Origin of the sequence: Streptomyces sp. NPDC088354, assembly GCF_044753585.1 — a bacterium.
Taxonomy (GTDB): domain Bacteria; phylum Actinomycetota; class Actinomycetes; order Streptomycetales; family Streptomycetaceae; genus Actinacidiphila.
Map to the genome: position 1 here is coordinate 43,957 of NZ_JBIVNJ010000032.1, position 57,671 is coordinate 101,627.

The following is a 57,671-nucleotide window of genomic DNA, read 5'->3' on the forward strand; positions in this document are numbered from 1 at the left end:
CGTACCCGACTGTGGACAACGGCCGTGGGGGGGGGGGGGGGGGCCGCCCCCCCCGCCCCCCCCCCCCCCCCCCCCCCCCCCCGACCCCCCCCCCCCCCCCCCCCCCCCCCCCCCCCCCCCCCCCCCCCCCCCGTCCGTGCGAGTGCGGTCACGGATCAGCGGCGCCCGAAGACGCCCTCACCGCTGCCGAGGCCGACGCCGCCACGGTGAGGCCGTCGAGCCCTTCCCGTCCCCAGCCGTTGGCCGCGCGCAGGTCGGGTGTCCGGTGCTTCGCCAATCCGGTTTTCCTGCGGGCCTGTTCGCGGCGCGGAGCGTCCGGTGCCCGGCGAGGCGGTGGCGCTGCCCTAGGCTCGGACGCGTGGATGAGCGCACTGCCCTGGAGAGATGGCTCGGCGGGCTCCCCGGCGAGCGTCTGACCGCCTTGCTGGAGGAGCGTGAGTTGCCCCATGCCGGGGGCTACACGCGGATCGACACGTTCCGGCAACTGGCGGAACACCTGCTGACCGACGCCTCCGTGGAGCGCGCGCTGGCCGCCGGGACCGCGGGGGACGTGGAGTTGCTCGCTTGGGTGGCGGCCAGGGCGCTGGAAACATACGGCCCCGTCCCCGCCCCGGAGCGGGCCGCGTACTCCTGGCGGCCGGAGCCGCCCCTGGTGGACTCCTACCAGCGGCTGGTACCCGAGGCGGACGTGCGGGACCGGCTCGAACGGGGCGGGACGCCCCGCGAGCACCTGACCTCCGCGCTGGACCGGTTGCGGGACCGCGCACTGCTGCTGCCCGCTCCTGCCGGCCAGTTGGCGCTGCCCTCCCTGCTGCACACCTGGGCGGCCCGGATGGACGGCTACGGCAGGCCGCTGGACACCCTCCTGACCCGTGCCTACAACGCGCCCGAGATCAAGCGGATCGCCGCCGCGCTCGGCATCGAGCCGCGCACCCGCGCCGACGCCCAGGCGGCGATCGGCGCCCTGCTCGCGGACGCCGGCCGGGTGAGGGAGCTGGTGGCCAAGGCGCCGGCGGCGGCCCACGAGCTGCTGGACCACATGGTGCCGGGGCCTCCACTGATGCGGACGCGCCGCTTCGTCTCCCGGTACGGGGGCCACGCGGGCGGCCCGGACGACAAGTACACCTTCCGGGACGGCGGCAGCGGCGACGAGGGCACCGACTGGCTCGCGGAACGCGGCATGGTGGTGCCGGTCGGGCCGGATCTGGTGGAACTGCCCTACGAGGTGGGCCGCGCCCTGCGGCTGGACGGTCCCACTCGGGCCCTGAGCCTGGACGCGGAACCGCTCACCTGCGTCGCCGAGTTGCCCCACGACTGGGACGGGCAGGGCGCGATGGCGGCCGGGGCCGCCGCGTGGCGGGCCGAACTGGTGCTGCGGGAACTGGCCGCGCACCCCCTGGCGGTGCGCAAGGCCGGCGGGGTCGCGGTGCGCGACACCCGGCGGCTGGCCAAGGCGGCCGGAACGAGCGAGGAGCACACCCGCCTCTGGCTCGACCTGGCGGTGAACGCCGGCCTCGCCGCCCCCAAGGCCGACGAGCCGGAACCCGCGGTGCGCGGCCGGGGGAGGGGGCGCACCCGTCCCGGCGCGCCGAAGCCCTCGGCGCGGCTGCTCGCCACCGACCGGTACGACGCGTGGGCGGCGGCCACGCCCGCCGGGAAACTGCTGCCGCTGATGGCGGCCTGGGCCGTGGTGCCGGAGGTGCTCACCCACTGGCCGGAGCAGGACGAGACGCCGGTGGCACTGATCAGCCCCCAGGATCCGTACGCCGTAGCGCTGCGGCACGGCGTGCTGCGCGCGCTGGCCACCCTGCCGGACGGGTACGGGCTGGTCGCCGGCGAAACAGCGCACGCCGAACTCCTCGACCGTGCCGCCTGGTTCCAGCCGGTGCTCGGGTCCCGCTACGACGGCCACGGCGGAAAAGACGAAGGCCTGGCCGGGCGGCTCGAGGCCACCCTCGCCGAGGCCGAGCTGTTCGGCCTGGTGGCGCACGGCGCAGTCACCGGGGCGGGCCGCGCGATCGTCGGCCTGCTGGAGGCCGGGGCCGGGCGCCACTACCCGGCCGTCCCGGGCGCGGACGCCGACCCGGCGGCCGAGGGCACGGCCCGGCTGGGGAAGGGCCTGGCCGCACATCCGGACCTGGCCGAGGCGGTGGCGGCCCTGCGCGAGGCCCTGCGCGCGATGCTCCCGGCGCCCAGCACCACGGCCCGGTTCCAGGCCGACTCCACCGCCACGGTGACCGGCGCTCCCGCCCCCGACCTGGCCGCACTCCTGTCCGCGGTCGGCGACATCGAGTCCGAGGGGCACGCCGTCGTCTGGCGCATCACCCCCGTCTCACTGCGCCGCGCCTTCGACGCGGGATGGAGCGCCGACGACATCCTCGAACGCCTCACCGCGGTCCGCGAGCCGGGCACCGAACTGCCGCAGCCGCTGGCGTACACCGTCAAGGACATCGCCCGCGGGCACGGGCGGCTGCGCGTGGTGCGCTCCGCGTGCTGCGTCCGCTCCGACGACACGGCACTGATCGCCGAGGTCGCCCAGACCCGCGGCCTCGCCGCATTGGGCCTGCGGCGCATCGCGCCGACGGTGCTGATCTCCACCGCGCCGCCCGACGAGACCCTCGCCGCCCTGCGCAGGGCCGGCTACGCCCCGGCCCTGGAGGCCGAGACCGGCACGACCGTCCTGGAGCGCGTGTCCGAGGAACGCTCCCGGTCCATGGTCCCGGCCCTGGACCGGGTACCCGTGCGGTACGGCGGCCACCGCATGCCCGGGACGCCCTCCTCGGCCCGGGACATGGCGGACGCGCTCCGCGGGTGAGGCGACCGCCTCCTGCCCGGGGCCGCCGGTCAGGACGGGGTGGGGGTCGCCTCCCGTTCCCGCGGGGTGTCGTCGAGGAAGCCGCCCGACTGGTGCTGCCACAGCTTCGCGTAGGCGCCGTCCGAGGCGAGCAGGTCCTGGTGGGTGCCCTGCTCGACGATGCGCCCGTGGTCGAGGACGACCAGCCGGTCCATGGTGGCGACCGTGCTCAGGCGATGGGCCACCACGAGCGCGGTGCGACCCTCCATGAGCCGCCACAGCGCCTCCTGGACCAGGACCTCGCTCTCGGAGTCCAGTGCGCTGGTCGCCTCGTCGAGCAGCAGGATCGGCGCGTCCCGCAGGATCGCCCTGGCGAGGGCGACCCGCTGGCGCTGTCCGCCGGAGAGTTTGATGCCGCGCTCGCCCACCATGGTGTCGAAGCCCTCCGGCAGCGCGTCGGCGAACTCCGTGACGTGCGCCGCCTCGGCCGCGCGGCGGATCTCGGCCTCGGTGGCCTCCGGCCGGGCGAACGCGATGTTGTCCCGCAGCGTGCGGTGGAACATCGCGGGGTCCTGCGGCACGTAGGCGATCAGGCTGCGCAGATCGGCCTGGCGCAGACCGCTGATGTCCTGACCGCCGACCAGGATGCGGCCGGAGTCGATGTCCTTCATCCGCAGCAGGAGCCGGGTCATCGTGCTCTTGCCGCCGCCGGACCGGCCCACCAGTCCGATCTTCTCCCCGCCGGGCACCGCCAGGTCAAGGCCCTCGAAGAGGGGCTCCGCGCCCGCGTGGGCGAAGGTCACCTGCTCGAAGCGGACGTCGGCCGACCGGCGCGACCCGCCCCGCAACGGTTCCGGGGACTGAGGGTCGAGCACCGTCGCCGGGGTCATCAGCAGTTCGGTGAACTGCGCCGCCTCGGTCATCGAGCTCTCCAGGCGGCGGTAGATCTGGTTGAACTCGAACATGATCCGGGTGGCGTTGGTGTAGTAGGTGAAGGCGACCACGATCGCCTCCACGTTGTGCGCCCCGGAGTGCCCGCTGCTGCCGAGGGTGATCGCGAGCAGTAGACCCAAACCGTTGGTCAGCACCGACAGCGGCGCGACCAGCGTGTCGATACGCAGATTGCCGTAGTCCCACGACTTCAGAGTGAGCCGCCGCGACTCCGCGACACGGCGCCGGTGCTCGGCCGCCTCGCGCTCCTCGGCGGCGAACGCCCGCACCGTGTCCATGTTGGCCAGGCTGTCGGCGACGTGGCCCGACACCCGGGCCAGCGCGGCCTCACGCTGGTTGACGAGCGCCTGGCGGCGGCGGATCAGCGGGGCCACGCACAGCGCCGTGAGCGCGATCATCGTCACGAGCCCGACGACGAGCAGCGGTTCGTAGCGCCACAGCACCACCGAGCCGAACAGCAGCGGCACGAGAGTGCCGATGATCTGGAACGTGACCGTGTCGATGACCTCCTCGAACCGGGAGGCGAAACTCAGCACCCGCTTGGTCAGCGATCCCGCGAAGTTGTCGTGGAAGAACGCCGCGTCCTTGGCGAACAGCTCGTCCATGCCGACGACGTACAAGTGCTCGATGCCGAGGGCGTCGAGGCGGTTCAGGCAGTGCAGACCGAGCCGCCACAGGGCCTCCGCGACCAGCAGCACGCAGGCGAAGCCGAGGACGTAGGGCAGGGCGGTCGCGTAGCCGATGGCGCTGCCGCCGGCGACGCGGCCGACGAGCTTGGCGACGATCAGCGGCGCCAGATAGTTGATGCAGATGTTGCCCAGCGCCGGCAGGAGCATCGCGGGCGCCGTCCAACGCCGCAGCCGGGACAGCTCCCTTCCGTAGTGGCGAAGCGCGAGGACGACCGAGCCCTTGCCCGGTGTACCCGCGTGTTCCTCAGACAGTCCCATCACAACCCCGTGTTGTCGTACGGCGGCCCGCCACGTGCGGATTCACGGGCCGTGCGGCGCCCCGGCCCGGTTCGGGCGCGCGCCTCGACAGCGAGAGGCGCGGGGGAGGGGAGTGTCCCGCGCCGGAATCCCCGGAGTCCAAGGATTTTCCCCGAATGGCGTACTTTCGGCCGTCTTCGGAGCGGCTGCGGGAGGCCTGCCGGGAACCTCATTCCCCCTGGTGAAGGGGGTGCGGCGGATACGGCACGGGCCGGCGGGACAGCGCGGAACCCACCGCGCCGTGGACGAGCCCGCCCACCGCGGCACCGACCGCGTACCAGAACAGATCGGGTGCGTTGAAGGTCGAGCCGAGCACGAGGCGGGCGGCGGTGCTCCGCGCGGCCAGCTCCGCCGGCACATGGCTGAGCTGGAGGAACTCCACCGCCCAACTGAGAGCCAGCGCGCTTCCGGCGGCCACGAGCGGCCGGATCCGTGGCGCCACCAGGACGGCGAGCGCCACCAGCAGGAGGGTGTAGAGCGCGTCCCCGCCGTACTTGGCCGCGCTCCCCGCCGCCACGGCCCGCAGCCCCAGGCCCGCGCCGACGGTCAGCACGGCGGCTCCGGCCGCCACCAGGCGGGTTCCCATCAGGCCTTCGGTGCGGGCGCTGTTCACGTCCGGGGCGTCCACTCGCTCGCGAGCAGGCCGAGGACGGCCTCGTCCGCGAACGCCCCGTACACCCAGGCGGAGCGCCGCAGGGTGCCCTCGCGCACGAACCCGGCGGCGGTCGCGGCCGCGACCATCGGGGCGTTGTCCGCGAGGGTCTCGATCTGGAGCCGCTGCAGTCCGCGGACCGCGAATCCGTACTCGCACAGCGTGCGCACGACGTCGACCGCGAAGCCGCGGCCGCGGAACGCCGGGCGCAGGGAGATCCCGATGTGCGCCGTCCTGTTGTGCGTGTCGATGCCCCAGAGCAGGGCCTCGCCCGCCAGTTCCTGCGACTCCAGCTCCACCACGGAGAACACGGCCGCCCCGTCCGCCGGATCGGTCACCGCGAAAGGCGACCGGCCCGCATCCCGCGGGACGGGCCGCCACGGGCGGGAGTCGGCGCGCGACCGTACGGCCACGTCGTCGTACAGCTCGGAATGGAGAACGTCGACGTCGCTCTCCTGCCGGGCGCGCAGCCCGATCTTCTCGCCATGCATCACGGGAGCATTGCTATACGAGGGGGAGCGGCCGAGCAAGCGCATTCCCCCGCCCGCCCGTCCGCCGGCGGACGGCACAAGGAGACAGCGAAGGCGAGGGGGTCGTACCCTCCTCGCCACTCTCAACCTATAGCGCACCGGGGGCCTTGCGGCAAGCCCCCGGTCGTGCCGCAGAATCCGCGACGGACGGCAGAACTGCCGAATGGGCCGGTTCGTGAAGTACGTGCGCTCCTGGGGGATTTCGTGACCGACGCCAACAACGACAACGACGACAACGACGACAACGGCGTGATCGACGTGATCGTGGCCGGCGGGGGGCCGACCGGCTTGATGCTGGCGGCGGAATTGCGGCTGCACGGCGTGCACGTGGTCGTGCTGGAGAAGGAGGCGGAGCGGGCCGGCTTCGTCCGTGCTCTCGGTCTGCACGTGCGCAGCATCGAGGTGCTGGACCAGCGCGGTCTGCTGGAGCGTTTCCTCGCGGTCGGGAAGCGGTCCGCGGCCGGAGGTCTCTTCGCCGGCTTCGACATGCCCTGGCCCGACCGGCTGGACACCGCTCACCCCTACGTCCTCGGCATTCCGCAGCCCGCCACCGACCGCCTGCTCGCCGAGCGCGCGGCCGAACTCGGCGCCGAGATCTACCGCGGCCGCGAACTCGTCGGACTGAGCCAGGACGACCAGGGGGTGACCGCCGAACTGGCCGACGGCACACGCCTGCGCTCGCGTTGGCTCGTCGGCTGCGACGGCGGGCGCAGCACGGTGCGCAAGGTGCTCGGCGTCGGCTTCCCCGGCGAACCCACCCGGGTGGAGACGCTGCTGGGCGAGATGGAGGTGACCGCGGCGCCGGAGGAGGTGGCCGCCGTGGTGGCCGAAGTCCGCAGGACCCAGAAGCGGTTCGGGGTCGGGCCCTTCGGGGGCGGGGTGTACCGCGTCGTCGTGCCCGCGGCGGGGGTCGCCGGGGACCGCTCGGTCCCGCCGACCCTCGACGAGGTCAAGCGGCAGTTGCGGGTGTTCGCCGGCACCGACTTCGGCGTGCACTCGCCGCGCCGGCTGTCCCGCTTCGGCGACGCCACGCGGCAGGCCGAGCGCTACCGCACCGGCCGGGTGCTGCTGGCCGGCGACGCGGCGCACGTCCACCCGCCGACGGGCGGGCAGGGACTCAACCTCGGTATCCAGGACGCGTTCAACCTCGGCTGGAAACTGGCCGCCGAGGTCAACGGCTGGGCGCCGGACGGGCTGCTGGACAGTTATCACGCCGAGCGGCACCCGGTGGCCGCCGACGTCCTGGAGAACACCCGCGCGCAGATGGAGCTGATGAGCACCGAGCCCGGCCCGCGCTCGGTGCGCCGTCTGCTGTCGGAACTGGTGCGCTTCGAGGACGTGAACCGGCACCTGGTCGAGAGGATCACCGCGATCGGGATCCGCTACGACGTCGGCGAGGGCCACCAGTTGCTCGGGCGACGGCTGCGGGACGTGCGGTTGCGGCGGGGGCGCCTCTACGCGCTGATGCACGGCGGCCGCGGGCTCCTGCTCGACCGTACGGGCCGGCTGTCGGTGGCCGGCTGGGCGGATCGCGTCGACCACGTGGTCGACGCCGCCGAGGCCGACGGGGAACTGGACGTGCCCGCCGTGCTGCTGCGGCCGGACGGCCATGTGGTGTGGGCGGGCGAGGACCAGGCGGATCTGCTCGGCCCGCTGTCACGGTGGTTCGGCGCCGCCGCCTGAGCAGCGCCGCGGGTTCACCCGCGCCCGGCCGCGCGCCCGCGGGACCCGCGCCCGGTCCGCCAAGATTCGCCGCCCCGTCAGAGAACTGCCACCGGCTATTCCTCCGGACCGCATCTCATGGCTCCGGCGGATATTCGTGCGCCATGCATGCACATATGACGGGACACACATGACCAGAATGACAGGGCGGGCCCGTACGGCGGCCGCGTCCGTTGCGGCGGCGATCACCATGAGCGTGACGGTCCTGGGCGCCGGTATCACCCAGGCGGACGCCGTCGAGCGGGTCCGGCTGGCGGAGGACGTGACCGTCGCGCCGGGCATCACGTACCAGGCCTTCTCCGTGACCGCCTCGCACGGCAAGGTCACCGGCCACGTGATCACCGCCGACCTGAGCGACAGCCGCGTCTCGGTCGGCATGCTGACCCCCGGCAAGGTCTCCGCCCGCACGAAGCTCTCCCAACTGGTCTCGGCGCAGGGCGCGGTGGCCGGCGTCAACGCCGACTTCTTCAACATCGACGAGACGCAGCACCCCGGCGTGCCGGCCACGAACTCCGCGGTGGGCCCGGCCATCGACAACGGTGTGGCGCTCAAGTCCGCCGTGCCGAACGGCCAGCGCTTCGGGCCGGGCCTCTCGCCCGGCACGTCCACCCGTGACGTGATCGGCGTCGACTACAAGAACGTGGCCCACCTGGACTCGCTGACCCTCGACGGCTCCATCAAGGGGCACCGGGACAAGGAGCTCGGCCTCGACGGGTTCAACCAGTACGCGATCCCCGTCGGCGGCATCGGCGCCTTCACCTCCCAGTGGGGCGACATATCGCGCATGCGCGCCACCTGCGGCACCGACACCGTACGGGCCGCCGCGTGCAGCACGGACGTCTACGAGGTGACCGTGCGCAACAACCGCGTGGTGTCCGGCTCGTCCACCATCGGGGCCGGCGCCATCGACGCGGACTCCGTGGTCCTGGTCGGCCGCGAGGCCGGCGCGGCGGAGCTGCGCTCGCTGGAGATCGGCGAGCACATCCGGGTCTCCGAGGACCTGGACTCCGCCGGGGGCAACCGGCTGAAGTTCGCGGTCGGCGGCAACCCGGTGCTGCGCGACGGCGAGCCGATCGCGGGCCTGGACAACAAGGCCGTGGCGACCCGCACCGGTGCGGCCTTCGGTGACGGCGGCCGGCTGCTGTACCTGCTGGTGCTGGACGGCACCGCGGAGAGCGGCGCGGGCCTGACCGTCGCCGAACTCGCGGGCGTCTTCCAGAGCGTGGGCGCCGACAACGGTGTCAACCTGGACGGCGGCGGCTCGTCCACCCTCGTGACCCGTGACGCGGTCACCGGGCTGCCCGTGGTGCGCAACCACCCGACCGGCGGCGCCGAGCGGCCGGTCCCGGAGGGCATCGGGCTCTTCTCCCGCGCCTGACCGGTCGGCCCGGGCGGCGTCGGCCTCGACGACGCCGCCCGAGCCGGTGCCACGGCATGCCGGGTCAGTCCTCCAGGCGGACGGGCATCAGGAGCGAGAAGGTGTCCTCGGCGTCGGTCCTGCGGACCGCCAGCGGCGCGGTGGGAGCGCCGAACTCCAGGATCAGCCGGTCCTGGTCTCCGGCGGCCAGGGCGTGCAGCAGGAAGTCGCGGTTGACGGCGACATCGCCCGCGTCGTCGCCGCCCTCGCCCCCGCAGACACCCACCGTGCCGTCGTCGGTCACCTTGAGTACGACGATGTCGAAGGACACGCCGTCCTGTTCCCGCACCTCACCGGCGCGGACCGGACCGGCCTCCACCGCCGCCCGGAACGCCGGGACGTCGACGAGGGCGCGCCGCCCGGCCGGCACGCGGATGAGGCGACGGTAGTCGGGGAAGTCGTGGTCGACACGCCGGCCGGCCGCCTGCCGGTCCCCCGCCTCCAGGGCCACGCGGTCACCGTCGACGGTGAGCCGGACGGACCCGCCGTCGCTCAGCAGCGCCCGCATGGCGTCGGCCAGCGGGGACGGTACGACGACCTGCGTACGGGGCCCGTCATGTGCGGTGGCGCCCGCTCGCGCGACCGCCATCCGGTACCGGTCGGTGGCCACGACCCGCAGGATCCCGTCCTCGATGTCGAACAGGACTCCGCCGAGCATGGGCAGTTCCGGGTCGGTGCCGGCGGCGAAGCGGACCGCGTCCAAGGCCGCGGCCAACTCGGCCGCGGGCAGGTCCAGCCGGGCGGCGGTGGGCGTGCTGGTCGAGGTCATGGGATTCTCCCTGCGATCGAGAAGGGCTCGGACCGTGGAGAACTCGATGCGGGCATCGGACAGCGTCCGTTCGAGACGGCGCAGATGCGACTCGAGCAACTGCCGCACCAGGCCGGTGTCCCGGCCGGACCAGCCCGCCAGCACCAGCCGGATGTCCGCGAGCGGCATCCCCGCCCTGCGCAGCCGGGCCAGCAGCCTGGCCTCCTCCAACTGCTCGGCGTCGTACCAGCGGTAGCCGCTCACGGGATCCACCCAGGCCGGCACCAGCACGCCGGCCCGGTCGTAGAACCGCAGGGCGCTCACGCCCAGCCCACTGTCCCGGGCCATCTCGCCGATACTGCGCATCTCGCTCTCCACACCCGGAACCCTGAGCCCTGCACCAGGTCGAGGGTCAAGCCCGGCCGGCCGGCGCGTGCGCGAGCGGCCGACCCCGGATTCAGCAGCGTCGTCCGCAACGCCTCCGTGAGCGGCGCCTCCACCAGCATGCACGTCCTCGGTGTCCATCGGACGTTGTGGTCCCCGGCCCGGAGGCCCGCACGCTCCTGGCGGCACGTGGACAGCCCCCCCTCCTGGGGCTGCGGCTGCGGCTCCTGGTGGTGCCGGCAGCTCCCTGTGGACGGATGACCTGCAGGTTCTCCACGGGGAGTCGGGGGGCCGTTCATTTGGCGGTCACGACTCCGCCAGGGTGGAGGACGACGATCGTGATCGTTCCGCCCCCGTCCCCACCCCAGGAGGATCTTTCATGCTGCGCCGGACCCTGGCCGCGCTCGCTGTCGTCACCGCGCTCACCACTGTCACCACCTCCGGGATCGCCGAGGCGTCGGCCGCCGAGGGCAGAGGGCCGCGGGTGCTGGACGTGATGACGTTCAACATCCACCACGCCCAGGGCACCGACGGCGTGCTCGACGTCCGGCGGATCGCGGACGTCGTCCGCGAGAGCGGCGCCGACGTGGTCGGGCTCCAGGAGGTCGACAACCACTACTCCGGGCGCAGCGACTGGGCCGACCAGGCCGCCGATCTGGCCGCGCTGCTGGGCTACCACGTGGTGTTCGGCGCCAACATCGACAACGCGCCCCCGGCCGGCAGCGACCACAGGATCCAGTACGGCACCGCGATCCTGTCCCGCTACGCGATCACGGAGTCGGACAACACCTGGCTGTACAAGTCGCCCGGCCAGGAGCAGCGCGGGCTGCTGCACGCCGCGCTCGACGTCCGCGGGAGGACCGTGCACTTCTACTGCACCCACCTGGCGGCCAGTTCGCAGACCGACCGGCTGCAGCAGACCCCGCAGATCGTCGACAGGATCGGCGCCACCCAGCCGGCGATCCTCGTGGGCGACTTCAACGCCGTTCCTACCGCGCCGGAGTCCCAGCCCCTGCAGAGCGCCTACACCGACGCCTGGGCGACGTCCCCGCACCCGCGCGGCGACGGGGCGACGTACCCGCCGAGGCTCCGGCCGAGCGGATCGACGACATCTACACCACGAAGAAGGTGAAGCCGCTCCTCACGCACGTCGTGCACGTGGACGAGACGGCGTCGGACCACCTCCCGCTGGTCAGCAAGGTCGTCGTCGCCCCCTGATCAGGCACCGGGCCCCAGCCGGTCGATGACCGAGCGGAGCTGGTCGCGGTCGAGCTCGTACACCGTCTCGCCCGCCCGCGGGTCGCGTGCGTGCAGCACGTGGAACATCGGGGCGTAAGGACCGGCGAGGTCGACGAGGGTCGCCGAGGCCCCGCGTACGGCCCGCTCGGTCCCCGGCGGGGCCGTCAGATCGATCCGGCTGAGGACCCCCGCGGTCACCCACACCGGGACGGACGCGAGGTGGCCGAAGAGCTGGAGATGGAAGTGGCCGCAGAGAACGAGCCGTACGTCCGTGCCGCGCACGACGTCCGCCAGTTCGGCCGCGTCCTGGAGGCCCAGGGTCTTCTGGACCTCGACGTCGAGGGTGACCGGCGGGTGGTGGAGGACCACCACCGACCCGTTCGGCGCGGGCGCGGCCAGCACCTCCCGGAGCCAGTCGAGCTGGCGGGCGCCGACCCGTCCGTAGACCTTGCCGGGGACGAGCGAGTCGAGCGTGATGAGGCGGTGGCCGTCGATCGTGCTGGCGGCCGCCCGCTCGCCCTCCGGGGAATCGACCACGGTGGTGGCCGTGTCGCGCCCGTCGATGCCGATGTGGCCGCTGCCCAGCACCTTGGCGAAGGCGCCGCGCTCGTCGTGGTTGCCGGTGCAGAAGACCACCGGGGCCCCCTTGCGCGAGGCGAACTCCCGCACCATGTCGCGCGCCGCGGTGTACGCCTCCGGCGAGCCGTCGTCGGCGACGTCCCCGCTGACGACGACTGTGCCGATGCCGGGTACCGCCTCCAGGTCGGTGAGCATCCTGCGCAGGGACTCCCGGGCGTCGACGCCGCGGGCGTTCGGCGCGTCGTCGGGGCCGATGTGGATGTCGGACAGGTGAAGTATCCGCATCCCGGCCACGGTACAGAGACCCTGACGTGGCGTCATCACCCCGCGCGAGGGCGGCGCCGCCACGCCGGCGCGCGCCGTCCCGCGGTGCCCTCTTGACCTGTCAAGCAGTTAGGGTGAGGACGTGTCGCCCCGAGAGCAGTCACCCCGGTCATCGCGGTCGCCCCAGGCACCGCAACCACTGCAGCCCCTCAGCGCGCGCGAGGAGGCGTTCGTGCGCGAGCTGAGCCGGGTGATGCTGGTGCTGCCCCGCGTGGTCGACAACGACCTGGTGCGCGAGGCGGGACTGCCGCTCTCCGAGTACACCTCGCTGATGCACCTGTCCGAGGCCCCCGAGGCGCAGTTGCGGATGAGCGAGCTCGCGGACGCCTGCAACCTCTCGCTCAGCGGCGTGACCCGTGTGGTCATCCGGCTGGAGAAGCAGGGCTGGGTCCAGCGGGTCAAGTGCACCGAGGACGGGCGCGGGTGGAACGCCGTGCTGACCGATGCCGGGCTCGCCCGTCTGGAGCGGGCCTGGCCGACGTTCCTGGCCACCGTGCGGCAGAACCTCGTCGATCACTTCGAGGGCCAGGACCTCGCCTCGCTCACGGCCGCGCTCCGGAAGGTCGCCGGCGGCGACCTGGCCGACCAGGGCTGATCCCCGCCGCTCTCCCCGGCTCGCACGTCACCTCCTTGACAGGTGACGTTCTCGTCGGTCATGCTCGTCACCAGTCAGACCGGTGATGTAAATCCCCCACGGAAAGATGGACGACGATGGACCTGAAGCTCGAAGTGCTCGTTCTGCCCGTATCCGACGTCGACCGCTCCAAGCGGTTCTACGAGGAGGGCATGGGCTTCCGGCTGGACGTCGACTACTCCGACGACAAGGGCTTCCGGGTCGTGCACCTGACGCCCCCCGGATCGCAGTGCTCCATCCTCTTCGGCGACGACGTGACCACCGCGGCCCCGGGTTCCGCCCAGGGCCTGCACATCGTCGTCACCGACGTCGAGCAGGCGCGGGCCGAGCTCGTCGGGCGCGGCGTCGACGTCAGCGAGGTGTTCCACGACGCGGGCGGCGTCTTCCACCACGCCGGTGACAAGGACCGGGTCGCCGGCCCGCACCCCGAGCGCGCGAGCTACGGGTCCTTCGCCTCGTTCAGCGACCCGGACGGCAACGAATGGGTCCTCCAGGAAGTGACCACCCGCCTCCCCGGCCGCTGAGCGACGCCTTCGCGTACCGAGAGAGGCACGGGAACACCCATGACACAGACCGAGACCGAGACGTCCCGCACCTACGACGTCGTCGTCATCGGCGCAGGGCCGGTCGGTGAGAACGTCGCGGACAGGACCCGTGCCGCGGGTCTGAGCACCGTGATCGTGGAGAGCGAACTGCTCGGCGGCGAGTGCTCGTTCTGGGCGTGCGAGCCCAGCAAGGCGCTGCTGCGGCCCGTGTTGGCGCGCGCCGACGCCCGCCGGGTGCCGGGACTGCGGCAGGCCGTGGAAGGGCCGCTGGACGTGTCCGCCGTCCTCGCGCACCGCGACGCCATGGTCCATCACTGGCACGACGACGACCAGGCCGAATGGCTGGCCTCGGTCTCCGTCGACCTGGTCCGCGGCCACGGCCGGATCGACGGGCCCCGCCAGGTGGTGGTGCGCACCCCCGACGGCGGGACCGTACGCCTGCACGCCCGCCACGCGGTCGCCGTGTGCACCGGCACGGGAGCGGCGCTGCCTGACCTCCCGCATCTGGCCGACGTCCGGCCGTGGACCAGCCGCGAGGCGACCGGCGCCGACCGGGCGCCCGGCCGGCTGGCCATCGTCGGCGGCGGGGTGGTAGCGGTCGAGATGGCCACCGCCTGGCAGGGCCTCGGCTCACAGGTCACCCTGCTGGTCCGGGGAAGCGAGGGGCTGCTCCCGCGGATGGAGCCGTTCGCCGGGGAGATGGTCGCCGACGCCCTGCGGGAAGCGGGTGCCGACGTACGCCTGGGGGCCTCCGTCACCTCCGTGACGCGGGACGACGACGCGGGCGGGGAACTGCGCATCACCCTGGCGGACGGCGACCGCCTGGCCGCCGACGAGATCCTGTTCGCGACCGGCCGGGCCCCGCGCACCGCCGCGATCGGCCTGGAGACCATCGGCCTCACCCCCGGCGACTGGCTCACCGTCGACGACACCTTCCAGGTCACCGCGGTCACCGACGGCTGGCTCTACGCCGTCGGCGACGTCAACCACCGCGCCCTGCTGACCCACCAGGGCAAGTACCAGGCCCGCATCGCGGGCGCCGTGATCGCGGCGCGCGCCCAGGGCGAGCCGGTGGACGAGCGCCGGTGGGGCAGACACGTCGCGACCGCCGACACCGCGGCCGTACCGCAGGTGGTCTTCACCGACCCGGAAGTCGCGGCGGTCGGCCTGACCACGCAGGAGGCGCGGCGCACCGGCCGCCGGGTCACGGTCGTGGACCACGACTTCTCGGCCGTCGCCGGCGCCCACCAGTACGCCGAGGGATACCGCGGCAAGGCGCGCATGCTGGTCGACGCCGAGCGCGGCACCGTGGCCGGGGTCACCTTCGTCGGCCCGGGCGTCGGCGAGCTGCTGCACTCGGCCACCGTCGTGGTCACCGGCGAGGTGCCGGTGGAACGGCTCTGGCACGCCGTCCCCGCCTTCCCGACGATCAGCGAGGTCTGGCTCCGCCTGTTGGAGGCCTACCGGGGATAGGCGACCCGGCGAGCGTCCGGCGGCCCGGCGGGCGGACTGCGACCGTGCTCCTCCCCGCCGAAGCGTCGCCGCCACCGCCCCGATCGGGATCGGGATCGTGCGGGACTCCGGCCTTCCCATGGGGCCGGGCGCCCCCCTGTCCCGGCAGGACGGCTGCCCTCCGGGCCGGGGGCGAGGCCGCCGGTGCCCTGGCCCCGATCGGGACCGATGCACGGGGCCCACGGTGCCGCGTGCCCTGGCCGAGCGGTTCTTCGGCGCGGAAGCCGCAGAGGCCCGGGCACTGCCGGCCCTCTTCGGTGCGGAGGCGCAGGGCCCTCGCCGGATCCGTCACGTCGTCCGGGGACGCGAGGCGGCCCCGGTCAGCTCACGGGCGGTGCGTGGTCGGCCACTGCGTCCCAGCCGGGTGGGCCGGCCACGCACTTCCCGGCGCGATCCACCAGGTAGACGATGTCCCGGCCGCCCACCGTGGACCGCCCGGCCGGGGTGGGGGCCGGGGCGATGACGGGGCACGTCGACTCCACGCCGTGCACGACGACCCGGTACGCCACCGGCCAGGGCCGCTTCTCGTGCCACCCGAGGTACGAACCCCCGCCCTCGGTAGTGTCGCCGTCCGGGGCGCCGACGACCACCAACCCGCGGGAACCGCAGTCGGGACAGTGCTCGACGCGCGCGTCCCAGGCCGATTCGTTGACCAGGCGCACCTCCAGGCCCTGATCGGGGTCCGCGGTGCCGCCGCACCCGGTCAGGGCGAGGGCCGCGATTCCCGTCAGCAGGAGCGGCAGACCTCGCCGTACCGGTGCCCTGCCGGAGCCGGACGTGGCTGCTCGGCTGGTTCGTGTCGTGCGTCGCATGGCGGGGCTCTCCACGGGTTCGGATGTGTCGCGTGCGCGTGCTCCGGCCTTCCCGGGGCCCCTCATTGTCCACGGCCTGCCACCACCGGGACAGGCCGTGCCCCGGCCTAGGCGACCCCGGCCGGTTCCGGCTCCGGGTCGTCGTCCGTCCTGAACTGCGTGCGGTGGAGCTCGGCGTACCTGCCGTCGGCCGCGAGGAGTTCGGTGTGCGTGCCCCGTTCGACGATCCGCCCGTCCTCGACCACGAGGATCAGGTCGGCGGCCCGGACGGTGGACAGGCGGTGGGCGATGACCACGGCGGTCCGGTCCTCCAGGGCCTCGGCCAGGGCCTCCTGGACGGCCGCCTCCGAGGTGTTGTCGAGGTGGGCCGTGGCCTCGTCGAGGATGACGACCCGCTGCCCCGCCAGGAGCAGCCGGGCGATGGTCACGCGCTGCCGTTCGCCGCCGGAGAGCCGGTACCCGCGCTCGCCCACGACGGTGTCGAGCCCGTCCGGGAGTTCGGTCACGAGGTCCGCGAGGCGGGCCCGGCGCAGGACCTCCCACAGCTCGTCCTCACCGGCGTCGGGCCTGGCCAGCAGGAGGTTCGCGCGGATCGTGTCGTGGAAGAGATGGCCGTCCTGGGTGACCATGCCGACCGTGGCGCGCAGCGACGCCGCCGTCAGGTCGCGCACGTCCACCCCGCCGACGCGCACCGCGCCCTCGTCCACGTCGTACAGCCGGGGCAGGAGCTGGGCGATGGTCGACTTCCCGGCCCCCGACGAGCCCACGAGCGCGAGCGTGCGGCCGGCCTCGGCACGGAAGGAGACACCGCGCAGCACCTCGCCGCCCGCGCGGGTGTCCAGGCTCGCGACCTCTTCGAGGGAGGCGAGGGAGACCTTCTCGGCGGACGGGTAGCCGAAGCGCACGTTCTCGAACTCCACGGCGAGCGGCCCCTCCGGCACCTCGCGGGCGTCCGGCTTGTCGGCGATGAGCGGCGACAGGTCGAGGATCTCGAAGACCCGCTCGAAGCTGACCAGGGCGCTCATGACGTCGACACGCGCACCCGCGAGCGCCGTCAGCGGCGCGTAGAGGCGGGTGAGGAGCAGGGCGAGGGTGACCACGGAGCCTGCTTCGAGGGTGCCGGTGAGCGCGTAGTGGCCGCCGAGCCCGTAGACCAGCGCCAGCGCGAGGGCGGAGACGAGGGTGAGCGCGGTGATGAACGCCGACTGCGCCATGGCGGTGCGCACCCCGATGTCCCGCACGCGGCGGGCGCGTTCGGCGAACTGGGCGGACTCGTCGGCGGGCCGGCCGAAGAGCTTCACCAGCGTCGCACCGGGGGCGGAGAAGCGCTCGGTCATCTGCGTGCCCATGGCGGCGTTGTGCGCGGCGGCCTCCCGCTGCAGGCGGGCCATGCGGGTGCCCGTGCGCCGCGCCGGTACGACGAAGACCGGCAGGAGCACCAGGGCGAGCAGCGTGACCTGCCAGGACAGGGCGAGCATGACGCCGAGCGTGAGCAGCAGGGTGACCAGGTTCCCGACGACCCCGGACAGCGTGTTGCTGAAGGCCCGCTGGGCGCCGATCACGTCGTTGTTGAGGCGGCTGACCAGCGCGCCGGTGCGGGTGCGGGTGAAGAAGGCGACGGGCATGCGCTGGACGTGGTCGAACACGGCGGTGCGCAGATCGAGGATCAGGCCCTCGCCGAGGTTCGCCGACAGCCAGCGGTTCACCAGCCCGAGACCGGCCTCGGCGAGCGCGATGACGGCGATGAGCGCGGCCAGGACGGTCACCCGGCCGGAGCGGTCCCCGGAGACGATGGCGTCCACGACCCGCCCCGCCAGGACCGGGGTGGCCACGGCGAGCAGCGCGGTCACCACGCTGAGCAGCACGAACCATGTGATCCGGCGGCGGTGCGGCCGTGCGAACGCCGCGACACGCCGCAGGGTGTCGCGGGCCAGGGGGCGGCGGTCCTGCGTGGCGTTCATGACGCTGTGCAACTGGGTCCAGGCGGTGGTCTCCATGCTCATGTACGGACCGTAGAACCTCGACCGCCGTCGAGGTCAAGAAAGCGACCGGAAGGCCCCCTCCGGCGTGGTCGCGCCGGTCGGCCGACGGAGCGGGCCCGCCGCCGTCCCTTCCCGGCGGTCCGGGCAGGGCCCCGGTCAGGCCGACGGCACCCGGTGCGTGCTGTCCGCTCCCCAACTGGCCAGCAGACGCAGTGAGTCGGCGGAGGGCGAACCCTGCTCGGCGTGGAAGGTCACGAGGGCCATGTCGGCGTCGTCCACGAGCCGGAACTGCTCGAAATGCAACTGGAGCTCTCCGACCAGCGGGTGGCGCAGGCGCTTGACGCCGTGACTCTTCTCCTTGACGTTGTACAGCGCCCACAGGCGGCGGAACTCCTCGCTCTTGACGGAGAGTTCACCGACCAGGGCGGACAGCCTGGGGTCGTCGGGGTAGCAGCCGGCGTCCATGCGCAGCGCGCACACGATGTCGATCGCCTTCTGCTCCCAGTCGACGAACAGATCGCGGTACTCGGGACGGAGGAACACCAGGCGCGCCCAGTTGCGCTCGGCGGCGGGCAGCTCCGACCAGTCGCCGAAGAGCGCGGCCGCCGCCCGGTTCCAGGCGAGGATGTCGGAGCGCCGCCCCACGATGTACGCCGGGACGCCCTCCATCGAGTCCAGCAGCCGCCACAGCGCCGACCGGGCCTGCGGCGGGCGCGCCGCCGGCTTCTTCTTGTGCGCCTTCGGTTTCACCAGGTGGGTCAGATGCGCGTACTCGGCGTCCGTCAGACGCAGCGCGCGGGCGATGGAGCCCAGCACTTCCGCGGAAACGTTCTGGCCGTTGCCCTGTTCCAGGCGCGTGTAGTACGCGACCGAGACCCCGGCCAGCTGGGCCAGCTCCTCGCGGCGCAGGCCGGGCACCCTGCGGTGCCTCCCGACGACGGGCAGCCCGACGTCCTCCGGCTTCAGCCGGGCGCGCCTGCTGCGCAGGAACTCGCTCAGCTCGGCCCGCCGGTTCAAAGGCCGGCCGACGGCGCCTTCGGGTTGCTCGTGCATACCACCAGTATCCGTGCCGTCCCCTGGTCGTACGCAGGGCAGCCTGACCCTGCCAGTGGTAGGCACAGCAGTCGTACGAAAAGGCGGGGGAGCGCTGATGCGCCCGGCTTGGGGCAGGCTCGGGACTGCTGGAAGTCGTGCCCGGACGTCAGGCCTCGGGCACGCAGACCACGAGGAGAAGACCCCGGCATGACCACTGTTGCTGCCTACGCCGCGCCCGCCCCCAAGGCACCGCTGGAGCGGACCACCATCGAGCGGCGCGCGGTCGGCGAACACGACGTGTCGATCGACATCAAGTTCGCCGGTATCTGCCACTCCGACATCCACCAGGCCCAGGACGGCTGGCGTCCCGGCATCTTCCCGATGGTCCCCGGCCACGAGATCGCCGGCGTCGTCTCCGAGGTCGGCCCCGGTGTGACGAGGTTCGCCGTCGGCGACCGCGTCGGGGTCGGCTGCATGGTCGAGTCCTGTCAGGAGTGCGACAACTGCAAGGCCGGCCTGGAGCAGTACTGCACCGACGGCGGACCGACCTGGACCTACAACGGCACCGGCAGGGACGGCCGGCCCACCCAGGGCGGTTACTCCGAGAAGATCGTCGTCGACCAGAACTTCGTCGTCCGTGTCCCGGACGGGCTGCCGCTGGACGTGGCCGCCCCGCTGCTGTGCGCCGGCATCACCACGTACTCGCCGCTCAGGCACTGGAACGCCGGCCCCGGCAAGAAGGTCGCCGTCGTCGGCCTGGGCGGCCTGGGTCACATGGGCGTGAAGATCGCCCACGCGCTCGGCGCCGAGGTCACGGTCCTGTCGCAGTCCCTGCGCAAGAAGGACGACGGTCTGCGCCTGGGCGCCGACCACTACTACGCCACCAGCGACCCGGAGACCTTCGAGAAGCTGGCCGGCACCTTCGACATCGTCCTGAACACCGTCTCGGCGGGTCTGGACTTCTCCGCCTACGTGTCGTTGCTGCGCACGGACGGCGCGATGGTCAACGTCGGCCTCCCCGAGGAGACCGTGCAGCTCGACCTGAAGGCCCTGTACGGCCGTCGCCGTGTGATGACCAGCTCCAACATCGGCGGCATCCCCGAGACCCAGGAGATGCTCGACTTCTGCGCCGAGCACAACCTCGGTGCCGAGATCGAGCTGATCCCCGCCGACCGGATCAACGAGGCCTACGAGCGCGTCCAGGCCAGCGACGTGCGCTACCGCTTCGTGATCGACACGGCGACCATCTGAGACACCCGCGACCCGGCCCGGGAACACACCCGTCCCGGGGTGTGCCCCCGGGCGGGTCGGTCGGCGTGCCACCGTCGTCCTGGCGGCAGCGCAGATCAACGCTCCGTCGTGTCCTGGCTCTCCCCTGATGCGTCCGGCGGTGTCAGCGGGACGCGCAGCGCGACCGTCGTCCCCTCGCCCGGGGCGCTGCGCACGGTCAGGCGGGCGTCGATGAGGTCGGCGCGCTCGCGCATCGCGGACAGACCCATCCCGCGGCTGTACGGAGGCGCCTGGTCCGGGGTGCGTAACGGGACGGACCGGCCTGCCGCGGTCTGTTCCGGCATGCCGCAGCCGTTGTCGGTCACGGTCAGCTGGGCCGTGCCGGCGTCGGCCTCCACGCTCACGACGATGCGCGTCGGCTCGGCGTGCTTGACGGCGTTGGTGATCGCCTCCTGGACGATCCGGTACACCTGCGCCTGCGTCTCGGGCGCGAGCCGCCCGCCGAGCGCGTCCCCGTGGGACGTGACACGAAGGTCGGTGCGGATCCCGAAGGTCTCGGAGGTGTGCCGGCACAGCGCCTGGAGGGCCGGGTGGAGGCCGAGTTCGTCCAGCACCACCGGGCGCAGGTCCACGATGAGGTGCCGCAGGGAGACGATCTGATTGCCGACCAGGGCGCGCGCCTGCTCGATGGCGCTGCTCATCGCGTCGGGCCCGCCGTCGGCGGCGGCTGAGGAGAGGACGACCTGCACCGCGCCCAGTTCCTGGAGGGTGTCGTCGTGCAGCTCGCGCGCCCAGCGGCGGCGCTCGCGTTCCTCGCCGTCATGGCGGGCCCGTACCCGCTCCCGTCTCAGCCGCGCCTCCCGGCGCGACGAGGCGCGGCTGGCGATGATCGCGTAGCCCGCCAGCAGGAGGGGGAACACGTGCAGGATGCTCAGCAGCGGCTCCTCCGCCACCCGGACCACCCCGGCGACCGTGAGCATCAGCGCGACGGCGGTGGCGACCAGCAGCCAGATCCGCTGGTGTGCGGCGCACAGCGGGATCATGAGCAGATACGACACGGCCGCGACGAACGACAGCACCAGCTCCCAGGACACCTCCCGGTCGGTGACCTCCATGAAGACGGCGGCGGCAAGGCAGGCGGTGCCGAAGACCTCGAAGCCCAGGCGCAGCGCCCCCCGTCCCGGCCGGGTCACGGTCACGCCACCAGACCGCGTTCCCGGGCCACGGCGATCAGCTCGGCGCGGCTGTCCCTGCCGAGCTTGTCGCGGAGCCGGGAGCGGTGCGTCTCCACCGTGCGTACCGAGACGTAGAGGCGCCGGGCGATCTCCTGGTTGGTGTGGCCGAGCGCGAGGAGGGCGAGCACCTCGGTCTCCCGCTCGGTCAGCGGCTCCTCGCCGCGGTCCTGGACGCCGATGTCCTCGACGGCCAGCCGCGCCCCCAGGGAGGGCTGTACGTAGGTGGCTCCGCTCGCGACCTGGCGCACGGCGGCCAGCAGCTCCTCGGCGGCCGCCTCCTTGAGCAGATAGCCGGCCGCTCCGGTGCGCAGCGCCTCACGGGCGTAGGCCGGGTCCTCCTGCATGGTGAGGACCAGGATCCTGGTGCCGGGGGAGGCCGACAGCAGGCCCGGGATGGTCGGCAGGCTGGACCGGCCCGACATGGTCAGGTCCAGCACCAGCACCCGGGGGTGGTGCGTGCGCACGGCGTCGAGGGTCTCCGGGACGGTCGCCGTCTCCGCGACGACGTCGAAAGCCGGATCCGCGGCCATCAGCAGGCGCATTCCTGCCCTGACCACCAGGTGGTCGTCGGCAAGCACCACCGTGGTCGCGGCGGAAGGGTGCCTGCCGTCCGGGCGGCGGAGGACTTCCATAGTTGCAACGGTAGATCCGCTCCGCTCAACGGGCAGCACGCGCCGCCGGCCGTGCGGCATACCCGCAGCCAGGACAGCGGGTAACCACTGATGACGTGTGCGGGTCGGACAGGATGCGGTCGCGCCGCCCATTGGGCAGGCTCGTGGGAAGTGGAGGAAAGCCCCCCACAGCCGACGTACAGCCGACGTACCCGTCCAACCGAGGCGACCGACATGTACTGCGTCATCGACCAGCCCCCGCCCGTCCCGCCGGAGCAGACCCAGTCGTACGAAGCGGCCCAGCAACTCGCCGACGCCGCCGTGCCGTCCGTGGCCGACTTCGCCGCCGTGGAGGTCTCCGACGCCACGGTCAGCGAACGGGCGGCGATGTCCGGGCTGCCCGCGCAGGTGCTCGACTTCCGGCGCGCGGCCTTCCGGGCGGTCCGCCCCGACGAGATACCACGGGCTTACGAGGTCGGGGAGGTCAGCCACCTGCCGGTGCGCACTCCGTACCACGCGTCCCTGGTCGACCTGCGTCCACGCATCGTCCTGAATCTGCACCCGAGGACCGCCTGGCTGCTGCGCGATCCGGTGCGCGCCCGGCTGATGCGCGGCAGCCGCACGCATTCCGTGCTCGTGGTGCCCCTCGATGTCGGTGGTGTGCTCCTCGGGCTCGCGGCCTTCTACCGTACGGCCGGGTCGCCCGCCTTCTCGCAGTCCGACCTGCGGGAGGCCGGGCGGCTCGGCCGCCGGGCCGCCCGGCTCCTGGACGGCCAGCGGCGCCGGCTCGTCCACGACGCCGCCGCGCGGATCCTGCAGGAGGCCCTGCACGAGTCGGACGCCCCGGTCGTCAGCGCGCTGGAAGCGGTGCGCGGGCACGTCCCGGAGTCGTCTGCGCCCGGCTCCTGGATCGACGTCGTCCAGCTGCCCAGCGCCCGGGTGGCCCTGGTCGCGGGCACGGCCGAGGGCTGGGGCGTCGCCGCCACGGCCGGGATGAGCCAGGTCAGGGCGGCGATCCGGGCCCTGCTGCTGCTGGACATGAATCCCGGTGAGGTCATCGCCCGGCTGGGCCGCCGCGCGGGCGCCGCCGGCGCGGCCGTGCACTGCCTGCTGGCCATCTACGACCCGGTCACCCGTCGCTGCACGGCCGCCGCCGGCGGGGACGCCGGAGTCGAACCGGCCTTCCCCGCGGACGCGCCCTCCGCCGGCGGGGCCGAGGCGGACGAGCCCTCGCCCATGGCGGAGGACTCGGTGGCGGAGTTCGACGTGCCCGCCCGGAGCGTTCTGCTGCTGAGCTGCGGCACGGAGGGCGGGGCGGGCGCGGCCCCCGGCATCCGGGTCCTGCCGCCGACCGGCGACGACCCCGAGGACGCGGTCGACACCGCCGTCTCGGACGCGCTGGCCGCCACCCCGGGGGGTCGCCCCGAGCCCGTGCTCCTCGCCGCCCTCATCCGCACCCTGGACCCGGAGGACGTCGCGACGTGGGAGGTGCCGAACGACCCGGCCGCCGTCTCCGAGGCCCGGGCCTGGGCGGACGGTCAGCTCACCGAGTGGAGCCTGTCGGAGCTGTGCTTCACCACCACGCTGATCGTCAGCGAACTCGTCACCAACGCCGTCCGCTACTCCAGCGGACCGATCCGGCTGCGCCTCATCCGCGACCGGACCCTCATCTGCGAGGTGTCGGACTTCTGCCACGCGGCTCCCCATCCGCGGCGGTCCGCCCTCAGCGACCAGAACGGCCGCGGCCTGTCGATCGTCGCCCACCTGACCGAGGCCCAGGGCACGCGGTACACGACGACGGGGAAGACGGTGTGGGCGGAGCAGAGCATCACCCCCGAGGCGGCCTGATGGGCCGACGCGACCGCCGGCGGCCGCCGGGAGCGGGCGGCAGCCGCCGCCCCCGGCCGCCCGGGGGACCCGGGCGAACCGCGGCGCGCGGCCGCTTCACCGCGTACGGGCAGGCGGCCGCCGGCCACGGGAACTCCCGTGGCCGGCGGCGTGCGGTGGCGGCGTGGGCCGCGCGCGGTCAGCCGCCCGCCACCGCCTCGACCTCGGCCTTCGCCTCGGCCACGGCCGGGGTGTCCGAGGCCCGGACGACGCCGCCCGCCGCGTGCCGGCGATGGTGCCCCGGGACGAGGAGGGCGGCCAGGGACGCGGCGAGCAGCAGGACCGCGAGCAGGGCGAATCCGTGGGTGTAACCGGAGGCGTAGGGCAGCCCGGAGGGCTGCAGGCGGCTGGTGACCAGGACGCTGGTGACGGCGGCGCCGATGGAGCCGCCGATGGTGCGGATGTTGGCGTTCATGCCGCTGGCGGCGCCGGTCTGCTCCGGCGGGACGCTGCGGACGATCAGGTTGGCCATCGAGGCGAAGGCCAGGCCGATGCCGAGGCCGAAGATGCCGGCCGAGGTGGCGACCTGCCACTGCTGGTCGTGCCAGGCGGCGAGGAAGCCGCAGGCCACCGCGCCGAGGGCGGCCCCGGCGACGAGCAGGCGCTTGGCGCCCACGACCGGTTCGAGGCGGCCGCTGAGCACGCCGGAGAAGAACATCGCGATCAGCATCGGCAGCATCAGCAGGCCGGCCGAGGTGACGCTCGCCCCGAAGCCGTAGCCCGCGGCGCGCGGGGTCTGGGCGAAGCCGGGGAGGAAGGACCAGATCGCGTACATGCCGGCGCCGAAGAGGAGACCGGCGGTGTTGGTCGTCCACACCGCGCGCAGGCGCATGATGCGCAGGTCGATCAGCGGGTGGCGGGAGCGTGCCTCGGCGAGCAGCCACAGGGCGAAGAGCACCACCGCGGCGACGAACAGCCCGATCACGCGGACCGAGGTCCAGCCCCAGTTGCCGGCCTGGCTCAGCGGCAGGAGCAGGGCGACGAGCCAGCCGGACAGGAGGGCGGCGCCGAGCCAGTTGACGCGGCCGTCGGCGCGGCTGGGGGACTCGGGGACGTAGCGGAAGGCTATGAGCGCGGTGACGGCGACGATGGCGACCGGGATCCAGAACAGCCAGCGGTAGTCGAGGGCGGAGACGATGGGGCCCGCCGCGACGATGCCGACGCCGCCGCCGGCGGCGATCACCGCGGACAGGTTGCTGATGCTGGGGCTGACCCGGCTGGGCGCGAACTCGTCCCGGATGATGCCGAAGGACAGCGGGAACAGGGCGCCGCCGATGCCCTGGACGACGCGGGCGATGATCAGGACGCCGATCGTCGGGGCGAGCGCGGCGAGCAGGCAGCCGAGCGTCAGGACGACCAGGACGCCGACGAGGGTGCGCTTCTTGCCCACGAGGTCGCCGAGGCGGCCGAGGATCGGCGTGAAGATCGAGGCGGACAGCAGGTACGCCGTCATCACCCAGGTCGCGGTGGACTGGGACGTGTGCAGCGCGTGCTGGACGGTCGGCAAGGCCGGTGCGATCAGCGACTGCAGCATCGAGAACACGCCCGCACCGGTCGCGAGGACCGCGAAGGTGAGGCGGGTGGAGCGTCGGGGCATGAAGGAGCCTCTCCGAATCCGGACAGGGCGCGGCCGGGCTGCCGGCCGCGGTGTGACGAGCGGGCTGGTGGTACGGGACGGACGGACGGGCGGGGCGCGGGCCGTGCCCGGGCGCGCCGGCGTCCGCCGGATGTCGGTGGAGGGCGTTGCACCGGTGCAAGGCCCTCAAGGGGGCGAATCGGGGCGCGGTCGGCGCGTGTGGTGACACGTGTCGCCGGAAGTGCGCCCCCTGCTGTTAAAGTGGAGGTACGCCTCCACTGTAGCGGAGGCAACCCTCCACTTCAAACTGTTTCGGCCGGGGAGGCAGAAGTGACGGCCCAGCCGTATCCCGTCAGCGAGATCGTCGCGGCCCAGCGTCCGCACCGCAGGGACGCCGCCCGCAACTACGACGCCCTGCTCGCGGCCGCCCGTGAGGCCTTCGCCGAGAACGGCGCCGAAGCCTCGCTGGAGGACATCGCCCGCCGCGCGGGTGTGGGCATCGCCACGCTCTACCGGAACTTCCCGACCCGCCGGCACCTCTTCGAGTCCGTCTACGCGGACGAGGTCAACGAGCTGTGCCGGGTCGCCCGGGACGTCGCCGCCCTGGAGCCCTGGGACGCGCTGACCTCCTGGCTGCGCCGCTTCGTCGACTACACCGTGACGAAGCGGGCCATCCGCGAGGCCCTCAACAACGAGTCCGACGTCTTCCTGGCCTGCCGCGACTCCATGTACCAGGCCGGCGGCCCGCTCTTCGAACGCGCCCAGAAGGCGGGCGAGGCCCGTACCGACGTCTCTTTCGACGACCTGCTCCGCATGGTCTCGGGAATCAGCTCCACCAGCTTCCCCGACGACACCCAGCGCGACCGCGTCATGGGCGTCGCACTGGACGGGGTGCGGACCTTCCGGCGCTGACGCCGCGGTTTCCGCGGTGCGGTGCGGTGCGGCAGGGCCGGTCGCCGTGGCCGCCGCGCCGTCGCCACCACCCTCGCCGTGCGCCCGGCTTCCCGGCGCGCGCGGTGTGCCGACCGTGGCTTGGCCTTGCCCCGCGCTGCCGGGGACGCGGCGGCTCGCTGGTCGGATCGTTTCGGGGGCGCGGAACGCGATGTGCCTGAGGCTCAGGCGTTCCGGAGTGTGCGCCTCGGGCCGGCGCCGTGAGCCGCGCCCCGTTCCCGCCGCGCCGAGCGGCGAGATCAGGACAAGTACCGTTCCGCGCGCGGGCGCCGGCCTGTCCGGCCGCCGGTGTTCTGCGTCACTGACCCGCTCCGGCCTGGGCTTTTGCGGCCGCGTGACCAAGAGGAAACGGGAAACCCCTGTCCCTGGCGGCCGGTTGGGGGCCACCGTGAGGGCCGACGCGGGCGAGGCGGCACGCGGAACGTCGTCCGGTGGGGGAGGGCCGCATGGGAGTTCGGCGCCGGCGCGCGTTCCTGCCGTCGCCGCCCGCGGGGAGAGGGCCGGGCACCGGCCCCGAGGCGGCGCACCGGGTGGCGGAGGGGGTCCGCCCGGCGCGCCGGCCGCGGTCCGGAACGCACCGGCGCGGGCACCGCGTCGAGCGGTCCACCGCGACGGGAAGCCGGCCACGGCTCTGTCCCGGAGGCGGTGGTCCGGCCGAACCGCCCAGCTGTGAAGGGGAGTTCCGTGGGATGCGGGGCGCCGGGCCCGGGGACCGCGGGCGCCTGCGCCGCCGAGGCGCCCCGCGGGCCGGGGCACCGGGCCGCCCCGCCCCGCCGACCGGCTGAGTCCCCGTACGGTCGCCGCCGTGCGGCCGTTCCGACCGCCACGGGCGGCGTCGTCCCACCACTCACGGGGGTGGTGGGCCGGCGCCGGCCCGTGGCCTGTTCTCGTCCGTGCGCCCCGCGCCGCGGCGACCCTGGGAACCGCGCTCCGCCCTTCGTCGCTCCTGATCCTGCGACGGGCACGCCGGCGGAGCGGCCGGGAGACAGGGAACGGCGCCCACCGCGCCGTACGCGGCGGGGAGCGGATGGACCGGACACCAGACCAGCCGACCGCGCCGACCGGGGCGTTCGGTCCGGCGCTGCGCGAACTGCGTCTCGAGCGCGGCCTGTCGCTCGCCGCGCTGGCGCGCCGCACCCACTACAGCAAGGGGTACCTGAGCAAGATCGAGACGGGCGGCAAGCCGGTCAACGCCGACCTCGCCCGGCTCTGCGACGAGGCCCTGGACGCCGGGGGCGAACTGCTCGCCCTGCTGCCGCCCGTGCCCCCAGCGGGGGACGGCGACGCGGCGGCACCCTGTCCCTATCCCGGGCTGTCCGCCTACGGAACCGAGGACGCGGCGCGGTTCTTCGGGCGTGAACGGGCCGTCGCGGAGCTCCTGCGCCGCCTCGAACTGCGCGTCGGCGAGGGGCCGCTGGCCGTGGTCGCCCCGTCCGGGGCCGGGAAGTCGTCGCTGCTGCGGGCCGGTCTGGTCCCCGCCCTGGCCGGAGGGCCGTACGGGCACTGGCCGGTCGTGGTGTGCACGCCGACCGCCCGGCCGCTGGACGCCCTGGCGCACGCGCTGCGCGCCGTGCCGCTCGCCGCCGGGCTCGACGACGGTCCGCCCGAGGGGGGAACGCACGCCGCCCGCGCGACCGCCCTCGTCGCGGCGATCGGCGCCCGGGCCGGGGACACGGGACTGGTCGTCGTGGTCGACCAGTTCGAGGAAACCTTCACCCTGTGCGACGACGAGGCCGAGCGGCGCGCCTTCATCGCCGCCCTCACGGGCCTCGCGGCGTCCCGCGAGGCCGCCGTCCTCCTCGGGATCCGCGCCGACGTCACCGGCCGCTGCCTGGAGCACCCCGCGCTCGTACCGGTCGTCAGCGACGGCCTGTTCGCGCTGGGTGCCATGAGCCCCGGGGAGTTGCGCGCGTGCATCGTGCGGCCCGCCGAGGAGGAGGGCACCGAGCTCGAACCCGGCCTGGTCGAGGTGCTGTTGCGGGACCTCGGCGCGCAGGCACCGGGCGGCGTGGCGGACGGGGACGACACCGCTCCCGGCGGCTCTCCGGGATCGCTCCCGCTGCTGGCCCACGCCCTGATGGCCACCTGGCGGCAGCGGTCGGGCCGCACCATGACCGTGGCGGGCTACCTTGCCGCGGGCGGCATCCACGGCTCCGTCGCGACCGCCGCCGAGGCCCTGTTCACGTCGCTGTCGCCGGCCGAACAGGAGGCCGCCCGCCGGCTGCTGCTGCGCCTGGTGCGGGTCGGCGAGGACAACGAGCAGTCCCGGCGCCCCCGCGGCACCGCGGACCTCCTCGACGGGCTGCCCGACGCAGAGGCGGCCCGTACCGCGCTGGACGCCTTCGTCGCCGCGCGGCTGCTGACCGTGGACGCCGACCATGTGGAGATCGTCCACGAGGCGCTGCTGCGCGCCTGGCCGCGGCTGCGGACCTGGGTGCACGCCGCCCGCGCCGACCTGCTGCTGCACCAGCAGCTCACGGGGGCCGCCCGCGAGTGGGAACGCGAGGGCCGCGACCCCGGGCTGCTCTACCGCGGCACCCGGCTGGCCGCCACCCGCGAGTGGGCGGCGGGACCCGGCCGCCGGCCCGGTGAACTCAGTCCGCTCGAAGCCGACTTCCTCGCCGCCTCCACCGGCGAGGAGGATCTGCGCCGACTCCTCGTACGCCGCAGGGCCCGGCAGCAGCGCATGGGTGTGGTCGTGCTGGCGGTCCTGCTCGTCCTCGCGGTACTGGCCGGCGGCGTGGCGGTGGAGCAGCGGTTCGCCGCCGACCAGCAGCGCGCCACCGCGCTCTCGCAGGCCATGGCGGCACACTCGGCCCAACTGGCCGTGGGCCGCCCGGAGGCGGCGATGCTGCTGGCCGAGGCCGCCTACCGCACCGCGCACACCACCGAGGCCCGCGGGGCGCTGCTCAGCACACAGGCCGACACCTTCGCCGGGCGGCTCACCGGGCACACCGCCGCCGTCAACTCGGTGGTGTTCTCGCCCGACCGGCGGCTGCTGGCCTCGGCGGGCTCCGACCGCACGGTGCGGCTGTGGCACGTCGCCTCCCGGACCGGCGCCGCGGTGCTGACCGGGCACCGGGGACCCGTCCGGTCGGTGGTCTTCTCGCCCGACGGGCGGCTGCTCGCCTCGGGGAGCACCGACGGCACCATCCGGCTGTGGTCGGTGTCGCGACGCCGTGCGCTCGCCGTCCTGGCGGCCCATCAGGGAGCCGTACGCGCCGTGGCGTTCGCCCCCGACGGGCGCACGCTGGCATCGGCCGGCGGTGACGGCACGGTGTGCCTGTGGGACGTCGCCACCCGCAGCAGGACCGCCGTCCTCACCGGCCACACGGACGAGGTTCTCGCGCTGGCCTTCCGGCCCCGGGGCTCGCTGCTCGCCTCGGCCGGGGCGGACCGCACCGTGCGGCTGTGGGACACCCGGATCCGCCGGAACGTGGCCGTCCTGCGCGGCCACGGCGGCGACGTGCTGGCCCTCGCGTTCAGCCCCGACGGGCGCACTCTGGCCAGCGGCGGCGCCGACCGCACCGTGCGGCTGTGGGACGTCACCGGCCCGCGCCGCACGGCGACGCTCACCGGCCACGACGACGACGTGAACGGCCTCGCCTTCGGCCCCGGCGGCCACACCGTCCTCTCGGCCGGCGGCGACGGCACCGTCATCCGCTGGGACACCCGCACCCACCTGCAGGTCGGCACCCTCACCGGCCACACCGACTACGTGCTCTCCGTCGCCGTGGCCCCCGACGGCGACATGGTCGCGAGCGCGGGCTTCGACAGGACCGTCGTGCTGTGGGACCTGCGCCGCAGCACCCTGGCCGGCACCCCCGTCACCGAGGTGTGGAAGGCCGCGTTCAGCCCCGACGGGCGGTCCCTGGCCTCGGCCGGGGGCGACGGCACCGTACGGGTCTGGGACATGGCCCGGCACGTCCCCGCGTACACGCTCACCGGCCACAGCGGGCCGGTCTACGACGTCGCGTTCAGTCCGGACGGCCGGTGGCTCGCCTCGGCGGGGGCCGACCGCACCATGCGGCTGTGGGACACCCGGACGCGGCGGAGCGCCGCCGTCCTGCGCGGCCACGAGGGCGCCGTGTTCGCCCTCGCGTTCAGCCCCGACGGGCGGACCCTGGCGACCGGCTCCGCCGACCGCACGGTCCGCCTCTGGGACACCGCCGCCCGACGCCAGGTGGCCGTCCTCGCCGGGCACACCGACTTCGTGAACTGCGTCGCCTTCAGCCCGGACGGCCGCCGGCTGGCCAGCGGCAGCGACGACCTGACGCTGCGGCTGTGGGACACCGGGACCCGGCGCGCCGACGCCGTCCTCACCGGGCACACCGGCTCCGTGCGGGGCGTCGCCTTCGCGCCGGACGGGCGGACGCTCGCCAGCAGCGGCAACGACGGCACCGTGCGGCTCTGGGACGTGCCGCACGCGCGCGCGGCGGGCGTCCTCACCAGCCACACCGGCTCCGTGCGCGGTGTCGCCTTCGCGCCGGACGGACGCACCCTCGCCAGCAGCGGCAACGACCGCACCGTCCGGCTCTGGGACCCGGCGGCACGGCGGCTCACCGCGACCCTGACCGGCCACACCCGGGCCGCGTGGAGCGTCGCCTTCAGCCCGGACGGGGCGACCGTGGCCAGCGCCGGCAACGACGGCACGATCCGGCTCTGGGACCCCGACGTCCATCACCGCACCGCCCGCCTGTGCCGCCTGGCGGGCCCCTCCGACCGCCAGCGCTGGCGGCGCCTGCTCCCCGACTACGCCTGGCCGGGGGCCTGCGGGAGTTGACGGTGCGTGGGCGCGCTCCGCGTGCCGCTGTCGGCCGCGGCAGGGGCGTCGGTGTCCGCCGTGTCCCGGGCCGGTCGTGCGGGTCGGGGGTTCTCTCCGGCCGGCGGTGGCGGGCTGTTCGTGCTGGTGTCGGGTGGGGCCGGGCGTTGGTCGGCGCCGTGTCCGGGACCGGTGGTGCCGGTGGGTGGGTTCGGTCCTGTCGGCAGTGTCCGGCGTGTGATGACGTCCGGCCGGAGGCTTGCCGGAGCACACGTCGGGGGCGAGCTCTGTGCGCCGCTGTACGTCGGCCGGGGCGCCGTGTCCTGCGTCGTGCGGGTCGACCGGGCCTGTCGGCGTGGTCCTTCGACTCCCGGCGTCAGCGGCGTCTGCTGCCCGGCCGGGCCCCGGCCCCGGTGGGCCCGCCTGCGTTGGCCGTGCCTGCTGCCGGATGACGCCTGGCGAGTCGTACCTTGGCGGACTCGCCGGCAGCGGCCCTCGTTCCCGTCGGCAGGGCAGCCGGCCGCCAGCGCCTGCGGCGGGACCGTCCGCATCCCCGTGCCGCGTACCGCCTCGCACCGGCCACCGCGCGGGACGGCATCCGGCGCTTACCGCGGCCTCCGCGTCGCCGCGTGGAAAACCCGGTGACCCGGGCGCGTGCCGCCCGCTACGCTCGCGATCGATCACGCGCCGCCCCGAGACCGCGGCGTGTTCCGTGCCGAACGAGGGGAGCCGGGCCGTGCGTTGCCGCACCGCAGCCGTCGTTCCCCCGTCAGGCCACGAGGTGATCCTGGTGTCTTCCGCGGCCCGGTGCCGGCCGCGCGGCCCGCACCGGACGCCCGCGACGACTTTCTGATCCCCCGCACGACCGCGGCCCGAAGGCAGGGCCGCCGGCCGGGTACGCCCTGCCGCCCCCTGCCACGCCGAGGCCATCGCGGAGGTCCCGACGCCCCCTTGCCGGGGCGTCCCGTCCGGGAATCGCGCCGCCCCCTCCCGATCGCACCTGATCACCCGAAAGGCAACGGGCCATGCGCACCGTCCAACCCCTGCCCGCCGTCCGCACCGTCCGCACCGTCCGCAATCTGGGCATCCTCGCCCACGTCGACGCCGGCAAGACCACCGTCACCGAGCGGATCCTGTACGCCACCGGCGCCACCTACAAGCGCGGCGAGGTCCACGACGGCACGACCGTCACCGACTTCGACCCGCAGGAGCGCGACCGCGGCATCACCATCTTCGCCGCGGCGGTGAGCTGCGACTGGGACGGTCACCGGCTCAACCTCATCGACACACCGGGCCATGTCGACTTCTCCGACGAGGTGGAACGCTCCTTGCGCGTGCTCGACGGCGCGGTCGCGGTCTTCGACGCCGTCGCGGGCGTCGAGCCGCAGAGCGAGTCGGTGTGGCGGCAGGCCGACCGGCACGGCGTGCCGCGGATCGCGTTCGTGAACAAGCTGGACCGCGCCGGGGCCGACCTGGACACGGCGGTGGCGTCGATCCACGACCGGCTGCACGTCGTCCCGCTGGTGGTCCAGCTGCCGATCGGGCGCGAGGACGGCTTCACCGGGGTGGTGGACCTGCTGCGCATGCGCGCGCTCACGTGGCGGGCCGGCGGCGCGGCGTACGAGGACGGCGAGGTGCCCGGCGGCCTCCGCGAGGAGGCCGGGCGCCGGAGACGGCTGCTGGAGGAGACGGTGGCCGGGCTGCACCAGGCCGCGCTGGAGGAGTTCTGCGCGGACGGGCGGCTGACGGAGGCGACGCTGCGCACGGCGCTGCGCGACCTGACCCGTACCGGGGAGGGCGTGGTCGTGCTGTGCGGATCGGCCTACCGGGACCGCGGCATCGAGCCGCTGCTGGACGCCGTGGTGGCGTACCTGCCGTCACCGCTGGACGTCCCGCCGGTGCGTACGGCGGCCGACCCGCGGCAGCCGTTCGCCGCCCTGGTGTTCAAGGTCGCCGCGAGCGCGACGGGACGGCTGACCTATGTGCGGGTGTACGAGGGAACGCTGAGCAAGGGGGACACGGTGCTGGACGCACGGGCCGGGCGCACCGAGCGCGTCGGGCGCATCCTGCGGGTCCAGGCGGACCGGCATGTCGACGTCGACCGCGCGGTGGCCGGGGACATCGTCGCGGTCGTCGGGGTGAAGGCAGCCGGCGCCGGAGCGACGCTGTGCGATCCGGCGGCGCCCCTGGTCCTCGAACCGCCCGGAACGGCCGAGCCGGTCGTCACCGTCGCGGTCGAGGCGCGGCGGAGCGGTGACACGGAGCGGCTGGCGGCGGCACTGGCCCGGCTGGTGGAGGAGGACCCGTCGCTGACGGTCCGGACCGACCCGGAGACGGGCCAGACCGTGCTGTCCGGCATGGGTGAACTGCACCTGGAGGTCGCGGTGGAGAAGGTGCGCCGCGCCCACGGGCTGGAGGTCGGCGTCGGCCGCCCGCAGGTCGCCCATCGCGAGACCGTGGTGCGCGGCGTGGCCGGGTGGGTGCACCGGCACGTCAAACAGGACGGCGGCGCGGGCCAGTTCGCCCAGGTGGTGATCGACGTGGAGCCCCACGACGAGGACTTCGTGTTCGTCTCGGCGGTCACCGGCGGCCGGGTGCCCAGGGAGTACGTCCGGGCGGTCGAGGCCGGCTGCCGGGACGCCCTGGCCGAGGGGCCGCTCGGCGGCCACCGGGTCACCGGCCTGCGGGTCACGCTCACCGACGGGGCCACGCACGTGAAGGACTCCTCGGAGGCGGCCTTCCGCGCGGCGGGCCGGTTCGCGCTCCGTGACGCGTTGCGCGCGGGCGGGACGGTCCTGCTGGAGCCGGTGGCCGAGGTCACCGTCACCGTGCCCGGCGACGCGGTCGGCGCGGTGCTCGGCGATCTGGCGGCCCGCCGCGGCCGTGTCACCGGCCAGTCGGCCCGGGCGGGCACGGCCGTGCTGACCGCGACCGTCCCGCTGGCCGAGCTGTTCGGATACGCGACCCGGCTGCGCGGCCGCACCCAGGGCCGCGGCACGTTCACCGCCCGGGCCGGCGGCTATGCCCGGGTGCCGGACGGCGTGCGGTAGGTCGCGGGGCCGGTCCCGCCCCCACCACGTGGTGGGAGCGGGACCGGCCGCCGCGTGCGCCGTTCCGGTGCGCGGGGCGCCGCCCAAGGCGGGGCGCGATGCTTCCCGTTGTCCGGTCCGCGACATGCGCGCGGGGTGACCACTGCGGCAGGATGGTGAAGATCGCGCACGGACGAGGGATGTCCGGCGCGCTTTCTCGACGTCCCCAGAGCGATAAGGCGACAAGTGACGACACAGCACGCCCCCCGTCCCGTGGATGGATCCGTACGCACGGCGGGAGCGGGCCGGTGAACCGTGCGCTGACGATGCACGACCTGATGGTCGCCGGCGCCTGGTTCGGCGCGGGCCTGGTGGCGGCGCTGGCGCTGCGGCTGGCGCTGCGCTGGCTCGGCGAACGGGCGACCCGGACGCGGTGGGACGGTGACGACATCGTCGTCACCGCGCTGCGCACCCTGGTGCCGTGGTCCGTCCTGGGGGCCGGGGCGTGGGCGGGCGCCGCCGCGCTCCCGCTGCAGCACGCGGTGGACCGCACGGTCAACCAGGTCCTGGTCGCCCTGCTGATCCTCGCCGCCTCGGTCGCCGCCGCGCGCATGGTGGCCGAGACGGTGCGGTCGGTCGCGCTGTCGCGGTCCGGCGTGGCGGCCTCGGCGACGATCTTCGTCAACATCACCCGCGTCGCGGTGCTGGCCATGGGCGGCCTGGTACTGCTCCAGACGCTCGGCATCTCCGTGGCGCCGCTGATAACGGCCCTGGGCGTCGGCGGTCTCGCCGTCGCCCTCGCGCTGCAGGACACCCTCGCCAACCTGTTCGCCGGCGTGCACATCCTCGCCTCCAAGACCGTGCAGCCCGGTGACTACATCCGGCTGAGCAGCGGCGAGGAGGGCTACGTCGTCGACATCAACTGGCGCAACACCGTGGTGCGCCAGCTCTCCGACAACCTGGTGATCATCCCCAACGCCAAACTGGCCGGCGCGATCGCCACCAACTACCACCAGCCCGAGCAGCAGATGTCGCTCATCGTGCAGGCGGGCGTCGGCTACGGCAACGACCTGGAGCACGTGGAGCGGGTGACGGTCGAGGTCGCGGCCGAGGTGATGGCGGGCGTCGAGGGCGGCGTACCCGCGCACGAACCGGCGGTGCGGTTCCACACCTTCGGCGAGTCCCGCATCGACTTCTCGGTGATCCTGCGGACCTCCGAGTACGGAGAGCAGTACCGGATCAAACACGAGTTCCTCAAACGCCTGCACCGCCGCTATCAGGAGGAGGGCATCGAGATCTCCTACCCCACCCGCACGGTGATGCTCCGTCAGGAGGACGGCAAGGAGGGCTCGGCCGGGGTCGCCCTGCCGCGCCAGCGCGACACGGCGCAGGCCCCGGATCAGCGCATCTGAGGCTGCCGGACCGGGTGGCGCGCCCCTCCCGGGGCGAAGTCGCAGAGCCCGTCGATGAGTTCGACGGCACTGTCGGTGAGGGCGGCCGCCTCGTACGCGTTGTCGCAGGCCACCAGTTCGCGGCCGATCTCCGCGATGGTCGTGGTCAGGGCGATGAGCAGCGCGCGGTCGCCCGGCTCCTCCCGGCTGGTGCCGAGCAGGGTCGCGTTGTGGTGGATCCAGGTCCGCAGGTTCCGGCGGCCCATCACGTCGAAGCCCGGCGGGGTGTCGCCGGTGTAGAAGAGCTTGGCCATCTCGCGCCGGGCCCAGGTGTGTTCCAGGTAGGCGCGGGCGCCGGTGAGGAAGAGCGCGCGGGGGTGGCTCCCGCCGGCCGCGCGGCACCGGGCCACGGCCTGCGCGGCGGCGTGGGCCTGCGCGGCGCGGAACTCCTCCCAGAGCGCCAGGAAGAGGTCGGCCTTGCCGTCGAAGTGGTGGTAGAGGCCGCCCACGCTGGCGTCCGCGCGGCGCACCACCTCGGCTATGCCGGCGGCGTTGTAGCCGGCCTCGCCGAAGACCTCCCGCGCGGCCTTGAGCAGGGCCTGGCGGGTGGTCTCGGCGCGGCTGGGCGTCCGGGCCGGCGCGGTCGCGGGGGCGGCCGCGGGCCCGGGACCCGGGTCCGCGGCCGGGGCGTCAGGGGAAGCGCCGACGAGCGGCTCGTCGCCCTGTGCGTCGCCCATACCGGGACCCCTCGTCCGTCGTCACTGCCTGGTGGGGCAGAACACTACCCTTCGGCCTCTTCGGTCCCTTCGGTCAGGATGCCGGGATGCCGTCGGCGGGCGCCTCGGGCGGCGCGGTGGTGTACTCCGTGATCGGGCCGGTCCCGCTGTCGGTGACCAGCGGTGCGCCCTCCAGGCTGATCTGCGATCCCTTCAGCGTGCCGATCTGCACCCCGGTGTAGCCGGCGTGGGAGTCGGCGCTGAAGCGGAACGGCACCAGGCCGGGGCCGGTGAAGCCGCCCTTCTCCACGGCCTTGACCAGCGACTCGCGCGTGGGGTCCTTCCCGGCGCCCTTGAGGGCCTGCACGAAGGTGTAGGCCATGGACATCCCGAACTCCACGTTGCCCTCGAAGGGCGTCTTGGGGATGTACTTGTCGTGGATCGAACGGAACAGCTTGATCCAGCTGTTGGAGGTGTCCGTGGTCGGCGGCATGTAGGTGTCGGTGATGATGCCGTCCATCAGCGCGGCGACGTCGGCAGTGCCGCCCGCCTTCTTCACGTACGCGTCCAGCAGACCGCCCAGCGTGGTCGGGTCGGAGCCGACGTTGGTCACCACCAGCTGCGGGTTGTAGCGCAGCTTGACCGAGGTGAGCTTGAACAGCGCCGTGTAGCTGGGGATGGTGAACAGCACGACGACGTCGGCCTTCTTGGCGGCGATGGCCGCGACCTGCGGGCTGATGTCGGTGCCGCCGGGCTGGTAGCTCTGCCGGCTGACGACCTGGTCGGCCGGGATGAACTGGTCGAGCCCTGCCACGCCGTCCTTGCCGAAGTCGTCGCCCTGGTAGAAGTACGCGATCTTCTTGCCGGCGAAGTGCTCCTTGATGTACTGGCCGAGGATCTTGCCCTCGACGACGTAGTCGGGCTGCCAGCCGAAGGTCTGCGGGTGCTTCTTCGGCTCGTCCCAGCAGCGGCAGCCGGAGGAGACGAACAGGTCGGGCACGCGCTGGGCGTTGAGGAAGTCCACCACCTTGGTGTGCGTCGGGGTGCCGAGCCCGCCGAGCATCGCGAAGACCCGGTCCTGCAGGACGAGCTCCTTGGTGATCTTCACCGTCTCGGTCGGGTTGTACGCGTCGTCCCGGTACCGGAAGTCGATCTTGCGGCCGTTGACCCCGCCGTGGTCGTTGACGTAGTCGAAGTACGCCTTCGCCCCCTGCGAGACGTTGCTGTAGCCCGGAGCCGCCGGACCGGTGAGCGGCTGGTGGCTGCCGATGACGATGCTGTCCTTGGTGACGCCCGGCGCCGAACCGCCGCCGGAGTCGCCACCGCACGCGGTGAGGGCGAGCGCGAGGACGGCCGCCGCGGCCGTGGCGCGCAGATGCAGGCGTGAGCGGAGTGCGGTGCGGAGACTTCTTCTCATGGCCCCTCCTGGAACCGAATCGGATTCGGTGGGTGATGGACGGATGTGCGGGGTCGTGCGTCAAGGGGGAGAGCGGTCAGGACGGGGCGCGACGCCCCGCCCGCAACCGCCGGGCGAGCCGGACCAGGGCGCCCTGGATGCCCTGCGGGAAGACGAGCATCGACAGGACGAGGACGAGGCCGAACAGGGCGAGCGGCAGGTTCGCGTAGAAGCCCCGTGACAGGTGCAGCGCGTCCGCGACGTCCCCGGTCCAGGTGGGGAGCAGGACGAGCGCGATCGACCCGTAGACCGCGCCCGCGAGGCTGCCCAGCCCGCCGAGCACCGCCCCGGTCAGCAGCGACAGCGACAGGGCCAGCGGGAACGCCCCGGGTGCCGCCAGCGAACTGACCACCGCGAGCAGGCCGCCGCCCAGGCCCGCGCAGGCGGCGCTGACGACGAAGGCGAGCACCCGCAGCCGGGCCACGGGGATGCCGGCGAGCGCCGCCGCGTCCTCGTCGTCCCGGATCGCCCGCCACGACCGGCCCACCCGGCTGCGGCCGAGGTCGGCGAGGAGGACCAGGACGACCACCGCGCACAGCAGGCAGATCCACGCCTGCCAGCGCTCCAGCGGGAAGTACGCGCCGAGCGCCGCGGGCGGCGGGGGAGTGGCCACCACCAGGCCGTTCTCGCCGCCGAGCAGGTCCGACAGGTGCCGGTAGTTGGCCAGGGCGGGCAGGCCCACCGCCAGGGTCAGCGTCGCGCCCGCGAGGTACGGGCCCTGCAGCCGGGCCGCCGCGGTGCCGACGAGGGCGCCGACCGCGGCCGTGACCGCCGTGCCGGCCACCAGGGCCACCGGCAGCGGCCAGGCCAGGTTGGTGAGGAACAGCCCGGTGCCGTAGGCGCCGACCGCCATCAGGGCGCCGTGGCCCAGCGAGATCTGGCCGTTGAGACCGGTCAGCACCGTCAGCCCGGCGACCGCGCACACGTAGGTCGCGATGTTGGCGACCTGGAGGTCCTGGAACGGCGGCAGGGCGGCGGTGACGGCGCACAGCACGATCAGGGCCAGAGCGCCGGGCAGCAGGTGCCGGACCAGCGTCCGGTCGAGTGCCGGGCGCAGCCACGCGGGCCGGCCCGGGGCGGAGGACGCGGCGGCTGGGGGCTTCGTCGTGCCGGCCGTGTCGTTGGTGTCGTCGGTGTCGTTGGTGTCGGTCGTCTCGGTCATGGCGCCTCAGACCCGTCGCACGGAAGTACGCGAGAACAGCCCGTTCGGCCGCACCATGAGCACCGTCATCAGCACCACCAGCGCGCCCAGCAGGGCCACTTCGGAGCCCAGGTAGCCCGAGACGTAGCTCAGCGTCAGCCCGACCACCAGCCCGCCGACCACCGCGCCCGGCGGACTGTCCAGGCCGCCGACGACGGCCGCGGCGAAGCCGAAGACCAGCACCGCGTCGAACTGGTTGGGCCCGACGAACGTCGTCGGCGCGATCAGCACGCCGGCGAGCGCGCCGACCGCCCCGGCCAGCGCCCACCCCAGGGTGAGCACCCGTCCGACGCGCACACCGAACATCCGCGCCACCTCCGGCGCGAAGGCCGCGGCACGCATCCGCAGCCCCACCGGCGTGGCACGGAACAGGACGACCAGCAGGGCCATGACCACCAGCACGGCGCCGATGGTGAACAGGTCCGACGGCGACAGCAGCAGCCGCGCGCCGCCGATGCCGAACCCCTGGATGCCCAGCAGCGGCGGGAAGGAGCGCGGCGAGCCGCCCCACACCATCCCGGCGACCGCCTGGAGGAACAGCAGCAGGCCGAGGGTGACGATGACCGCGTTCATCGGCGGGGCGTTCTCCACCGGTCGCACCAGCAGCCGTTCCACCACCGCGCCCAGCAGGAAGCCGGCGGCCAGGGCCGCCAGCAGCCCGGCCCAGTAGGAACCCGTCGCGTGGATGACGCCGAGCGCCACGAAGGTCGTGATCATCAGCATGCCGCCCTGGGCGAAGTTGACGATCCGCGTCGCCCGCCAGATCAGCACCAGGGAGAGCGCGACCGCCGCGTAGACGATGCCGCTGCTCACCCCGCCGAGTGTCAGATTGATGAAATACATTCAGAACCCCAGATAGGCGTGGCGGAGGTCGTCCGCGGTGGCGAGACGGGCGGCCGCGTCGGCGGCGACGACCCGTCCCAGGTTCAGCACGACACCGTGGTCCGCGACGGACAGCGCGCTGCGCGCGTTCTGCTCCACGAGCAGCACGGTCAGTCCCTGCCGGTCCCGCAACTCCCGCAGGACGGCCAGGATCTGGGCGGTGACGCGGGGCGCGAGCCCGAGCGACGGCTCGTCGAGCAGCAGCAGCCGCGGCCGGGTCATCAGGGCGCGCCCGATGGCGAGCATCTGCCGTTCGCCGCCGGAGAGCGTCTCGGCGGGCCGGGCCCGGCGTTCGACCAGCGCGGGGAAGAGCGCGTACACCTCGTCGAGCCCCTCGCCGAGCCGGGCCCCGCGCTCGGCGCGGCCGCGCCAGAGGCCGCCCAGGCGCAGGTTGTCGTGGACGCTCAGTTCGGTGATCACCCCGCGGCCCTCGGGCACATGGGCGAGTCCGCGGCGGACGGCGTCCTCCACCGGAAGGCGGGTGATGTCCGCGCCGTCCAGCACGATCCGCCCGGCGCGCGGCCGGACCAGCCCGTGGACCGCGCGCAGCAGGGTGGTCTTCCCGGCGCCGTTGGCCCCGAGGACGGCGGTGATGGAGCCCTGGTCCACCGTCAGGGAGACCTCGTCCAGGGCCCGGACCATGCCGTAGTGGACGGCGAGGCCGTCGATCTCAAGCACGGGAGGACTCCTCTCGCGTCGCGTCCGGTGTCTCCTCGGTGACCTCGTCGCCGAGGTAGGCCTCGGTGACCAGCGGGTCGTCGCGCACCTCGTCGGGCGTCCCCTGGGCGATGGCACGGCCGAAGTCCAGGACCAGGACCCGGTCGCAGACGCTCATCACGAGGTCCATGTGGTGCTCGACGATGACGACCGCCATCCGCTCCCGCAGGCCGCCGATCACCTCGCCGAGCCGGCGCATCTCCGCCTCGGACAGCCCGGAGGCCGGTTCGTCGAGCAGCAGCAGGCGCGGCTCCCCGGCCAGCGCGCGGGCCAGCGCCACCTGTTTCTGCACGCCGTAGGGGAGTTCGCCGGGCAGCCGGCCGGCGACGTCCTCCGCCCCGAGTTCGCGCAGTACCGCCAGGGCGCGGTGCCGCAGCAGGCGTTCGTCACGGTCGGAACGGGGCAGCCCGAGCAGCGCCGAGGCGAAGCCCGCCCGGGCGTGCCGGGTGGCGCCCACCATCACGTTCTCCAGCACGGTCAGCCGGGGGAACAGGCCGAGCCCCTGGAGCGTGCGGGCGATGCCCAGCCGGGCCAGCTGGTGCGGGCGCGGCCAGGACACCTGGCGGTCCTGCCAGTGCAGCGTGCCGGCGGCGGGGCGCACGAAGCCGCAGACGGCGTTGAACAGGGTGGTCTTGCCGGCGCCGTTGGGCCCGATCACGCCGAGCACTTCGCCGGGCCGGACCGACAAGGACACCGCGTCGAGCGCGGACAGACCACCGAAGGAGACTTTGAGGTCGTCGATCCGCAGGAGGCTTTCCACCAGTCACCCTTCCTAGGGGAGTTCGGCGGGGCGGGAGAAGAGGGACAGGGGCCGGTGCCTTCCGGAACCGGAACCGGAACCGGAACGGGAACCAGCACCAGCACCAGCACCGGACGAGAACCAGAATCAGAATCGGATTCGGTCGTGCGCGGGCTGCGTCCGGGACCGCGGACCGCGACGGCCCGCGGCGCTCGGCCGGTTCAGCCGGGCACGGCAGGACGGGCATGCGCGGACGGATGGTGCCGGGTGTCGCCGAAGTACGTCGTCACGTGGTCTCCCAGCGGGCAGGGCCGGTACGCCCCCGGGGGCGCTCCGGGGTGGCCGCACGATACCGACTGGTCGGCATGTCGTGAAGAGGGGCGGCAGGTCACGGTTTTGAAGCGGTCTTGACTCAACTGCCGCGGCCACCCGGCCCATAGCGCCCGCAGCACCGCGTTTCCGGGTGGCAGTGCGCCGAGGCGCCCGTTGCCGGGGTGGCGCCCGTGACGGCTGATCCGGCCGGTGGCGGGTGCCGCGCACCAGGGGCGTCAGACGGGTCGCGCCGGCACCGTCAGCTCGCTCCAGACCTGCTTGCCGCCGCTGAGCGGCACCGTGCCCCACGCCGTGGACACCGCCTCGACGAGGAGGATGCCGCGGCCGCCGGTGTCCTGCCAGCTGACGATGGCGGGCTTCACGGGGGTGCGGGGAGAGGCGTCACCGACCGCGATGCGCAGCCGGTCGCCGATGAGGGTGAGGTCGAGCCGGACCTGCCCGTCGGTGTGGACCAGGGCGTTGGTGACGAGTTCGGACACCACCAGGAGCGCGGTGTCCACCTCGTCGCTCGGCAGCCCCCACGACCGCAGCGTCCGGCCGGTGAAACGACGGGCGTGCGACGCGGCGTCGGGCAGCCGCCACACCGTCCAGCTCTCACGGACGGGCTTGACCGCCATGCCGTCGTAACGCATGAGCAGCAGGGCGATGTCGTCGCCGCGGGTGGCGCCGTCCAGCAGGGCGTCGGCCATCAGGCCCAGGTGGCCCGGGTCGGTGCTGGACAGCGTCGTGGAAAGGCGCCGCATGCCCTCGTCGTAGTGGAGCTCGGTGGACTCCACCAGCCCGTCGGTGGTCAGCGCCAGTACGGTGCCCGGGCGCAGGCGCAGCGGGATCAACGGGAAGTCGGCGTGCGCGATGACCCCGAGCGGCGGCCCGCCGTCGCCCTCCACCGTCTCCGTCCCGCCGTCGGGCAGCCGCAGGACCGGGGGCAGGTGACCGGCGCGGACACACCAGCCGCTGCCCTCCTCCATGTCGATGGACACGTAGCAGCACGTGGCGAACAGATCGGTCTCCATGCCCATGAGCAGCCGGTTGGCGTGCGAGACGACGACGTCGGGAGGGTGCCCCTCCACCGCGTACGCGCGGATCGCCGTGCGCATCTGGCCCATGAGCGTGGCCGCGCCCGCGTTGTGCCCCTGCACGTCGCCGATGACCAGGGCGACGTGGTGGTCCTGCAGGTGGATGACGTCGTACCAGTCGCCGCCGACCTCCAGGCCGCCGGTGGTCGGCAGATAGCGGGCGACGGCGATGCCGCCGGGCAGTTCGGGCAGCCGGCGGGGGAGCAGGGTGCGCTGGAGGGTGGCGACGAGTTCGTGCTCGGCGTCGAAGGCCCGTACCCGGACCAGCGCCTGGCCCGCAAGACCGGCGGCCGCGGTCAGCACCGCCCGTTCGTCGGGGGCGAATTCGTGCGGGGTGTCCCAGCCGATCAGACAGCACCCGACCACCCGCCCCGCGGCGGGCAGCGGCAGCACGGCCAGCCCTCCGGGGCCCACCCCGGACAGCGCGGGTTCCAGCGGCGTCCCCGGCGGGCAGAAGGCGATCCTGCCCTCGCGCAGCGCGGTCGCCAGCGTCGGCATCGAGCGGGTCGGCGCGTCCGGCCACTCCGTGCGCCACTCGCTGCGCCAGACCTCGGGCCAGGCCGCCTGGTCCGCGGGGTCGAGCACGGTCACCACCAGCCGGTCGGTCTCGACCTCCGCCAGCGCGATCCGGTCGGCGCCGAGCGGTCCGCGCAGGGCCGTGGCCACGACCTGGCTGACCTCCTGGACCGTCGAGGCGTTCGACAGATCGGTCGCCAGTTGCTGGATCCGGCCCACGTCGTTGACCCCGGAGCGCAGCCGTGAGGTGTCGCCGACGGTGCCCACCAGCCGCGCGGGGCGGCCGTCCGGGGCGAGTACCACGTGCCCGCGCAGCCGCAGCCAGCGCAGTTCACCGGAGGGCCGGCGGATGCGGAACTCCAACTCGCGTTCGCCGGTCGCCATATGACCGGCCTCGACGACGGACATGACGGTCGGCAGGTCCTCCGGCACGGTCAGCGCCAGCAGGGTGTCCACCCGGCCGTCGAAGTCCGCCGGGGCCAGTCCGAACAGTGCCAGGACCTCGTCGTCCACCTGGATCCGCCCGGTGTCCATGGCGAGGTCGAAGTCGCGGGCCCCGCGGTCGGGCCGCGCCCCGGGCGGCTCGGGCGGCTCGTCGGTCGCTGACTCCTGCCCGGGGCAGGCCACGGCCCCGGCGTAGAGCTCCAGGCACTGCCGGTCCTCGACGTCGAAGCCCGCCGGATCGTCGGTGACGGCGACCAGGCATCCCACGCCGTCCTCCCCGGCCCGCACCGGCAGCGCGATCAGCGGCGCGTCGAACGGGGCCGCCCCTTCCGGCGGCTCGCCCTCCGCCGGGGTGCCGGGGGCGTCCGGGACACCCGTGGTGGCGCTGACCGGCCGGTTCCGCCGGACGGCGACGGCCATGGGGGAGCCCCCGTCCGCCGGGTAACGCCCCCGCAGGCCGTACAGCGTGCGCGGTACTCCCGCCGAGGCGGCCAGGCGCAGCTGCCCGCCCTCCTCGGCGGGAAGGTAGACGGCGACCAGCGTCGCGCCGGTGAAGACCAGCGCCTGTTCCATGACGGATCTGAGGCGTCCGGAGTGCTCCGGACCGGATCGGAGCGTCTTGAGCGCGAGCTCGGCCGACAGCGTCCGAACTCTGCGTCCCTTCGCGCCGTCGCTGACCACGACGTCATTACACCGTCTCCGGGGCGCCCGCGCAGCCCGTGTGCGCGGAATTGTCACGCTCGGGAGCCGGGGGCGACCAATCCCTCCCGGAGCCGTCGCACCGCGGCGTCGGGCAGTCGCAGGCCGTGGCGCACATAGCCGGGCACGTCGCCCCAGCCCTCCGTCACCGTGCGCAGCGCCGCCTCCAGGTAGCGCGGGCGCACCTCGACGACCGCGTCCGCGATCCCCGGGTCGCCGCCGGCCGCCTCGAAACGGCGCAGTTCCGGCCCGAAGGCCTCGCGCACCGCGGGATTGACCGACAGGAACTCCCGCTCCACCACCGCGGGATCCGCGCCCAGCAGGGTCAGCAGGACCGTGCTCGCCCACCCGGTGCGGTCCTTGCCCGCCGCGCAGTGGAAGAGCACGGGGCGCGCCGCCGGGTCCGCCGCGGTCTCCAGCAGGGCGCAGAACGCGGAGCACGCCCGCGGGGACCGCACCATCCGCTCGTACGCCCGCGTCATCAGCTCCTCGGCCCGGCCTCCGCCGAGCTCCCGGCGCGCCCCCGCCGGGTCGCCGAGCAGGGCGGGCAGCCGTGCGGCCGGCAGGTCGGGGCGGTCGCCCAGGACGTCGGCGACGAACAGCCGCGCGCCCTCGGGGAGGACGTCGGGGGCGCCGGCCCGCTCCTCGTGGGTGCGCAGGTCGACCACCGTACGGATGCCGAGCCCCGCGACGTCCGGGTCGGCGCCGGCGTCGTAGCGGTCGAGCGGGCCGGAGCGCAGCACCACCCCGGGGCGCACCACCCGTCCCGGGCCCGCGCCGGACAGCGGGATCCCGCCGAGGTCCCGCAGGTTCACCACGGTCCCGGCGTCGATGGCGCTCCCGGTAGCCATGTGCTCATGGTGCGACGGGCGGGCCGCCCGCGCGATTCAGCGGCCGGGGAAGGTGTAGGTGTAGCCGGCCGCGTCGAGGCGGTCGAGCAGGGTCCCCAGGGCCTGGACGGTCTGCGACCGGTCGCCGCCGCCGTCGTGCATGAGGATGATCCCGCCGGGCCGGAGCTCGGTGTTCACGTTCTTGAGGATGGAGTCGACACCGGGACGGCGCCAGTCCTCGGAGTCCACGGTCCAGCCGAGCGGGCGCAGGCCGTGGCCGGCGGCTATCGCGCGGATGGCGGGCGAGAAGTCGCCGCCCGGGGCGCGGTAGTACCAGACCGGGTCGCCGGGACCGGCGGCGCGCGATATCTCCTGCTGCGCGTCGACGATCTCGTGGCGGTTGTAGTCGGCGGACTTGCCGCTCTGGGCCTCGTCGTGGTGGACGGAGTGGTCGCAGAGCCGGTGACCGGCGGCGGTGATCTTCTTGACGAGGTCCGGGTGGGCCGTGGCGTTGGGGCCGATCTCGCAGAAGGTGGCCTTGGCGTGGTGCGCCGCGAGCACCTGGAGCACCTTCGGGGTCCACGTCGGGTCCGGTCCGTCGTCGAAGGTCAGCGCGACCGACTTCCCGCCGCCCTCCGCGCCGTGCTGGATGGACTGGTCGACGCGGCCGGCGGCAGGCGCGTGGGCCGGGGTGCCGGAGGTCGTGCGGTGCGGGGCCGGCGGGGTGGCGGAGCGTGCCGGGGCGGGCGCCGTGTGCGTCCGGTGCGCCGGGGCGGCGGCGCGGTGGTGCGTGGGCCGGGCGGGGGCCGGGGCCGGGGCGGTGGGGGCCGCGGGCGCCGTGCTGGCCGGGGTGCGCGCCGGCGAGGGCGCGGCGGGGGCGTGCGGGGCCGCCGGGGAGGTGGCTGCCGCGGTGGGCGCGGCCGTGCTGGGCGCGGCAGCCGCCGTCTGGGACATGTGCTGGGTGCCGCAGGCCATCACCGAGGCTCCGGCGATCGTCACCGCCAGGACGCCGAGCGTCCGGTTCGCGCGAGTCGTCAGTGCCACGGGGGTACCTCCTGGTGCCGTTCGGACGCATGCGCCGCATGCGTGGATCAGCACTCCACCGTAGGGGGCGCATCCCTTGCTGACCTCGGACTTTGGTCCGTCCTGAGGTCCTTTCCCGGCGGGACGTAGGTCCCCTTGGCATGGGCGTGGCGAGCCGCGAAAGCTTCCCGTCCAAAGCGATCCGGGGCGCGCACGATCGGTCACCCTTGCGCGCGCGGCATCACCGCGTGGACGACCCGCACCCTTGGCCATGGGTGGGGTCGGGCGTAGCGGCCCATCTCCCGTACCGGGCGGCCGATGTGACGGGCCGGACACCGCGCACGTGTTGCGCGGGCGGACCGGGCAGGTGATCGTTGCAGGCGGGGAAGTCCGGCCTGCACGAGCGTCCGTCAGTGGTCCAGACAGGGGTAACCGCATGACCAGTACACACTTCGACGTCGTCGTCCTGGGCGCGGGCCCCGGCGGGTACGTCGCGGCCATCAGGGCCGCCCAGCTGGGCCTGCGGACCGCGGTCGTCGAGGAGCGCTACTGGGGCGGCGTGTGCCTCAACGTCGGCTGCATCCCGTCCAAGGCGCTGCTGCGCAACGCCGAACTGGCCCACATCTTCACCAAGGAGGCCAAGACCTTCGGCATCCGGGTGAACGGCGAGGTCAGCTTCGACTACGGCGAGGCCTTCGCGCGCAGCCGCAAGGTGGCGGACGGCCGGGTCAAGGGCGTCCACTACCTGATGAAGAAGAACGACATCACCAAGTTCGACGGGCGCGGCACCTTCACCGACGACCACACCCTCCAGGTGGCCCTCAACGAGGGCGGCTCGCAGACCGTCACCTTCGACCACTGCATCATCGCCGCCGGGGCCACCACCCGGCTGCTGCCCGGTACGTCGCTCAGCGAGCGGGTCGTGACGTACGAGGAGCAGATCATGTCGGACACGCTCCCGCGGAGCGTCCTGATCGCGGGCGCGGGGGCCATCGGCGTCGAATTCGCCTACGTCCTGCACAACTTCGGGGTCAAGGTCACCCTCGTGGAGTTCCTCGACCGCGTGGTGCCGCTGGAGGACGAGGAGGTCTCGGCCGAACTGGCCCGCCGCTACAAGCGGATGGGCATCGACGTGCTGACCTCCACGCGGGTGGAGGCGATCAACGACTCCGGCGACCAGGTCAAGGTCATGGTCACCACGGGCGGCCAGCGGCAGACCCTCCAGGCCGACAAGGTGCTCCAGGCCATCGGCTTCCAGCCGCGCGTCTCGGGCTACGGCCTGGAGCAGACCGGGGTCCGGCTGACCGAGCGCGGCGCCATCGACATCGACGACCACTGCCGCACGAACGTGCCGCACATCTTCGCCATCGGCGACGTCACCGCCAAGCTGATGCTCGCCCACGCCGCCGAGGCCATGGGCATCGTCGCCGCCGAGACCATCGGCGACGCGGAGACCATGCCGCTGGACTACGTGATGATCCCGCGAGTCACCTTCTGCCAGCCGCAGATCGCCAGCTTCGGATGGACCGAGGCCCAGGCCCGCGAACGCGGCTTCGACGTCCGCGTCGCCAAGTTCCCCTTCTCCGCCAACGCCAAGGCCCACGGGCTCGGCGACTCCGGCGGCTTCGTCAAGCTCATCGCAGACGCCACCCACGGCGAACTCCTGGGCGGCCACCTCGTCGGCCCCGAAGTCACCGAGCTCCTGCCGGAACTGACGCTCGCGCAGAAGTGGGACCTGACCGCCTACGAACTCGCCCGCAACGTCCACGGCCACCCCACCCTCGGCGAGGCGGTCCAGGAGGCGCTGCACGGCCTCGCGGGTCACATGATCAACATGTGACCCCGCGGCGTCAGCCGGACGCGGTCACGCGGCTGAGCACCGGCGGGTGGATGGCCCCCGCGGTGACGGAGAGCGGCATGCCGGTGCCGCCCCAGCGGAGGGCGACGATCTCGGCCGCGATGGACACCGCGACCTCCTCGGGCGTGCGCGCGCCGAGGTCGAGTCCGATGGGGGAGCGCAGGCGGGCCAGCGCCGCGGGGGAGACCGAGGTGTCGCGCAGGCGCTTGAGGCGGTCCTCGTGGGTGCGGCGGCTGCCCATGACCCCGATGTACGCGGCGGGGCGCGTCAGCGCCTCCTCCAGCAGCGGCACGTCGAACTTGGGGTCGTGGGTCAGGACGCAGACGACCGTGCGGTCGTCGGTGTCGGTGCCGCCCAGGTAACGGTGCGGCCAGTCGACCACGACCTCCACGCCCTCCGGGAACCGCCGGGGTGTCGCGAAGACCTTCCGCGCGTCGCACACCGTCACGCGGTAGCCGAGGAACAGCCCCATCCGCGCCACCGCGGCGGCGAAGTCGATCGCCCCGAAGACCAGCATGCGCGGCGGCGGGGCGAAGGCCTGCAGGAAGACGCTGACGGCGTCCTCGCGTCGCTCGCCGCGCGGGCCGTAGTGGCGCAGCCCGGTCACACCCTGGGCCAGTCCGCCGCGGGCGTCGTCGGTGACCGCCGCGTCCAGGCCCTCGGTGCCGAGGGTGCCGGCGACCGCGTCGGGCCACACGGCGAGCGCCGCGCCGCGCCGGGCGGGGCCGTCGAGCACGGTCGCGGTCACCACCGGCCGGTGGGCCGCCACGGAGGCGGCGACCGCGCCGAAGGCCGGATCGGTCGCGGGGGAGACCGGCCGGACGAGCAGGGTGAGCTCGCCGCCGCAGGTCAGCCCGACCTCGAAGGCGTCCGCGTCGCTGTAGCCGAAGGTCTGCACCCGGGCCTCGCCCGACTCCACGACCTCTTTGGCCAGTTCGAAGACCGCGCCCTCCACGCATCCGCCGGACACGCTGCCCACGACCTCGTCCCCCGGCCCGACCGCCATCGCCGCGCCCGGACCTCGCGGCGCGCTGCGGCTGACGTCGACGACCGTCGCCAGCCCGAAGGGGGTCCCCGTGGCGTACCAGCGCCCCAGCGCCGGGAGGATCTCGCGCACCGACGGCTCCTCTCACCCCATGTGTTCGCAATGTCTGATACGCGCAACTGTAGGTCGCCCCCTGGGCGGGTGCACGGCGTCGGAATCATCGCGCGGGCCTCTTGCTCCGTGCCGGTTGTGGAGTAATGCTGATTACATGATTACGAGTGAGCAGATGGAGGCGCTGCGCGGCTGGCTCGCCGGACGGCTGCCCGCGGGACTGTTCGCCGAGCTCCTGGACGTGACCGTGGACCGCGAGGAGATCACGGTCGTCGGCCGCATCCCGGAGCCCGAGCTCGACGCGGAGGCGTCACAGGTGGAGCGCGAGGCGGCCCTGGACGGGCGGGTCGCGCAGTTCCGGGAGCGCACGCGCGACGACCGCGTCGGCGTCGCCCGCGAGGCCGAGCGGCGCTTCGGCCGCAAGGTCTCCTGGGGCGTGGAGTGCGGAGGCCGCCGCACGATGTACACCACGGTCTCCGCCCCCGTCATGACCCGGCTCCGCCAGCCGGAGCGGCAGGTGCTCGACACGCTCGTCGCGGCGGGCGTCGCGCGCAGCCGCAGCGATGCGCTGGCGTGGTGCGTGCGGCTGGTCGAGCGCAACGCGGACGCGTGGCTGGGGGAGTTGCGGGAGTCCCTGGAGCACGTGCGGCGCGTGCGGGCGCAAGGTCCTGACCAGTAGTTCGTCCGCGGCGCCGCTGTGGTTGCGGTGGGTTTTTCCCCGCCCGCCCTCCCTCCCCCAGCCTTCGGCCGGGGGGTGCCCCCAGCCCGGCGCGGTAAGTGCGGGCCCGCGCTCTGTTCGTGTGGGGGTCGGTGCCGCGCCGGGGTGCGCCCCCAGCTACCGCTGGGAGGTGCCCCCACCTCGGCGCTCGCGGGTTAGCCCCGCATCGTCCGGCATCGGACCCCGCGGTCTCCGCTCGTCGCTCCCCCAGCTACCGCTGGGAGGTACCCCCAGCGGGGGCACCCCCTCCCGGGCCAGTCGGGCGTCTGACGGTCGGTGGGGGTGACTGTTGGCGGTGACGGCTGTGGCCTTGGACGGCGCTGCGCCAACGGTGGCCCGAGCACGGTGCCGTCTCTACCCCCCCTCCGGGGATCAGGCGCATGACGAAACGGAGGGGGCGGGGTCGTAGGGGTGGGTGTTCTGGACTGTGGAGCATATTTGGGTGCATGACCCGGGGTGATCAGTTGAGGGTGCGTGAGGCACCTAAATGTGCTGTCCAGAATGGCCAGCCCCGGAGGCCCCGCACCCGGCCCACCCCGCAACGCGCGCCGGGGCGCCCAGACCTCGCCGGGCTGGGGGCACCCCCGGCCGAAGGCTGGGGGAGGGAGGGCGGGCGGGGAAGGAAACTGCGGCAACGGCCGTGCCACCCGCACGGACCGCTCCGCACACCACCGGCCGCAGCCCGCCCCGCCCCCGCGTCGCGTAGATTCGAAGGCGTGTTGCGCATCGAGGACGGCCGGACCGGCGGGACCGTGGAGCTGGAACCGGGCCGCCGGGCACCGCTGAGAGTCGTGGCCTGCCTGCCCCCCGGGGGCGGCCCGCAGGCCGCGCGGGTGATCGTGACGGCCGACGTGCTCGCGCGCACGGTCGAGTTCACAGGAGGCCAGGTGATGCTCGCCGTAGTCGAACCCTCCGGCGCGAACGGCGCCTCCGGCGCCAACGGAGCCACCGCCCTCGGTGCCGCCCCCGCGGCGATCCGCGCGGCGAGCGTCGCCGAGGCCCAGGAGGGCCTGGCCGGCCGGATCGCGGTGCGCGTCGTCGCCGTGGGCGACACGCTGGACCCCGGCGACGAGGGGGAAGGCGTGCGCATGGACGTCGGCCCGGTGACCGGGCAGCCGTCCCCAGGGCTGGACCTCCGGCTGGCGCTGCTCGGCCGGGGCCGCCGCGAGCCCCTGGAACTCGCGCCGCCGGAGCTCGACGCGGCCGCCGCGCGGCTGACCCGCTGGCGTCAGGCCGTCGCCCTGTGGGCGGAGGAGCCCTCGAAACCGATGTGCGCGCCGCACGTCGAGCGGATACGGACGGCGCTGTCGTCCGATCTCGACACCCCGGCCGTACTCGACGTCCTCGAGGTCGTCGCCGCCCAGGCGGAACTGCCCCCCGGCTCACGGTTCGAGACCTTCGCGCACGTGGACCGGGTCCTGGGCCTGGAACTCACCCGCGAGGTCGGCGGGGTGCGGCCGTGACCGGACGCCTCATCCTGCTGCGGCACGCCAAGTCCGCCTGGCCGCCGGACGTCCCCGACCACGACCGTCCGCTCGGCGCCCGCGGCCGCCGTGACGCACCGGCCGCCGGGCGCTGGCTGCGCGAGAACAAGCACATACCGGATCTCGTCGTCTGCTCCACCGCCGTGCGCACCCGGGAGACCTGGGAACTGGCCGCGGAGGCCCTCGCCCCCCGCGCGCAGTTCCCGGTCGCGTACGACGAACGCCTCTACGCCGCCACCGCCCGCGCCATGCTCGACGTGCTCCGCGAGACGCCCGACAGCGTCCGTACCCTCCTGCTCGTGGGCCACAACCCCGGCATCCAGGACCTCACCCTCCGCCTCGCGGGGGGCGCCGGCTCGGACGCCCTGCTCCGGGCCGCCGACAAGTTCCCGACCTCCGCGCTCGCGGTCCTCACCTCTGCCGCGCCCTGGTCCGCCCTCACTTCCGACGAGGCCCACCTCGACGACTTCGCCATCCCGCGCGGCTGAGAGGACCCACCCCGAAAGGATGTGCGCATGATCACATCGGGCGGGTGACGCGGCCCGGTGTGGGGCATCTCACACGGCGGTGTCAGGCGGCCGTCGCCGCCAGGGCCGCCGCGGTGGCGGCGGAGAGGCGGTCGAGATAGCGGGGGGAGAGGGGGGCGCGCAGGACGGCGAGGCGCCAGTAGAGGGGACCCGCGATGAGGTCCAGGGCGAGGTCGGCGTCGGTGCCCTGCGGAAGGTCGCCGCGGGCGACCGCGCTGTCGATGATGCCGGAGGCGATGCCCCGCTGGGTGTCCCGGAGCGCGGCGTGGAGGGCCGCGGCGATCTCGGGGTTGCGGGAGGCCTCCGCGAGCAGGTCGGGGATGATCTGGGAGGCCACGGGGTGCCGCAGCGCCCGGGCGGTGACTTCCAGCAGCACACGGATGTCGCCCAGGAGGGAACCCGTCGCGGGGGCGGGGACGCCGAGCGCGGCGACGGCGGAGACGACGTCGAGGACGAGCGGCAGCTTGGAGCGCCAGCGGCGGTAGACGGCCGCCTTCCCCACTCCGGCGCGGCGGGCGATGCCCTCGATGGACATGCGCCCGTAGCCGACCGCCGCCAGTTCCTCGAAGACCGCCGCACGGATGGCCTCCGTGACGTCGTCACGGAGCACGGCCGCCCCGGCGGGGGCGCGACGGGAGGGAGCGGTGTCCGATGCCATGTGCGGCAGCCTACGCGACGTCGCGACGGAACGGTTGCGTTCCAGCGCTCGTGTGGTCTAACGTCTCGATCACGACGGTACGGTGTCGTTCCGGTTCCGCTTCAGCGTAAACCCCCGCCCAGCACCCCCTCCCTCGAACCCCTCGAAAGAAAGCGCCGCCCCCGTGAGCCTTGACATCGAGTCCTCCTCCGCAGCCACCGCGCCGCCAGGCACTATGACGCTTCCCCCCGGTGAGCTGGCGGCCAAGTACGGCCTCACGGTCAGCGGAGCCAGGCCCGGCCTGGGCCAGTACGTCAAGCAGCTGTGGGGGCGCCGTCACTTCATCAGCTCGTTCGCCACGGCCCGTGTGTCGGCGCAGTACACCCAGGCCCGGCTGGGCCAGCTGTGGCAGGTGCTGACGCCGCTGCTCAACGCGGCCGTGTACTACCTGATCTTCGGCCTGCTGCTGGGCACCGACCGCGGTGTGGACAACTACATCGCGTTCCTCGTCACCGGCATCTTCGTCTACACCTTCACCCAGTCCTCGGTGATGGCCGGTGTCCGCGCGATCGCCGGCAACCTCGGCCTCGTGCGCGCCCTGCACTTCCCGCGCGCCAGTCTGCCGATCGCCCAGACGCTCATGCAGCTGCAGCAGCTCCTGATGTCGATGTTCGTGCTGCTGGCCATCGTGCTGATGACCGGCGAGGTGCCGAGGCCGTCGTGGCTGCTGGTGCTGCCGGCGCTGCTGCTGCAGTCGGTGTTCAACGCGGGGCTCGCGCTGGTCGTGGCGCGGATCGGCAGCAAGATGACCGACCTGGCGCAGCTGATGCCGTTCATCCTCCGCACGTGGATGTACACCTCCGGCGTGATGTACAGCATCGCCCACGTCGCGGCGCACGCCCCCTACGCGGTGAAGATACTGCTGGGTCTCAACCCGGCCGCCGTCTACATCGACCTGATGCGCTTCGCGCTGATCGACAGCTTCACCGCGGACCAGCTGCCGCCGCACGTGTGGCCGGTCGCGCTGGGCTGGGCCCTCGTGATGGGCGTGGGCGGTTTTGTGTACTTCTGGAAGGCAGAGGAGCGGTACGGCCGTGGCTGATGAGCGCATTCCCACCGTGATCGTGGACGACCTGCACATCGTCTACCGGGTGCACGGCGCCGGCGGCGGGCGGGGCAGTGCCGTCAACGCGCTGTCGCGCATCATCCGCCGCAAGGGCAACCCGAACGTACGTCAGGTGCACGCCGTGCGCGGTGTCAGCTTCACCGCGTACCGTGGCGAGTCGATCGGGCTGATCGGCTCGAACGGCTCGGGCAAGTCCACCCTCCTGAAGGCGGTGGCCGGCCTGCTTCCCGCGGAGAGCGGCAAGGTCTACACGCAGGGTCAGCCGTCGCTGCTCGGCGTCAACGCCGCGCTGATGAACGACCTGTCCGGCGAGCGCAACGTGATGCTCGGCGGCCTCGCGATGGGCATGACCCAGGACGAGGTGAAGCAGCGCTACGACGAGATCGTCGAGTTCTCCGGCATCAACGAGAAGGGCGACTTCATCTCCCTGCCGATGCGGACGTACTCCTCCGGCATGTCGGCCCGCCTCCGGTTCTCCATCGCGGCGGCCAAGTCGCACGACGTGCTGATGATCGACGAGGCGCTGGCCACCGGCGACAACAGCTTCCGCAAGCGCTCCGAGGCGCGGATCCGCGAGCTGCGCGAGGAAGCCGGAACGGTTTTCCTCGTCAGCCACAACAACAACGCGATCCGCGACACCTGCACCCGTGCCATCTGGCTGGAGCACGGCACCTTGCGCATGGACGGTCCGACCCCGGACGTGCTGAAGGCGTACGACGAGTTCACCAAGACCAAGTGACGCCGTCCGGCGAGAGCCGGACGGCGGTGCCAGACTGAGGGCGGAACCGGGAAGACGGCACGGGGGCAGCACGCCGTAGCGAAGGAGCGCTCGTCATGCTCACGACTCATTACGCCCACGGTGCCCCGAGCTGGCTCGACCTCGGGTGCCGTCATCCCGGCGCTTCCGCCGCGTTCTACTCCGGGCTCTTCGGCTGGGACATGCGGCCCCTGGGGCCGCAAGCGGGCGGCTACGGGTTCTTCCAGCTGGACGGGAGGACCGTGGCCGCCCTCGGTCCATCGGCCGGGGAGGGCACGTCCCCGTCCTGGACGCTGTACTTCCAGGCGGACGACGCCGACGCCACCGCCAAGGCCGTGGAGCAGGCGGGCGGTACGGTCCGCTTCGGGCCCTTCGACGTGTTCGCCAACGGGCGGACGGCGGGCTTCACCGATCCCGGCGGGGCGGAGTTCTCCGTCTGGCAGCCGCGCGAGACCCGGGGACTGGACGTGGTCACGGAACCCGGCAGCCTGTGCTGGGCGGAGCTGTTCGTGCCCGATCCCGCCGCGGCGATCGCCTTCTACGGTTCCGTCCTCGACTGGCAGGCGCAGGACGTCCCCTACGGCGACACCGGCTACACGCTGCTGTCCACCTCCGACCGGGGGCCCTCCGGCGGGGGCTCCACCCTCGGCGCCGTCGTGCGGATCACCGACGAGATGGCGGGGGCGGGCGTCGTCCCGCGCTGGCTGCCGTACTTCGAGGTCACCGACTGCGACGCGGTGGTCCGCGCGGCGGACCGGCTCGGCGGGACCGTGGTCATGGCCCCGCAGCACACCGAGGGCGTCGGGCGCTTCGCGCACCTGGCGGATCCGGGGGGTGCGGTGTTCGCCGTCATCACCAGCCAGCCGCCGCGGTCCTGACCGTCCCCGGGGCGGTACGCGAGGCGGAAACCGCAGGCCGGGGATGTTGTCAGACCCCCCTGCAAGACTCTGTGCGACCAGGGAAGCACCCTCCGTAGAAGGAGCACCCCATGCTCAGCACAGACTTCCTCCCCGGCGCGCCCAACTGGCTCGACCTGGGAGCGCCGGACAGCAAGGCCGCGGCCGCGTACTACGGCGAGGTGTTCGGCTGGCAGTACGTCTCGGCCGGACCGGACGCGGGCGGCTACGGCATGTTCAGGATCGGCGACAAGACCGTCGCCGGGATCGGCCCCGGCGACCCCGGCGCCGGCTCCGCCGCCTGGGAGCCGTACTTCTCGACCCAGGACGCCGAGGCCACCGCCAAGCTGGTGGAGCAGGCCGGCGGCACGGTCCGGCACCCGGCCATGGACGTCTTCGACAAGGGCCGCATGGCGGTCCTCGCCGACCCGGCCGGCGCGAACTTCTGCGTCTGGCAGCCCGGCGCCACCAAGGGCCTCGACCTCGTCAACGAGCCCGGCAGCCTGTACTGGACGGAGCTGTACACCACGGACGTGCCCGCGGCGCTCGGCTTCTACCGCACCGTCCTCGGCTGGAAGACCGACGACATGAGCAACCCGGGCTTCACCTACGTGGTGGTCTCCCCGGGCGCCGGCGACGACAACGCGGGCCACGGCGGCGTCGCGCTCCTGGAGGAGGCGCAGCTCGCCGCGGGCACCACCGCGCACTGGCTGCCGTACTTCACGGCGGCCGACGTCGACGCGACCGTGGCCAAGGCCGTGGCGGCCGGCGGCAGCCTGCGGGTGCCCGCGACGGACATGCCGGGTGTCGGCCGCTTCGCCCAGGTCGTCGACCCGCAGGGCGCGGTGTTCGCGGTCATCACGCCCGCGGCCGGCAGCGCGTTCTGAGGCCCGGGCCCGGCTACTCGGGCGGCGTCGGGGTGTCGTGCGCGGAGAACATGGCCTGGATGTCGAGCTCCAGCTTGATGGTCGGGCCGACCACCGCGATGCCCCGCGCCAGCATGTTCTGCCAGTTGAGGGTGTAGTCCTCGCGGTGCAGTTCGGCGGTGGCGAGGGCCGCGCAGCGCAGTTCCTCGCCGTAGCCACCGGTCGCCAGGCCCAGGTAGTTGGTGTCCAGGGAGACCGAGCGGCTGGTGCCGTGCATCGTCAGATGGCCCTGCACGGTCCACTTGTTGCCCGTGCGGTGCAGGAAGCGGTCACTGGCGAAGTGGATGGAGGGGTAGGCGGCGACGTCCAGGAAGTCCGCGGAGCGGAGGTGGTTGTCCCGGGTCCGGTTGCCGGTGTTGATGCTCGCGGCGTCGATGCTGATCTCGACCTGCGAGTCCTCCATGCGCTCGGCGACCCGGATGCCACCCTCGAAGCGGTCGAAGCGGCCGTGCACGTGGGCCATGCCGACGTGCTTGGCGATGAAGCGGATCGCCGTGTGCGGCGGGTCGAAGAGCCAGGTACCGGGAGGCGGCAGCTCCAGTCCGGGAGAGGGGACCAACTGGATTCTGCCGATGGGGGATTGCAGCCCCTCGGCTATCTCCACCGTCCCGCGGTAGGGTTGCAGGCTGTCCGCGGAGACGACAACGGTGTACTGCCCGGGCGGCAGCGTCGCGAGGAACGTCCCGTAGGGATCACTGGTCGCCTTCACCCGGACGCGTCCGCTGCCGAGTTCGGACACCGAGATGTCGGCCCCGTTCATGGGCTGGCCGAGAGGGTCGAGCACCTGACAGCTGATCAGTCCCGCGCCTCTGGCGATCGGCGGTGCGAGTACCGCCGCTTCCGTACCGTTGCGTGCCGAACGATGACGCCGAAAGAGTGCGATGGCCATGACTTCACCTTAGATGGCCGATCTCCGCAAGTGCGAATCGGCATTCCGGATTGCGCAACCCCCTGTCATTCGCGGGGTGCGGGGCCGTCCTGCTGGGCGGCGAGCCAGTGCCGGCGGCCCAGGTGGATGAGGAAGAGCTCCTTGCGGGCGGTGCGTTCGATGCGCTCCTCGTCCGCGGGATCGTCCGCGGGCGCCTCCATGAAGGCGATCGCGGTCATCAGCATGCGGTCCACGTAGAGTTCGGCCAGCATGCGCACGTCCTCGGTGCGCCAGCCCGCCGAAATGGGCTGTGCGGCAAGGGCGGTGGCCACTTCCGCGGCGAACTGATCCATCTCGGCCGCGATGGCCTCGCGGACCGCGGTGACGCCACCGTGGCGCTCGCGCGCCAGGAACCGGATGTGCGGCCGGTGCTCGCGCACATGGAGCGCGATCAGGCGCACGGTGCGGGCGATGACCTCCTCGGCGTCGTCCTGTTCGGCCATGATCGCCTGGATCATCGCGTGCAGGCTGCTCAGCGACTCGCCGACCAGGGCCACCCCGAGATCGCCCATGTCCCTGAAGTGGCGGTAGAAACCCGCGGGTGCGACGCCGACTTCGCGCGTGACGG

At 73.7% G+C, this 57,671-nt stretch carries 45 protein-coding genes (1 of these 45 running past the window's edge); 21 read left to right on the forward strand and 24 right to left on the reverse strand.

What is annotated here, in order from left to right:
• Positions 1 to 358: 358 nt before the first annotated feature.
• Positions 359 to 2,815 carry a helicase-associated domain-containing protein gene (locus ACIP98_RS32325; protein WP_401979296.1) on the forward strand — a complete coding sequence of 819 codons (2,457 nt, stop codon included), beginning with the start codon at positions 359 to 361 and terminating at the stop codon, positions 2,813 to 2,815.
• 29 nt (positions 2,816 to 2,844) lie between these two features.
• Here the strand turns inward: ACIP98_RS32325 and ACIP98_RS32330 are convergent, their stop codons facing one another.
• The 3 genes from ACIP98_RS32330 to ACIP98_RS32340 form a co-directional block, all read right to left on the reverse strand.
• Complete coding sequence (locus ACIP98_RS32330) at positions 2,845 to 4,692, reverse strand: ABC transporter ATP-binding protein (protein ID WP_401979298.1); 1,848 nt, start codon at positions 4,690 to 4,692, stop codon at positions 2,845 to 2,847.
• 208 nt (positions 4,693 to 4,900) lie between these two features.
• Positions 4,901 to 5,317, reverse strand: a complete 417-nt coding sequence (locus ACIP98_RS32335) for a DUF2809 domain-containing protein (protein ID WP_401979299.1) — start codon at positions 5,315 to 5,317, stop codon at positions 4,901 to 4,903.
• 23 nt (positions 5,318 to 5,340) lie between these two features.
• Positions 5,341 to 5,874, reverse strand: coding sequence for a GNAT family N-acetyltransferase (locus tag ACIP98_RS32340; RefSeq protein ID WP_401979301.1), 534 nt, complete (start codon positions 5,872 to 5,874; stop codon positions 5,341 to 5,343).
• A gap of 288 nt (positions 5,875 to 6,162) precedes the next feature.
• Here ACIP98_RS32340 and rox point away from each other — a divergent pair, with 288 nt between their 5' ends.
• On the forward strand, positions 6,163 to 7,596 hold the full coding sequence (gene rox, locus ACIP98_RS32345; RefSeq protein WP_401979343.1) for a rifampin monooxygenase: 1,434 nt from the start codon (positions 6,163 to 6,165) through the stop codon (positions 7,594 to 7,596).
• Between the two features lie 169 nt (positions 7,597 to 7,765).
• On the forward strand, positions 7,766 to 9,013 hold the full coding sequence (locus ACIP98_RS32350; RefSeq protein ID WP_401979303.1) for a phosphodiester glycosidase family protein: 1,248 nt from the start codon (positions 7,766 to 7,768) through the stop codon (positions 9,011 to 9,013).
• 64 nt (positions 9,014 to 9,077) lie between these two features.
• Here ACIP98_RS32350 and ACIP98_RS32355 read toward each other — a convergent pair whose 3' ends face one another.
• A complete protein-coding gene (locus tag ACIP98_RS32355; protein ID WP_401979305.1) occupies positions 9,078 to 10,166 on the reverse strand; it encodes a MerR family transcriptional regulator in 1,089 nt (362 codons plus the stop codon).
• 397 nt (positions 10,167 to 10,563) lie between these two features.
• On the opposite strand from ACIP98_RS32355, the gene ACIP98_RS32360 reads away from it, so the two are divergent.
• Positions 10,564 to 11,316, forward strand: coding sequence for an endonuclease/exonuclease/phosphatase family protein (locus tag ACIP98_RS32360; protein WP_401979306.1), 753 nt, complete (start codon positions 10,564 to 10,566; stop codon positions 11,314 to 11,316).
• An 86-nt stretch (positions 11,317 to 11,402) separates the two neighbouring features.
• Here the strand turns inward: ACIP98_RS32360 and ACIP98_RS32365 are convergent, their stop codons facing one another.
• The gene (locus ACIP98_RS32365; RefSeq protein WP_401979308.1) at positions 11,403 to 12,287 is read right to left on the reverse strand and encodes a metallophosphoesterase family protein; all 885 of its coding nucleotides are present in this window, start codon (positions 12,285 to 12,287) and stop codon (positions 11,403 to 11,405) included.
• A gap of 211 nt (positions 12,288 to 12,498) precedes the next feature.
• Between ACIP98_RS32365 and ACIP98_RS32370 the strand changes: the two genes are divergently transcribed.
• The 3 genes from ACIP98_RS32370 to ACIP98_RS32380 all read left to right on the forward strand — a co-directional run bounded on the left by ACIP98_RS32370 (position 12,499) and on the right by ACIP98_RS32380 (position 14,978).
• Complete coding sequence (locus ACIP98_RS32370) at positions 12,499 to 12,921, forward strand: MarR family transcriptional regulator (protein WP_319664703.1); 423 nt, start codon at positions 12,499 to 12,501, stop codon at positions 12,919 to 12,921.
• A 116-nt stretch (positions 12,922 to 13,037) separates the two neighbouring features.
• Entirely contained in the window at positions 13,038 to 13,484 is a 447-nt protein-coding gene (locus ACIP98_RS32375; RefSeq protein ID WP_319664701.1) for a VOC family protein, read from the forward strand.
• A 39-nt stretch (positions 13,485 to 13,523) separates the two neighbouring features.
• Positions 13,524 to 14,978: a dihydrolipoyl dehydrogenase family protein gene (locus ACIP98_RS32380; protein WP_401979309.1), complete on the forward strand. Its 1,455-nt coding sequence runs from the start codon at positions 13,524 to 13,526 to the stop codon at positions 14,976 to 14,978.
• A gap of 359 nt (positions 14,979 to 15,337) precedes the next feature.
• Here the strand turns inward: ACIP98_RS32380 and ACIP98_RS32385 are convergent, their stop codons facing one another.
• The 3 genes from ACIP98_RS32385 to ACIP98_RS32395 form a co-directional block, all read right to left on the reverse strand.
• Complete coding sequence (locus ACIP98_RS32385; RefSeq protein WP_401979311.1) at positions 15,338 to 15,829, reverse strand: hypothetical protein; 492 nt, start codon at positions 15,827 to 15,829, stop codon at positions 15,338 to 15,340.
• Positions 15,830 to 15,936: 107 nt separating this feature from the next.
• Positions 15,937 to 17,832, reverse strand: a complete 1,896-nt coding sequence (locus tag ACIP98_RS32390) for an ABC transporter ATP-binding protein (RefSeq protein ID WP_401979312.1) — start codon at positions 17,830 to 17,832, stop codon at positions 15,937 to 15,939.
• Positions 17,833 to 17,967: 135 nt separating this feature from the next.
• A complete protein-coding gene (locus ACIP98_RS32395; RefSeq protein ID WP_319664696.1) occupies positions 17,968 to 18,864 on the reverse strand; it encodes a helix-turn-helix transcriptional regulator in 897 nt (298 codons plus the stop codon).
• 189 nt (positions 18,865 to 19,053) lie between these two features.
• Here ACIP98_RS32395 and ACIP98_RS32400 point away from each other — a divergent pair, with 189 nt between their 5' ends.
• Complete coding sequence (locus ACIP98_RS32400; RefSeq protein WP_319664695.1) at positions 19,054 to 20,097, forward strand: NAD(P)-dependent alcohol dehydrogenase; 1,044 nt, start codon at positions 19,054 to 19,056, stop codon at positions 20,095 to 20,097.
• A gap of 95 nt (positions 20,098 to 20,192) precedes the next feature.
• On the opposite strand, the gene ACIP98_RS32405 is transcribed toward ACIP98_RS32400, so the two are convergent.
• Both ACIP98_RS32405 and ACIP98_RS32410 read right to left on the reverse strand, forming a co-directional pair.
• Entirely contained in the window at positions 20,193 to 21,269 is a 1,077-nt protein-coding gene (locus tag ACIP98_RS32405) for a sensor histidine kinase (protein ID WP_319664693.1), read from the reverse strand.
• Positions 21,270 to 21,271: 2 nt separating this feature from the next.
• A complete protein-coding gene (locus tag ACIP98_RS32410) occupies positions 21,272 to 21,943 on the reverse strand; it encodes a response regulator transcription factor (protein ID WP_319664692.1) in 672 nt (223 codons plus the stop codon).
• Positions 21,944 to 22,156: 213 nt separating this feature from the next.
• On the opposite strand from ACIP98_RS32410, the gene ACIP98_RS32415 reads away from it, so the two are divergent.
• Positions 22,157 to 23,770, forward strand: coding sequence for a SpoIIE family protein phosphatase (locus tag ACIP98_RS32415; protein WP_401979314.1), 1,614 nt, complete (start codon positions 22,157 to 22,159; stop codon positions 23,768 to 23,770).
• Between the two features lie 178 nt (positions 23,771 to 23,948).
• Here ACIP98_RS32415 and ACIP98_RS32420 read toward each other — a convergent pair whose 3' ends face one another.
• Positions 23,949 to 25,406: an MFS transporter gene (locus tag ACIP98_RS32420; RefSeq protein ID WP_319664688.1), complete on the reverse strand. Its 1,458-nt coding sequence runs from the start codon at positions 25,404 to 25,406 to the stop codon at positions 23,949 to 23,951.
• Positions 25,407 to 25,715: 309 nt separating this feature from the next.
• On the opposite strand from ACIP98_RS32420, the gene ACIP98_RS32425 reads away from it, so the two are divergent.
• From ACIP98_RS32425 to ACIP98_RS32440, 4 genes are all read left to right on the forward strand, one after another.
• Positions 25,716 to 26,297 (forward strand): helix-turn-helix domain-containing protein, encoded by a 582-nt coding sequence (locus ACIP98_RS32425; protein WP_319664686.1) that lies wholly within the window; start codon positions 25,716 to 25,718, stop codon positions 26,295 to 26,297.
• Between the two features lie 1,066 nt (positions 26,298 to 27,363).
• Positions 27,364 to 31,119: a helix-turn-helix domain-containing protein gene (locus tag ACIP98_RS32430; RefSeq protein WP_401979316.1), complete on the forward strand. Its 3,756-nt coding sequence runs from the start codon at positions 27,364 to 27,366 to the stop codon at positions 31,117 to 31,119.
• Positions 31,120 to 32,123: 1,004 nt separating this feature from the next.
• Positions 32,124 to 34,148 (forward strand): elongation factor G, encoded by a 2,025-nt coding sequence (gene fusA / locus ACIP98_RS32435; protein WP_401979318.1) that lies wholly within the window; start codon positions 32,124 to 32,126, stop codon positions 34,146 to 34,148.
• A 287-nt stretch (positions 34,149 to 34,435) separates the two neighbouring features.
• On the forward strand, positions 34,436 to 35,539 hold the full coding sequence (locus ACIP98_RS32440; protein ID WP_401979319.1) for a mechanosensitive ion channel family protein: 1,104 nt from the start codon (positions 34,436 to 34,438) through the stop codon (positions 35,537 to 35,539).
• Here the strand turns inward: ACIP98_RS32440 and ACIP98_RS32445 are convergent.
• The 9 genes from ACIP98_RS32445 to ACIP98_RS32485 all read right to left on the reverse strand — a co-directional run bounded on the left by ACIP98_RS32445 (position 35,527) and on the right by ACIP98_RS32485 (position 46,171).
• The gene (locus ACIP98_RS32445) at positions 35,527 to 36,255 is read right to left on the reverse strand and encodes a helix-turn-helix domain-containing protein (RefSeq protein ID WP_319664679.1); all 729 of its coding nucleotides are present in this window, start codon (positions 36,253 to 36,255) and stop codon (positions 35,527 to 35,529) included. The genes ACIP98_RS32440 and ACIP98_RS32445 overlap by 13 nt on opposite strands.
• 73 nt (positions 36,256 to 36,328) lie before the next feature.
• Positions 36,329 to 37,651, reverse strand: a complete 1,323-nt coding sequence (locus tag ACIP98_RS32450) for an ABC transporter substrate-binding protein (RefSeq protein ID WP_319664678.1) — start codon at positions 37,649 to 37,651, stop codon at positions 36,329 to 36,331.
• 76 nt (positions 37,652 to 37,727) lie between these two features.
• Positions 37,728 to 38,852, reverse strand: coding sequence for a branched-chain amino acid ABC transporter permease (locus tag ACIP98_RS32455; RefSeq protein ID WP_401979320.1), 1,125 nt, complete (start codon positions 38,850 to 38,852; stop codon positions 37,728 to 37,730).
• A 6-nt stretch (positions 38,853 to 38,858) separates the two neighbouring features.
• Positions 38,859 to 39,704: a branched-chain amino acid ABC transporter permease gene (locus ACIP98_RS32460; protein WP_401979321.1), complete on the reverse strand. Its 846-nt coding sequence runs from the start codon at positions 39,702 to 39,704 to the stop codon at positions 38,859 to 38,861.
• A 30-nt stretch (positions 39,705 to 39,734) separates the two neighbouring features.
• Entirely contained in the window at positions 39,735 to 40,451 is a 717-nt protein-coding gene (locus ACIP98_RS32465; RefSeq protein ID WP_401979322.1) for an ABC transporter ATP-binding protein, read from the reverse strand.
• Positions 40,444 to 41,250 (reverse strand): ABC transporter ATP-binding protein, encoded by an 807-nt coding sequence (locus tag ACIP98_RS32470; protein ID WP_401979323.1) that lies wholly within the window; start codon positions 41,248 to 41,250, stop codon positions 40,444 to 40,446. The genes ACIP98_RS32465 and ACIP98_RS32470 overlap by 8 nt, the downstream gene beginning before the upstream one ends.
• Positions 41,251 to 41,777: 527 nt before the next feature.
• Positions 41,778 to 44,279, reverse strand: coding sequence for a SpoIIE family protein phosphatase (locus ACIP98_RS32475; RefSeq protein ID WP_401979325.1), 2,502 nt, complete (start codon positions 44,277 to 44,279; stop codon positions 41,778 to 41,780).
• Positions 44,280 to 44,332: 53 nt separating this feature from the next.
• Entirely contained in the window at positions 44,333 to 45,148 is an 816-nt protein-coding gene (locus ACIP98_RS32480; protein WP_401979327.1) for a tyrosine-protein phosphatase, read from the reverse strand.
• Positions 45,149 to 45,184: 36 nt separating this feature from the next.
• Entirely contained in the window at positions 45,185 to 46,171 is a 987-nt protein-coding gene (locus tag ACIP98_RS32485) for a polysaccharide deacetylase family protein (protein WP_401979328.1), read from the reverse strand.
• A gap of 415 nt (positions 46,172 to 46,586) precedes the next feature.
• On the opposite strand from ACIP98_RS32485, the gene lpdA reads away from it, so the two are divergent.
• On the forward strand, positions 46,587 to 47,990 hold the full coding sequence (lpdA, locus tag ACIP98_RS32490; protein WP_319657858.1) for a dihydrolipoyl dehydrogenase: 1,404 nt from the start codon (positions 46,587 to 46,589) through the stop codon (positions 47,988 to 47,990).
• A gap of 10 nt (positions 47,991 to 48,000) precedes the next feature.
• Here lpdA and ACIP98_RS32495 read toward each other — a convergent pair whose 3' ends face one another.
• A complete protein-coding gene (locus tag ACIP98_RS32495) occupies positions 48,001 to 49,125 on the reverse strand; it encodes an XdhC/CoxI family protein (protein WP_319657859.1) in 1,125 nt (374 codons plus the stop codon).
• A 136-nt stretch (positions 49,126 to 49,261) separates the two neighbouring features.
• Between ACIP98_RS32495 and ACIP98_RS32500 the strand changes: the two genes are divergently transcribed.
• The 3 genes from ACIP98_RS32500 (at position 49,262) to ACIP98_RS32510 (ending at position 51,794) form a co-directional block, all read left to right on the forward strand.
• Positions 49,262 to 49,783, forward strand: a complete 522-nt coding sequence (locus tag ACIP98_RS32500) for a hypothetical protein (protein WP_401979331.1) — start codon at positions 49,262 to 49,264, stop codon at positions 49,781 to 49,783.
• 755 nt (positions 49,784 to 50,538) lie between these two features.
• Positions 50,539 to 51,285 carry a hypothetical protein gene (locus ACIP98_RS32505; protein WP_319657861.1) on the forward strand — a complete coding sequence of 249 codons (747 nt, stop codon included), beginning with the start codon at positions 50,539 to 50,541 and terminating at the stop codon, positions 51,283 to 51,285.
• Positions 51,282 to 51,794, forward strand: a complete 513-nt coding sequence (locus ACIP98_RS32510) for a SixA phosphatase family protein (protein ID WP_401979333.1) — start codon at positions 51,282 to 51,284, stop codon at positions 51,792 to 51,794. The genes ACIP98_RS32505 and ACIP98_RS32510 overlap by 4 nt, the downstream gene beginning before the upstream one ends.
• 82 nt (positions 51,795 to 51,876) lie before the next feature.
• Here the strand turns inward: ACIP98_RS32510 and ACIP98_RS32515 are convergent, their stop codons facing one another.
• Complete coding sequence (locus ACIP98_RS32515) at positions 51,877 to 52,491, reverse strand: TetR/AcrR family transcriptional regulator (RefSeq protein WP_319657863.1); 615 nt, start codon at positions 52,489 to 52,491, stop codon at positions 51,877 to 51,879.
• 214 nt (positions 52,492 to 52,705) lie between these two features.
• On the opposite strand from ACIP98_RS32515, the gene ACIP98_RS32520 reads away from it, so the two are divergent.
• The 4 genes from ACIP98_RS32520 to ACIP98_RS32535 all read left to right on the forward strand — a co-directional run bounded on the left by ACIP98_RS32520 (position 52,706) and on the right by ACIP98_RS32535 (position 56,136).
• Positions 52,706 to 53,572 (forward strand): ABC transporter permease, encoded by an 867-nt coding sequence (locus ACIP98_RS32520; RefSeq protein WP_319658339.1) that lies wholly within the window; start codon positions 52,706 to 52,708, stop codon positions 53,570 to 53,572.
• Complete coding sequence (locus tag ACIP98_RS32525; protein WP_319657864.1) at positions 53,565 to 54,335, forward strand: ABC transporter ATP-binding protein; 771 nt, start codon at positions 53,565 to 53,567, stop codon at positions 54,333 to 54,335. The genes ACIP98_RS32520 and ACIP98_RS32525 overlap by 8 nt, the downstream gene beginning before the upstream one ends.
• Positions 54,336 to 54,430: 95 nt before the next feature.
• Complete coding sequence (locus tag ACIP98_RS32530; protein ID WP_319657865.1) at positions 54,431 to 55,231, forward strand: VOC family protein; 801 nt, start codon at positions 54,431 to 54,433, stop codon at positions 55,229 to 55,231.
• A gap of 110 nt (positions 55,232 to 55,341) precedes the next feature.
• The gene (locus tag ACIP98_RS32535) at positions 55,342 to 56,136 is read left to right on the forward strand and encodes a VOC family protein (protein WP_319657866.1); all 795 of its coding nucleotides are present in this window, start codon (positions 55,342 to 55,344) and stop codon (positions 56,134 to 56,136) included.
• Between the two features lie 13 nt (positions 56,137 to 56,149).
• On the opposite strand, the gene ACIP98_RS32540 is transcribed toward ACIP98_RS32535, so the two are convergent.
• On the reverse strand, positions 56,150 to 57,064 hold the full coding sequence (locus tag ACIP98_RS32540; protein ID WP_319657867.1) for a YceI family protein: 915 nt from the start codon (positions 57,062 to 57,064) through the stop codon (positions 56,150 to 56,152).
• A 65-nt stretch (positions 57,065 to 57,129) separates the two neighbouring features.
• On the reverse strand, positions 57,130 to 57,671 hold the 3' portion of the coding sequence (locus ACIP98_RS32545; RefSeq protein WP_401979334.1) for a TetR family transcriptional regulator. The gene runs 115 nt beyond the window's last position; 542 of the gene's 657 nt are visible here — the last part of the coding sequence; its start codon lies off the right edge, out of view; it ends in the stop codon at positions 57,130 to 57,132.

Coding starts and splice junctions, on each gene's coding strand:
- ACIP98_RS32400 (WP_319664695.1), top strand. CDS start 19,054: ATGACCACTGTTGCTGCCTACGCCGCGCCCGCCCCCAAGGCACCGCTG.
- ACIP98_RS32430 (WP_401979316.1), top strand. CDS start 27,364: ATGGACCGGACACCAGACCAGCCGACCGCGCCGACCGGGGCGTTCGGT.
- ACIP98_RS32335 (WP_401979299.1), bottom strand. CDS start 5,317: ATGGGAACCCGCCTGGTGGCGGCCGGAGCCGCCGTGCTGACCGTCGGC.
- ACIP98_RS32350 (WP_401979303.1), top strand. CDS start 7,766: ATGACCAGAATGACAGGGCGGGCCCGTACGGCGGCCGCGTCCGTTGCG.
- ACIP98_RS32360 (WP_401979306.1), top strand. CDS start 10,564: ATGCTGCGCCGGACCCTGGCCGCGCTCGCTGTCGTCACCGCGCTCACC.
- ACIP98_RS32415 (WP_401979314.1), top strand. CDS start 22,157: ATGTACTGCGTCATCGACCAGCCCCCGCCCGTCCCGCCGGAGCAGACC.
- ACIP98_RS32380 (WP_401979309.1), top strand. CDS start 13,524: ATGACACAGACCGAGACCGAGACGTCCCGCACCTACGACGTCGTCGTC.
- ACIP98_RS32455 (WP_401979320.1), bottom strand. CDS start 38,852: ATGACCGAGACGACCGACACCAACGACACCGACGACACCAACGACACG.
- ACIP98_RS32515 (WP_319657863.1), bottom strand. CDS start 52,491: ATGGCATCGGACACCGCTCCCTCCCGTCGCGCCCCCGCCGGGGCGGCC.
- ACIP98_RS32340 (WP_401979301.1), bottom strand. CDS start 5,874: ATGCATGGCGAGAAGATCGGGCTGCGCGCCCGGCAGGAGAGCGACGTC.
- ACIP98_RS32385 (WP_401979311.1), bottom strand. CDS start 15,829: ATGCGACGCACGACACGAACCAGCCGAGCAGCCACGTCCGGCTCCGGC.
- ACIP98_RS32420 (WP_319664688.1), bottom strand. CDS start 25,406: ATGCCCCGACGCTCCACCCGCCTCACCTTCGCGGTCCTCGCGACCGGT.
- ACIP98_RS32330 (WP_401979298.1), bottom strand. CDS start 4,692: ATGGGACTGTCTGAGGAACACGCGGGTACACCGGGCAAGGGCTCGGTC.
- ACIP98_RS32410 (WP_319664692.1), bottom strand. CDS start 21,943: ATGGAAGTCCTCCGCCGCCCGGACGGCAGGCACCCTTCCGCCGCGACC.
- lpdA (WP_319657858.1), top strand. CDS start 46,587: ATGACCAGTACACACTTCGACGTCGTCGTCCTGGGCGCGGGCCCCGGC.
- ACIP98_RS32480 (WP_401979327.1), bottom strand. CDS start 45,148: ATGGCTACCGGGAGCGCCATCGACGCCGGGACCGTGGTGAACCTGCGG.
- ACIP98_RS32450 (WP_319664678.1), bottom strand. CDS start 37,651: ATGAGAAGAAGTCTCCGCACCGCACTCCGCTCACGCCTGCATCTGCGC.
- ACIP98_RS32355 (WP_401979305.1), bottom strand. CDS start 10,166: ATGCGCAGTATCGGCGAGATGGCCCGGGACAGTGGGCTGGGCGTGAGC.
- ACIP98_RS32445 (WP_319664679.1), bottom strand. CDS start 36,255: ATGGGCGACGCACAGGGCGACGAGCCGCTCGTCGGCGCTTCCCCTGAC.
- ACIP98_RS32375 (WP_319664701.1), top strand. CDS start 13,038: ATGGACCTGAAGCTCGAAGTGCTCGTTCTGCCCGTATCCGACGTCGAC.
- ACIP98_RS32535 (WP_319657866.1), top strand. CDS start 55,342: ATGCTCAGCACAGACTTCCTCCCCGGCGCGCCCAACTGGCTCGACCTG.
- ACIP98_RS32365 (WP_401979308.1), bottom strand. CDS start 12,287: ATGCGGATACTTCACCTGTCCGACATCCACATCGGCCCCGACGACGCG.
- ACIP98_RS32520 (WP_319658339.1), top strand. CDS start 52,706: ATGACGCTTCCCCCCGGTGAGCTGGCGGCCAAGTACGGCCTCACGGTC.
- fusA (WP_401979318.1), top strand. CDS start 32,124: ATGCGCACCGTCCAACCCCTGCCCGCCGTCCGCACCGTCCGCACCGTC.
- ACIP98_RS32530 (WP_319657865.1), top strand. CDS start 54,431: ATGCTCACGACTCATTACGCCCACGGTGCCCCGAGCTGGCTCGACCTC.
- ACIP98_RS32540 (WP_319657867.1), bottom strand. CDS start 57,064: ATGGCCATCGCACTCTTTCGGCGTCATCGTTCGGCACGCAACGGTACG.
- ACIP98_RS32500 (WP_401979331.1), top strand. CDS start 49,262: ATGATTACGAGTGAGCAGATGGAGGCGCTGCGCGGCTGGCTCGCCGGA.
- ACIP98_RS32395 (WP_319664696.1), bottom strand. CDS start 18,864: ATGCACGAGCAACCCGAAGGCGCCGTCGGCCGGCCTTTGAACCGGCGG.
- ACIP98_RS32390 (WP_401979312.1), bottom strand. CDS start 17,832: ATGAGCATGGAGACCACCGCCTGGACCCAGTTGCACAGCGTCATGAAC.